This is a genomic window from Vibrio sp. B1FLJ16, from assembly GCF_905175385.1.
GTDB lineage: Bacteria > Pseudomonadota > Gammaproteobacteria > Enterobacterales > Vibrionaceae > Vibrio.
Genome location: NZ_HG992749.1, coordinates 1,441,787 through 1,499,457, shown reverse-complemented (window position 1 = coordinate 1,499,457; position 57,671 = coordinate 1,441,787). Strand labels below are relative to the sequence as shown.

At 44.9% G+C, this 57,671-nt stretch carries 47 protein-coding genes (2 of these 47 running past the window's edge); 19 read left to right on the top strand and 28 right to left on the bottom strand.

The annotated features are described in order from the left end of the window. Nucleotides 1-674: the 3' portion of a hypothetical protein gene (locus KHN79_RS06790; protein ID WP_182007871.1), read on the top strand. 613 nt of this gene lie to the left of the window's left edge; 674 of the gene's 1,287 nt are visible here — the last part of the coding sequence; the start codon falls outside the window, past its left edge; it ends in the stop codon at nt 672-674. A gap of 27 nt (nt 675-701) precedes the next feature. Continuing rightward, a complete protein-coding gene (locus tag KHN79_RS06785) occupies nt 702-1,301 on the top strand; it encodes a hypothetical protein (protein WP_182007872.1) in 600 nt (199 codons plus the stop codon). Between the two features lie 109 nt (nt 1,302-1,410). Here the strand turns inward: KHN79_RS06785 and KHN79_RS06780 are convergent, their stop codons facing one another. From KHN79_RS06780 to KHN79_RS06745, 8 genes are all read right to left on the bottom strand, one after another. Beyond that, entirely contained in the window at nt 1,411-2,868 is a 1,458-nt protein-coding gene (locus KHN79_RS06780; RefSeq protein ID WP_182007873.1) for a bifunctional NUDIX hydrolase/phosphatase PAP2 family protein, read from the bottom strand. A gap of 253 nt (nt 2,869-3,121) precedes the next feature. Beyond that, nucleotides 3,122-3,622, bottom strand: coding sequence for a GNAT family N-acetyltransferase (locus tag KHN79_RS06775; protein ID WP_182007874.1), 501 nt, complete (start codon nt 3,620-3,622; stop codon nt 3,122-3,124). 192 nt (nt 3,623-3,814) lie between these two features. Then, complete coding sequence (locus tag KHN79_RS06770) at nt 3,815-5,692, bottom strand: propionyl-CoA synthetase (RefSeq protein ID WP_182007875.1); 1,878 nt, start codon at nt 5,690-5,692, stop codon at nt 3,815-3,817. Nucleotides 5,693-5,743: 51 nt separating this feature from the next. After that, entirely contained in the window at nt 5,744-6,931 is a 1,188-nt protein-coding gene (gene prpF / locus KHN79_RS06765; protein WP_021453035.1) for a 2-methylaconitate cis-trans isomerase PrpF, read from the bottom strand. Nucleotides 6,932-6,940: 9 nt separating this feature from the next. Beyond that, entirely contained in the window at nt 6,941-9,532 is a 2,592-nt protein-coding gene (gene acnD, locus KHN79_RS06760; protein ID WP_182007876.1) for a Fe/S-dependent 2-methylisocitrate dehydratase AcnD, read from the bottom strand. Nucleotides 9,533-9,719: 187 nt separating this feature from the next. Continuing rightward, nucleotides 9,720-10,862 (bottom strand): 2-methylcitrate synthase, encoded by a 1,143-nt coding sequence (gene prpC, locus KHN79_RS06755; RefSeq protein ID WP_023623579.1) that lies wholly within the window; start codon nt 10,860-10,862, stop codon nt 9,720-9,722. A 123-nt stretch (nt 10,863-10,985) separates the two neighbouring features. Further along, entirely contained in the window at nt 10,986-11,882 is an 897-nt protein-coding gene (gene prpB, locus KHN79_RS06750) for a methylisocitrate lyase (protein ID WP_182007877.1), read from the bottom strand. 12 nt (nt 11,883-11,894) lie between these two features. Then, nucleotides 11,895-12,599: a GntR family transcriptional regulator gene (locus tag KHN79_RS06745; RefSeq protein ID WP_182007878.1), complete on the bottom strand. Its 705-nt coding sequence runs from the start codon at nt 12,597-12,599 to the stop codon at nt 11,895-11,897. Nucleotides 12,600-12,950: 351 nt separating this feature from the next. Here KHN79_RS06745 and KHN79_RS06740 point away from each other — a divergent pair, with 351 nt between their 5' ends. The 5 genes from KHN79_RS06740 (at nt 12,951) to KHN79_RS06720 (ending at nt 19,117) form a co-directional block, all read left to right on the top strand. Further along, nucleotides 12,951-14,729 carry a M28 family metallopeptidase gene (locus KHN79_RS06740; protein ID WP_182007879.1) on the top strand — a complete coding sequence of 593 codons (1,779 nt, stop codon included), beginning with the start codon at nt 12,951-12,953 and terminating at the stop codon, nt 14,727-14,729. 241 nt (nt 14,730-14,970) lie between these two features. Continuing rightward, nucleotides 14,971-15,942: a tripartite tricarboxylate transporter substrate binding protein gene (locus KHN79_RS06735; protein WP_182007880.1), complete on the top strand. Its 972-nt coding sequence runs from the start codon at nt 14,971-14,973 to the stop codon at nt 15,940-15,942. A 213-nt stretch (nt 15,943-16,155) separates the two neighbouring features. Continuing rightward, nucleotides 16,156-16,650, top strand: coding sequence for a tripartite tricarboxylate transporter TctB family protein (locus KHN79_RS06730; RefSeq protein ID WP_182007881.1), 495 nt, complete (start codon nt 16,156-16,158; stop codon nt 16,648-16,650). 18 nt (nt 16,651-16,668) lie between these two features. Then, the gene (locus KHN79_RS06725; protein ID WP_182007882.1) at nt 16,669-18,195 is read left to right on the top strand and encodes a tripartite tricarboxylate transporter permease; all 1,527 of its coding nucleotides are present in this window, start codon (nt 16,669-16,671) and stop codon (nt 18,193-18,195) included. Between the two features lie 151 nt (nt 18,196-18,346). After that, nucleotides 18,347-19,117 (top strand): sulfite exporter TauE/SafE family protein, encoded by a 771-nt coding sequence (locus KHN79_RS06720; RefSeq protein WP_182007883.1) that lies wholly within the window; start codon nt 18,347-18,349, stop codon nt 19,115-19,117. A 69-nt stretch (nt 19,118-19,186) separates the two neighbouring features. Here the strand turns inward: KHN79_RS06720 and KHN79_RS06715 are convergent, their stop codons facing one another. Next, entirely contained in the window at nt 19,187-20,158 is a 972-nt protein-coding gene (locus KHN79_RS06715) for a TAXI family TRAP transporter solute-binding subunit (RefSeq protein ID WP_182007884.1), read from the bottom strand. A gap of 196 nt (nt 20,159-20,354) precedes the next feature. Next, the gene (locus KHN79_RS06710; RefSeq protein ID WP_182007885.1) at nt 20,355-21,875 is read right to left on the bottom strand and encodes an aldehyde dehydrogenase family protein; all 1,521 of its coding nucleotides are present in this window, start codon (nt 21,873-21,875) and stop codon (nt 20,355-20,357) included. A gap of 269 nt (nt 21,876-22,144) precedes the next feature. Between KHN79_RS06710 and KHN79_RS06705 the strand changes: the two genes are divergently transcribed. Continuing rightward, complete coding sequence (locus KHN79_RS06705) at nt 22,145-23,917, top strand: sigma-54-dependent Fis family transcriptional regulator (RefSeq protein WP_182007886.1); 1,773 nt, start codon at nt 22,145-22,147, stop codon at nt 23,915-23,917. 51 nt (nt 23,918-23,968) lie between these two features. Here the strand turns inward: KHN79_RS06705 and KHN79_RS06700 are convergent, their stop codons facing one another. The 4 genes from KHN79_RS06700 to zwf all read right to left on the bottom strand — a co-directional run bounded on the left by KHN79_RS06700 (nt 23,969) and on the right by zwf (nt 28,166). Then, complete coding sequence (locus KHN79_RS06700; RefSeq protein ID WP_182007887.1) at nt 23,969-24,106, bottom strand: hypothetical protein; 138 nt, start codon at nt 24,104-24,106, stop codon at nt 23,969-23,971. A gap of 358 nt (nt 24,107-24,464) precedes the next feature. Further along, nucleotides 24,465-25,913, bottom strand: a complete 1,449-nt coding sequence (gene gnd, locus KHN79_RS06695; RefSeq protein WP_182007888.1) for a decarboxylating NADP(+)-dependent phosphogluconate dehydrogenase — start codon at nt 25,911-25,913, stop codon at nt 24,465-24,467. 37 nt (nt 25,914-25,950) lie between these two features. After that, entirely contained in the window at nt 25,951-26,667 is a 717-nt protein-coding gene (gene pgl, locus KHN79_RS06690; protein ID WP_182007889.1) for a 6-phosphogluconolactonase, read from the bottom strand. Continuing rightward, the gene (gene zwf / locus KHN79_RS06685) at nt 26,664-28,166 is read right to left on the bottom strand and encodes a glucose-6-phosphate dehydrogenase (RefSeq protein ID WP_182007890.1); all 1,503 of its coding nucleotides are present in this window, start codon (nt 28,164-28,166) and stop codon (nt 26,664-26,666) included. Before zwf ends, pgl begins: the two co-directional genes overlap by 4 nt. A 530-nt stretch (nt 28,167-28,696) precedes the next feature. On the opposite strand from zwf, the gene KHN79_RS06680 reads away from it, so the two are divergent. Both KHN79_RS06680 and KHN79_RS06675 read left to right on the top strand, forming a co-directional pair. Then, nucleotides 28,697-29,629 carry an AraC family transcriptional regulator gene (locus KHN79_RS06680; protein ID WP_182007891.1) on the top strand — a complete coding sequence of 311 codons (933 nt, stop codon included), beginning with the start codon at nt 28,697-28,699 and terminating at the stop codon, nt 29,627-29,629. A gap of 113 nt (nt 29,630-29,742) precedes the next feature. Next, nucleotides 29,743-31,893, top strand: coding sequence for a TonB-dependent siderophore receptor (locus KHN79_RS06675; RefSeq protein ID WP_182007892.1), 2,151 nt, complete (start codon nt 29,743-29,745; stop codon nt 31,891-31,893). A gap of 210 nt (nt 31,894-32,103) precedes the next feature. Here the strand turns inward: KHN79_RS06675 and KHN79_RS06670 are convergent, their stop codons facing one another. Together KHN79_RS06670 and KHN79_RS06665 are read right to left on the bottom strand one after the other, a co-directional pair. Beyond that, nucleotides 32,104-32,808 carry a response regulator gene (locus KHN79_RS06670; protein WP_182007893.1) on the bottom strand — a complete coding sequence of 235 codons (705 nt, stop codon included), beginning with the start codon at nt 32,806-32,808 and terminating at the stop codon, nt 32,104-32,106. Next, nucleotides 32,805-34,424 (bottom strand): sensor histidine kinase, encoded by a 1,620-nt coding sequence (locus tag KHN79_RS06665; RefSeq protein WP_182007894.1) that lies wholly within the window; start codon nt 34,422-34,424, stop codon nt 32,805-32,807. Before KHN79_RS06665 ends, KHN79_RS06670 begins: the two co-directional genes overlap by 4 nt. A 474-nt stretch (nt 34,425-34,898) precedes the next feature. On the opposite strand from KHN79_RS06665, the gene KHN79_RS06660 reads away from it, so the two are divergent. The 5 genes from KHN79_RS06660 to KHN79_RS06640 all read left to right on the top strand — a co-directional run bounded on the left by KHN79_RS06660 (nt 34,899) and on the right by KHN79_RS06640 (nt 39,995). Beyond that, nucleotides 34,899-35,126: a hypothetical protein gene (locus tag KHN79_RS06660; protein WP_182007895.1), complete on the top strand. Its 228-nt coding sequence runs from the start codon at nt 34,899-34,901 to the stop codon at nt 35,124-35,126. A gap of 135 nt (nt 35,127-35,261) precedes the next feature. Beyond that, nucleotides 35,262-36,677, top strand: coding sequence for a TolC family protein (locus KHN79_RS06655; protein WP_182007896.1), 1,416 nt, complete (start codon nt 35,262-35,264; stop codon nt 36,675-36,677). A 3-nt stretch (nt 36,678-36,680) separates the two neighbouring features. Beyond that, nucleotides 36,681-37,661: a biotin/lipoyl-binding protein gene (locus KHN79_RS06650; protein WP_182007897.1), complete on the top strand. Its 981-nt coding sequence runs from the start codon at nt 36,681-36,683 to the stop codon at nt 37,659-37,661. A 22-nt stretch (nt 37,662-37,683) separates the two neighbouring features. Then, complete coding sequence (locus KHN79_RS06645) at nt 37,684-38,850, top strand: ABC transporter permease (protein ID WP_182007898.1); 1,167 nt, start codon at nt 37,684-37,686, stop codon at nt 38,848-38,850. After that, nucleotides 38,847-39,995 carry an ABC transporter permease gene (locus KHN79_RS06640; protein WP_182007899.1) on the top strand — a complete coding sequence of 383 codons (1,149 nt, stop codon included), beginning with the start codon at nt 38,847-38,849 and terminating at the stop codon, nt 39,993-39,995. Before KHN79_RS06645 ends, KHN79_RS06640 begins: the two co-directional genes overlap by 4 nt. Nucleotides 39,996-40,035: 40 nt before the next feature. Here KHN79_RS06640 and KHN79_RS06635 read toward each other — a convergent pair whose 3' ends face one another. Continuing rightward, nucleotides 40,036-40,977 carry an EamA family transporter gene (locus KHN79_RS06635; protein ID WP_182007900.1) on the bottom strand — a complete coding sequence of 314 codons (942 nt, stop codon included), beginning with the start codon at nt 40,975-40,977 and terminating at the stop codon, nt 40,036-40,038. A 314-nt stretch (nt 40,978-41,291) separates the two neighbouring features. Between KHN79_RS06635 and KHN79_RS06630 the strand changes: the two genes are divergently transcribed. Continuing rightward, on the top strand, nt 41,292-42,278 hold the full coding sequence (locus KHN79_RS06630; protein WP_182007901.1) for a cytochrome-c peroxidase: 987 nt from the start codon (nt 41,292-41,294) through the stop codon (nt 42,276-42,278). A 76-nt stretch (nt 42,279-42,354) separates the two neighbouring features. Here KHN79_RS06630 and KHN79_RS06625 read toward each other — a convergent pair whose 3' ends face one another. The 4 genes from KHN79_RS06625 to ectA all read right to left on the bottom strand — a co-directional run bounded on the left by KHN79_RS06625 (nt 42,355) and on the right by ectA (nt 46,103). Continuing rightward, a complete protein-coding gene (locus tag KHN79_RS06625) occupies nt 42,355-43,779 on the bottom strand; it encodes an aspartate kinase (RefSeq protein WP_182007902.1) in 1,425 nt (474 codons plus the stop codon). An 88-nt stretch (nt 43,780-43,867) separates the two neighbouring features. Continuing rightward, complete coding sequence (locus KHN79_RS06620) at nt 43,868-44,254, bottom strand: ectoine synthase (protein ID WP_020336355.1); 387 nt, start codon at nt 44,252-44,254, stop codon at nt 43,868-43,870. 15 nt (nt 44,255-44,269) lie between these two features. Continuing rightward, complete coding sequence (ectB, locus tag KHN79_RS06615) at nt 44,270-45,535, bottom strand: diaminobutyrate--2-oxoglutarate transaminase (RefSeq protein WP_182007903.1); 1,266 nt, start codon at nt 45,533-45,535, stop codon at nt 44,270-44,272. Between the two features lie 34 nt (nt 45,536-45,569). Continuing rightward, nucleotides 45,570-46,103, bottom strand: coding sequence for a diaminobutyrate acetyltransferase (ectA, locus tag KHN79_RS06610; RefSeq protein ID WP_182007904.1), 534 nt, complete (start codon nt 46,101-46,103; stop codon nt 45,570-45,572). Nucleotides 46,104-46,611: 508 nt separating this feature from the next. Between ectA and proV the strand changes: the two genes are divergently transcribed. The 3 genes from proV to proX are packed head-to-tail and all read left to right on the top strand — an operon-like array spanning nt 46,612 to nt 49,883. Next, on the top strand, nt 46,612-47,799 hold the full coding sequence (gene proV, locus KHN79_RS06605) for a glycine betaine/L-proline ABC transporter ATP-binding protein ProV (RefSeq protein ID WP_182007905.1): 1,188 nt from the start codon (nt 46,612-46,614) through the stop codon (nt 47,797-47,799). Nucleotides 47,800-47,803: 4 nt separating this feature from the next. Continuing rightward, nucleotides 47,804-48,883: a glycine betaine/L-proline ABC transporter permease ProW gene (proW, locus tag KHN79_RS06600; protein WP_182007906.1), complete on the top strand. Its 1,080-nt coding sequence runs from the start codon at nt 47,804-47,806 to the stop codon at nt 48,881-48,883. Then, nucleotides 48,876-49,883: a glycine betaine/L-proline ABC transporter substrate-binding protein ProX gene (gene proX, locus KHN79_RS06595; protein WP_182007907.1), complete on the top strand. Its 1,008-nt coding sequence runs from the start codon at nt 48,876-48,878 to the stop codon at nt 49,881-49,883. Before proW ends, proX begins: the two co-directional genes overlap by 8 nt. A gap of 107 nt (nt 49,884-49,990) precedes the next feature. Here proX and KHN79_RS06590 read toward each other — a convergent pair whose 3' ends face one another. The 7 genes from KHN79_RS06590 to KHN79_RS06560 all read right to left on the bottom strand — a co-directional run. Further along, nucleotides 49,991-50,797, bottom strand: a complete 807-nt coding sequence (locus tag KHN79_RS06590) for an ABC transporter ATP-binding protein (protein WP_211907268.1) — start codon at nt 50,795-50,797, stop codon at nt 49,991-49,993. After that, complete coding sequence (locus tag KHN79_RS06585; RefSeq protein ID WP_182007908.1) at nt 50,794-51,675, bottom strand: ABC transporter ATP-binding protein; 882 nt, start codon at nt 51,673-51,675, stop codon at nt 50,794-50,796. The genes KHN79_RS06590 and KHN79_RS06585 overlap by 4 nt, the downstream gene beginning before the upstream one ends. Next, complete coding sequence (locus tag KHN79_RS06580; protein WP_182007909.1) at nt 51,675-52,595, bottom strand: ABC transporter permease; 921 nt, start codon at nt 52,593-52,595, stop codon at nt 51,675-51,677. Before KHN79_RS06580 ends, KHN79_RS06585 begins: the two co-directional genes overlap by 1 nt. A gap of 20 nt (nt 52,596-52,615) precedes the next feature. After that, on the bottom strand, nt 52,616-53,689 hold the full coding sequence (locus KHN79_RS06575) for an ABC transporter permease (protein WP_211907267.1): 1,074 nt from the start codon (nt 53,687-53,689) through the stop codon (nt 52,616-52,618). Then, a complete protein-coding gene (locus tag KHN79_RS06570; protein ID WP_182007910.1) occupies nt 53,689-55,293 on the bottom strand; it encodes an ABC transporter substrate-binding protein in 1,605 nt (534 codons plus the stop codon). The genes KHN79_RS06575 and KHN79_RS06570 overlap by 1 nt, the downstream gene beginning before the upstream one ends. A gap of 394 nt (nt 55,294-55,687) precedes the next feature. Then, the gene (locus KHN79_RS06565; protein ID WP_244812632.1) at nt 55,688-56,656 is read right to left on the bottom strand and encodes a membrane dipeptidase; all 969 of its coding nucleotides are present in this window, start codon (nt 56,654-56,656) and stop codon (nt 55,688-55,690) included. A gap of 407 nt (nt 56,657-57,063) precedes the next feature. Next, nucleotides 57,064-57,671 carry the 3' portion of a chromosome partitioning protein ParA gene (locus KHN79_RS06560; protein ID WP_182008290.1) on the bottom strand. 127 nt of this gene lie beyond the right edge of the window, so the window shows 608 of its 735 coding nt (coding positions 128-735); its start codon lies beyond the right edge, outside the window; its stop codon occupies nt 57,064-57,066.

Genomic DNA, 57,671 nt, shown 5'->3' with positions numbered 1-57,671 from the left:
TAGAACGTTTGATAGGGCATGCCTCTGGACTTAGGTTCTATCTAGACCAAGAGCCAGCTATAGAGCGAGCTTGCAACATTGCTTTCTCGTCTCAAATTAAACGCAGAAACCTCCAGTCTCTGTACGTGAAAATTAATAAGCTACTGAACGTTGATCAGAGAAGGGTTTTAGTTAACACAACTCAAAAACTATTGCTGAAAATCCAAGAGGAACACGGTGTCGATGAGAGGGAAGCAAGTAAGATCGTTGCCCTCCATAGCTTGAAGGAGCCTGTCGCAAAAAGCGGAGAGCGTCAAACATGGTTTGAACTGCCTATACACAAGATTTATGAATGTGAGAAACATGTGTGCTTTCTCACTCCTACCGACAGGCTAACTGAAACAGATAAAGCGATGATATTGTTAGACGCATCACTCCATCCTATCGATAACTTTTTTCAGATTGTCAGGAGGCGTTTATCTGCACTTGAGAGACCCATTAGCACTAGCTCCAATGCTGGTCGAGTCTGGACAGGGAAAAGCCCATACAACCCAGAGATGATTGGCAAACAACTCCAAATTCTTCGTACTTTCTACAACTACTGTTATGTGAGTAAGCATGATAAAAAGACAGCAGCCCAGCGACTTGGATTAGCTAAAGGTTGTGTTGAGATTAGGAAGATTCTATATCCATAAACATCGTTATCATTGAAAGGAGAACTTATGCCATTGACCAAGTTTCAGGAATCGCTTCGAGTCTTAAGCGGTTTGAAAACAGTAATGGAAAACGATTTAAAAGTCATAAAACGGTATATGCGTGACGAAGATGTTAAGTGGTCTTTGAATAACAAGATGCTCATCGATATCTGCTCATTCATGGATGAATGGAAACGATTTAATAATTACGCAAAGGACGATCTAACCATTCGAGACACGATGAAAATAACAGCTCCTGCAATAAAAAGACTTAAAAGCTGGACTGGGATTCAAGGCTTCAGGAACACGGTGTTAGCTCACGGGTTTCGTGACGATAACGAGCAAGGAAAACCAACTTGTCTAGATAAACGATATTTTGATGCGGATGTCCCAAATACTTACGCAGAAGTGATGCTTCTATCTGAATACTGTGTTTATGTAATTTCTGCATTTATATGCCGACACAAAGACGACCATCAACTAGCAATCAGCGAACAACCTTCCAGAGAGAACAATGTGACTAAAGGCATTGAGACGCAGGAAGAGTTCAACAAAGATGTTGAAGAGCTTCAAAGACATATGTTTGAGCTTGACCCCTCCTTAAAAGCTCAATTTGGCATTGATTAAGACCAAAAAAACGAGATGGGTTAACCATCTCGTTTGGCTTCAACACAAAAGCGTAATAGCTTGCGCACTAGCGAGGTTTTTGTTTGAAAGGTGCACGTATCAAAACGCCCTACTCTACTTCCTGAACTTCCCTCTGCTGCCACTGATCTTGTGTGAGCCTGCGCACGGTCATAAAGCACAGCAACATCAGTAATGGGTAATGAAGTGCAGTAAAGATTAAAGACCACAAGCTGTCGGAAGATACGAGCGATGCGAAATACAAATACAGTTGATGAGCTAATACCAGCACCAGAGTAACGAAAATCATTTGCCTTGTGTTTATTTGTACTTGCGAGTTATCAAATGCCAGAACTAACACCGACGCAGTGATCAAAACCGCAAGCCAGCAAGCAAAAACCGGCAATGGCCAAATAACTGAAATAGCAACGGTAATCGCTGTCATAGCAAACCAAACACCTTTGGAAGTGAGCAGCTGATCAACATTTATCTCCGGATTCTCTTCTAGCCGTAAAACATGCCACGCGACCAAAATACCCAATAGCGCACCTAACAACATGTCCAAAATAAACGCTGAACCAAGGAAGAACTTGGACAGAATCACCATCACGGTGAGGAGAGCGGCTGCACCTGTTGTACTATTGAAACCAAAACTACCAGTTCTGTGAAACAGGAACATGAACACACAACTCCATACCGCGATTGGTAAGCTAGGGAAGCTGTAACCGAAACTATGTGTCAGCTCTACCATTGGTACATAGACATGCGGTCGAGGCAGCGAGAATCCCTGTTGTGCGACCAACGCCATAATTGATGTCGCAGAAATAGCGAAGAAGAGCCTGAAAATAAAGCGACTATCAAAGCGCATCAGAACGAACGGGAACAAAAACAGTAAAATGGTCGGTGCTATCAACTCAAGGGTCAAAGCTGCAAACTGGTGAACTGTCTGAAAACTGTGCTCTGAGATTGAGCCTACCCAACTTTGTAAGCCGGTCATCCACTCTAGTTCAAGCTGTCGGAATGATGGCGCAGAATCAATCAATTGATTCACATAGTGCACAGGTTGCAACGAGAGCTGATCAAAATAACCAACGATTACTGGCCACTCTTCTGGGTAGCGATATAAGGATGAAGGCAGCATTTTGGGTTGCAGCAACATTGCTGACGCCGTCTCTACACCATAATGAGGCGCAAACCATACAGGTAGTTCGTTGCCCCCCATCGCGTTAATCGTTGAAAAGGCAATAATTTCAGAGTCCGATACGCAATCGTAGAACACAGCCTTAAACATACGACCTAACTCTTTACCTACGGTAACAACCAGTCCTGTCTCTTCCCAAGTTTCTCGTTGGGCGGCAGCCTGAGGAGACTCACCTTCGCCTATTGAACCACCAGGAAGCGAGATTTTGTCTGTTAGTATTTCATGAACTAAAACGATTTTATCGTCTGCTCGCACAACACAAAGTGCGCCATATAACTCATCTTCCTCAGAAGTTGGTTCGGCGAAAGAAACTGTAGAAACCGCCAACATAACCGAACAGAGAATGAGGAAAAATAACTGTCTCAACACGAATAGTAACCTTTAATAATAGGAATAATGACCAAGATGAGGTCGCTGCTATTATTTTTTAAATTAGCGACGCTTGACCGGTACTTGGAGATAAAAATTAATGTAAGCCTGATGAGTCCCAGGCACGGAGTGCAACATCGTTCATAATGTGACAGCTGTATAAAATTATAGTCAGAAAAACTCAACCGCATTCTATGAAATCTCACTTTTGAAACAACGTATAAGTATGAGTTACAAAAACGAGGGGAACATTTTACTCCGCAACCTCGTCAGGTTTACTTACCAAAGGCTTCCTCAAACAATGAATGTGGTGGCCAAAACCTTGTTTTCCATAAAGTGATAGTGCTTGTTGATTAAAATCCCATACTTCTACAAACATCTGTTTGACACCGTACTGAACGAAAACAGATTCAATTTTATCTAGTAGCTTTTTTGCCACGCCTTGCTTTCTGAATTCTGGCAGCACATAAAGCTCATCGACGCTTCCCATCATCACAGGCTGACTAACTGTAGACGTCAGTTCACAGAAATGGCCAGATACAAATCCCACAATTTCTTCTTCAAGTTTTGCAACATAGACGAGGCATTCGGGATCATCAAGATAACGAGCAATGCTTTTCTCCTGCTCAATTTCTTCTGCTGTTTTAAACAGTTCTGGAGATTGAACATGATGCTCGTCGTGTAAATCGAACATCAGATCGTTGAGAGTTTCAAGATCATCAAAACATGCTGGTTTAATTAAAAATGCAGACATAAAAAAGGTTTACCAATAATTGAACCTTTGTAGTTTGTGGCGAAAGCGTAAGTATGGCAAGCGCATAGGAAGATTTAATATTTGATTGGTTATTCTGACTTCTTTTCGCTCTAGGGTCTGTTTATAAAAAACACCCCTGTATCTAATTGAGATACAGGGGTGGAACATAAAAATGTAGAGCAGATTATTGAATTAGCGGCGTAATACGCGCTCAATTTCGTTCAGGCTGGTTGGGTCGTCAATCGTCGATGGAACGGTGTATTTCTCACCATCCGCAATCTGACGAATCGTTCTGCGCAGGATTTTACCGGACCGTGTTTTCGGTAATCGGTCAACAACCAGTGCGTGCTTAAAGCAAGCGACTGCGCCTATCTCATTGCGAACTTTGCCAACCAGTTCACCTTCCAGATCCAACTCGTTTACTTTGACACCGTCTTTCAGTACAACAAAACCAAGTGGAAGCTGCCCTTTCAGGTCGTCATGGATACCAACAACCGCGCATTCTGCAATGGCAGGGTGACCACCGACAATTTCTTCCATCTCACCAGTAGATAAACGGTGGCCTGCGACGTTAATAACATCATCAATACGCCCCATGATGAACAGATAGCCATCTTCATCCAGATAACCGCCGTCACCAGATACATAGTAGCCAGGGAACTGGCTCAGGTAGCCCGTATCAAAGCGGTCATGATTACGCCATACGGTTGGTAAACAGCTTGGTGGAAGTGGACGTTTTAGCGCCACAAAACCTTGCTGATTGGCTTTAACAGGTTCACCGAGTTCATCGAGAATTTCTACCTGATAACCAGGAATCGGCTTGGTAGATGAGCCTGCTTTCACCGGCATCATTTCAATGCCTGTCGGGTTACCGGCAATCGCCCAACCTGTCTCTGTTTGCCACCAGTGATCGATAACAGGTTTATCTGTTTTGCTCTGTACCCATTCCAGCGTAGGAGGATCTAAACGCTCACCAGCCATAAAGATGGTTTTCAGGTTTGACAGATCATACTGCTTTAAGAACTCGCCTTCCGGGTCTTCTTTCTTAATAGCACGGAAAGCGGTCGGTGCTGAGAATAAAGCATCAACTTTGTACTCATCACACACACGCCAGAATGCGCCCGGATTTGGTGTTCTGACTGGCTTACCTTCAAACAGTATTGTGGTGCAACCATGAATCAATGGCGCGTAAACAATGTAAGAGTGGCCGACAACCCAACCAACATCAGACGCGGCCCAGAACACGCCGTCTTGTGGCATGTTGTAGATCGCACTCATAGAGTACTTCATCGCGACCGCATGGCCACCGTTATCACGTACCACCCCTTTCGGTTTACCCGTCGTGCCTGAGGTATAAAGGATATACAGTGGGTCTGTTGCTAATACAGGAACACAAGCATGAGGTAGCGCTTTGTTGTATTCCTGTTGCCAGTCCAAATCTCTTTCCTGATTTAACTCGGCTTCACATTCTGGGCGCTGGAAAACAAACACTTTCTCAGGTTTCCAACGGCTGTCCATGATGGCTTTGTCCACTAATGGTTTATACGGAATGATTTTACTGATTTCGATGCCACACGATGCCGTCATAATGACTTTTGGCTCAGCATCCTCAATACGTACCGCCAGCTCATTAGGCGCGAAACCACCAAACACAACTGAGTGAATCGCACCCAAACGTGCACAAGCAAGCATTGCCATTGCCGCTTCTGGGATCATCGGCATGTAAATGACGACTCGGTCGCCCTTTTCTACGCCTTGGCTAGACAGCATACCTGCAATTTTCGCTACGTTGTCACGCAGCTCACTGTAGGTGTAAGTCTGCTTGTTCCCGGTTACTGGTGAATCATAAATAAGGGCAGCGTTATCACCACGACCTTGCTCGCAATGATAGTCCAGTGCTAACCAAGCCGTGTTCATCACCCCATCTGGAAACCAACGCTCGATTCCATTCTCATCAGCTTTCAAGATGGTCTTAGGAGATTCGAACCAGTCGATATTCTCCGCTTGAGCGCGCCAAAAACTCTCCGGTTCATTTTTCGCCCATTGGTACTCTTTCTCGTATGAAGACATATTGCTTCCTCCAGTATGTCCTGATCTCGTTCTATTTAAAGACCGTTCCTTTTATTCAAAGACATCAGAGGGTACACGCACAAATCCCTCCATTAGTATTCTCGCACTTCGGCTCATGATGGCTTTTTGTACCACCCAGCCTTGTTCGGTTTGCTTCGCTTTTGCACCGACTTTTAGCGTCCCTGACGGATGACCAAAAGTCACTGACTCTTTTTCGCCGCCACCAGCAGCCAGATTGACTAATGTTCCCGGAACACAGGCCGCCGAAGCAATCGCAACGGCTGCCGTTCCCATCATCGCATGATGAAGTTTGCCCATCGATAACGCACGTACCAGCACATCAATTTCCGACTCATTTACCGCTTTGCCGCTTGAGGACTGGTAACTTTTTGACTTGGATACAAACGCGATTTTTGGTGTGTGCTGGCGAGTCTGAGCTTCTTCAAGTTCAGAAATCAGACCCATTTTTAACGCGCCATGCGCACGAATCGATTCAAACATCGCTAATGCTACATCATCATTGTTGATGTCATCTTGCAGTTCCGTGCCCTGATAGCCAATAGACTCAGCATCAATGAAAATGGTTGGAATACCTGCGTTGATAAAGGTAGCGTTAAACGTACCCACATCTGGCACCACCAAATCATCGACCAAGTTGCCAGTTGGGAACATGCTGCCTTCCCCATCTGCCGGGTCAACAAAGTCCACTTGAATCTCAGCGGCCGGGAAAGTCACACCATCAAGTTCAAATTCTCCCGTCTCTTGCACGAATCCGTTAACAATCGGCACATGAACCAAAATAGTTTTGCTGATGTTCACCTGCCAGACACGTACAGTCACAATTCCATTTTCTGGAATACGATCTTGCGGGATCAGGCCAGCATGGATAGCAAAAGGCCCAATTGCGGCAGACAAGTTACCGCAGTTCCCACTCCAATCCACAAATGGCTTATCAATGGATACTTGTCCGAACAAGTAGTCAACATCGTGATCGTCTTGGCTGCTGCGAGAAACGATCACCGTTTTACTGGTACTAGAAGTGGCGCCGCCCATACCGTCTATTTGTTTAGCGTAAGGATCTGGGCTGCCGATAACACGCAACAACAGCTTGTCACGCGCTTCACCTGCCACTTGAGCCTCTGATGGCAAATCTTCAAGGTTGAAAAAGACACCTTTACTCGTGCCGCCACGCATGTACGTCGCAGGCACTTTGATTTGGCTAGGAGTACTGTTTTCCATAATTACTCCTTATTGCGCTAGGAAATCTTGCGCGAAACGCTGCAGTACACCACCTGCGTTATACACGTGCACTTCGTCAGCGGTATCTAAGCGACAAGTAACCGGAACGTCGACTTTCTCACCGTTGCTACGTGTAATAACCAAGGCTAAATCTGCACCCGGCTTGATTTCACCAACCACGTCATACAGTTCAGTACCATCCAGTTCTAATGTATTGCGGTTAACACCCGGCTTAAATTGCAGTGGCAGCACGCCCATGCCAACCAAGTTGGTACGGTGAATACGCTCAAAGCCTTCTGCAACGATAGCTTCTACACCAGCCAATCGAACGCCTTTTGCCGCCCAGTCACGAGATGAACCCTGACCATAATCAGCACCAGCTACTACAATCAGTGGCTGTTTGCGGTTCATGTAGGTCTCAATCGCTTCCCACATGCGTACAACCTGACCTTCTGGTTCGATTCGCGCCAGAGAACCCTGAACGACTTCACCGTTCTCTTTCACCATTTCGTTAAATAGTTTCGGGTTAGCAAAGGTCGCTCGTTGTGCCGTTAAGTGGTCACCACGATGCGTTGCGTAAGAGTTGAAGTCCTCTTCCGGTACACCCATTTTGGCAAGGTATTCACCCGCCGCGCTGCTCGCCATAATCGCATTCGATGGTGATAAGTGGTCGGTGGTGATGTTGTCACCAAGAACCGCTAATGGGCGCATACCAGACAGGGTTCTGTCACCTGCAAGCGCACCTTCCCAGTATGGAGGACGACGAATGTAGGTACTCATCGGACGCCAATCGTAAAGAGGGTTGGCGCTTTTTTCTGCGTCATCGAGCTTAAACATCTGGATATAAACTTGGTTGAACTGCTCTGGTTTAACGTGTTTGCCTACAACGGCATCAATCTCTTCATCGCTTGGCCACAAATCATTTAGGTAAATTGGTTTACCGTTTTGGTCAGTACCCAATGCATCGCGCTCGATATCAAAACGAATCGTACCCGCTAGCGCATAAGCCACAACTAACGGTGGAGACGCTAAAAAGGCTTGTTTCGCATAAGGATGGATTCGGCCATCAAAGTTACGGTTACCAGACAGAACGGCTGTCGCGTACAAATCGCGGTCAATGATTTCTTGCTGGATTTTTGGATCCAACGCACCACTCATACCGTTACAAGTGGTACATGCGTAACCGACGATACCAAAGCCAAGCTTTTCTAACTCTGGTAATAAGCCCGCTTCTTCCAGGTAAAGACGCGCAACCTTAGAACCCGGAGCAAAAGACGATTTCACCCAAGGTTTACGTACAAGGCCGAGCTCATTGGCTTTCTTCGCGACAAGGCCTGCAGCAACCACGTTCCTTGGGTTACTGGTGTTTGTACATGATGTGATAGCAGCAATGATCACCGCGCCATCTGGCAACTCGCCGTCTTTCTCCTCCCAAGCACCAGAAATACCACGTTGTGCCAATTCAGAAGTTGGCAAACGGCGGTGCGGGTTTGAAGGACCTGCCATGTTACGGCTGACTGATGACAAATCGAACTCAAGTACACGCTCGTAAACCGCTGTATCAAGATCGTCTGCCCAAAGGCCGGTTTGTTTTGCGTATTTCTCAACTAAGTCAACTTGCTGTTCGTCACGACCAGTAAGTTTCAGGTAGTTGATGGTCTGCTCATCGATGTAGAACATACCCGCGGTTGCACCGTATTCTGGCGTCATATTGGAGATGGTTGCACGGTCACCAATTGTTAGGTCGCGAGCACCTTCACCAAAGAATTCAAGATATGAAGAAACAACACGTTCATTACGTAAGAACTCGGTAATCGCCAGAACAATATCCGTTGCAGTAATACCCGGCTGACGTTTACCCGTTAACTTAACACCCACGATGTCTGGTAGGCGCATCATTGACGGGCGGCCAAGCATTACTGTTTCAGCTTCCAGACCTCCAACCCCAATCGCAATAACACCAAGTGCATCAACATGAGGCGTATGACTATCGGTACCAACGCAAGTATCTGGGTAAGCAATGCCCTGCTTCGCCTGTACAACCGGAGACATTTTCTCTAGGTTGATTTGGTGCATGATGCCGTTACCCGCAGGAATCACGCTGACGTTTTCAAAAGCCGTTTTACACCACTCTATAAAGTGGAATCGGTCTTCGTTGCGGCGCTCTTCAATCGCACGGTTTTTCTCGAATGCGTCTGGATCAAAACCTGCGTGTTCTACCGCAAGCGAGTGGTCAACGATAAGCTGGGTTTCAACCACTGGATTCACTTTAGACGGGTCACCGCCCTGATCGGCAATCGCATCACGTAAACCGGCTAAGTCAACAAGAGCTGTCTGACCTAGAATGTCATGACAAACAACACGTGCTGGATACCATGGAAAATCAAGATCACGTTTGCGTTCGATGAGCTGCTTCAAGCTGTCTGTTAATACGCTAGGGTCGCAGCGGCGTACGAGCTGTTCGGCAAGAACGCGAGAGGTATACGGGAGCGTTTCATAGGCTCCAGGAGAGATAGAGTTTACGGCTTCGCGGGCATCAAAGTAATCAAGTTGAGTCCCCGGAAGCGACTTACGGAATTGGGTATTAATATTTGTGCTCATGGTTTGCTTCCATTCAATCTGTACATCTTGGCCTTCTCCCCATCACTCTAGAAACGCTACTCTAGCAAAGCAGTTTGGAGAACTTGATTGGAGAACTTATTGAGATGTAGTCGCTCTAGTAATGTTTGTGACGAGAAGTACTCCTTCCCCTATGAGGAGAGAATCACATAGAGGAAGGAGTTACGCGCTAGCGTTTTTCGATAGGTACCCATTCTTGATGGTCTGGACCTGTGTAGTCCGCGCTTGGACGAATAATGCGGTTATTTGCGCGTTGTTCATACACGTGTGCAGCCCAACCTGTTAAACGGCTCATCACGAAAATCGGTGTGAACAGTTTGGTCGGAATGTCCATGAAGTGGTACGCCGATGCATGGAAGAAGTCAGCATTACAGAACAAGCCTTTCTCACGCTTCATGACCGATTCCACACGCTCTGATACTGCGTATAAGTGCGTGTCACCGACTTGCTTAGATAGCTCTTCAGACCAACGCTTGATCAAAGCATTACGTGGGTCACTTTCACGGTAAATCGCATGACCAAAGCCCATGATCTTGTCTTTATTAGCCAGCATTTGCATGATGTTAGCTTCTGCTTCATCCGGCGTCTGCCAGTCTTCAATCATCTCCATCGCCGCTTCGTTTGCACCGCCGTGAAGAGGGCCACGAAGCGTACCGATTGCAGCTGTAATGCAAGAGTGAATGTCGGACAATGTTGATGCACAAACTCGTGCAGCAAATGTTGACGCATTAAACTCATGCTCTGCATAAAGGATTAATGAACAGTGCATAACCTGCTTGTGCAGTTCAGACGGCGCTTTATCAGTAAGCAGCTTCAGGAAGTAGCCACCGATGCTGTCTTCAGTCTCGTCTTCTGTGTTAATACGCACACCATCATGGCTGTAGCGATACCAGTAACAGATGATTGCAGGGAACAACGCTAACATGCGCTCAGTTGATTGCAGTTGCTCATCAAAGCTCATTTCCTGCTCTAAGTTGCCCAACATAGAGCAACCCGTACGCATCACGTCCATCGGGTGCGCAGATGCAGGAATAAGTTCCAGAGCTTGTTTTAGCTCAGTTGGTAAACCGCGAAGGCTCAACAGGTGCGTCTTGTACGCATCAAGTTCTTGTTGATTTGGCAAGTGACCGCGTAACAACAAATGTGCTACTTCTTCAAATTGAGCATTATTGGCAAGGTCAGTAATATCGTAACCGCGATACGTCAGACCGGTTCCCGTTTTACCAACAGTACATAAAGCTGTGCTTCCCGCGCTTTGACCACGTAGGCCAGCGCCACCTAACTCGGCTTTCTTTGCTTCAGTTTGAGGCATTGTTTGAACTCCTTTTCTGTCTGGCTTTGCTCTCTTTGGAGCGTTTTATTCACCAGACGAATTTCACGTTATTGGATTCGACGAAAAATAAATTTCTTGGGCTTCCGACTATCTTCTTTCTTGCTATTTCCCTTCAGAGAAAAGCTGGTCAAGTTTGTCTTCGTAGTCGTGGTAGTTCAGGTGCTGATACAATTCTTTACGCGTCTGCATAGAGTCAACCAGCGCTTCCTGATTACCCACTTCCAGAAGGTGCTTGTAAACTGTTTCTGCCGCTTTATTCATAGCGCGGAACGCACTTAGCGGGTACAACACCATGTCCACTTTCGCTTTAGCCAGTTCGTTACAGCCATACAGTGGTGTTGCGCCAAATTCAGTAATGTTGGCCAGAATAGGAACGTGCTTTCCAGTCGCTTGCTCTAGCGCATTTGAGAACTGTAGGTATTGATCCAGCTTGTTCATCGCTTCAGGGAAGATCATGTCCGCACCGGCTTCAACACAAGCAATCGCACGTTCAATCGCACTGTCCATACCTTCAACCGCTAGTGCATCAGTACGAGCCATAATCACAAAACTTTCATCATTACGCGCATCAACCGCTGCCTTCACTCGGTCAACCATCTCTTGCTGGCTGACAATAGCTTTATTCGGGCGGTGACCACAACGCTTCTGCGCTACCTGGTCTTCCATGTGAACCGCAGCCGCGCCAGCTTTTTCCATCTGCTTAATGGTACGAGCAATATTGAATGCGCCACCAAAGCCGGTATCGATATCCACCAAAAGAGGCAAATCACAGGCATTAGTAATGCGGTCAACGTCAACCAGCACATCGTTCAGTGTAGTAATACCCAAATCTGGCAATCCGTAAGAGGCGTTTGCAATACCGCCGCCAGATAAGTAAATCGCTTGATGCCCCAGGTTTTTCGCCATCATGGCGCAGTATGGGTTAATTGTGCCGACGATTTGTAGTGGATTGTTTTGTTCAATGGCGAGTCTGAACTTCGCCCCTGGAGATAAACTCATGACACTTTCCTTCTAGTCATTTTCAGCAAACAAGATTTGTTGTTCGATTAACAAGCGGCTGCCCGATATGTGACGTCTCATCAGCATCTCTGCCAGTTCTTCGTCACGGTTTTTGATCGCTTGTAATATAGATTTATGCTCATTTAACGCCTCTTTCGGGCGTGACTGAGCGCGTGGAGACTGGTAACGATACATACGTAACAAGTGGTAAAGCTCATTACACAGCAGCGAGATCAACTTGCTATTGCGACTCGCTTTAATAATGCGGTAGTGAAAATCAAAATCACCGTGTTGATGGAAATATGAAGAGCCTTCGACTTCATCGATATGATTTGAATGTGTCGACAATAATGTTTCTAGCCCGATGAGCTCTTCGTCCGTAATATGACGGGCAGCTAACCTAGCAGCCATTCCTTCCAGCGCTTCACGTACCGCATACAATTCAAAAAGTTTTTCTGGTGAAAACGTAATAACACGCGCACCAACATGAGGAATACGCTCAATCAGACTGAGACCTTCTAAACGCATAATAGCTTCACGTAGAGGGCCTCGACTCACCTGATAACGCTTTGCCAGCTCAGGTTCAGAGATTTTGCTACCCGGTGCAATTTCACCATTTACAATCGCTTCTACCAGAGATTCGGTGAGCGTTTCAGATTTGGTGTTTTCTTTCTCTGCGCCAACCGCTTTAAGACGAGTTTTTAGTTCGACATTCATTTCAGCATTCATTCCAAGACCGTCGCTCTACAACACCCTAGGTGTCAACAATTTCATAACCTGCAGTCATAATAGATCAACAAATTGTCGACAATCAAGAAGATTGTCGACAATTTAGACTAAGGTCTGACATTAACTAGAATGGTTAACTGAGGTTTCTTTCTAATTTATCCCGCCTTAACTTCTCAGCTCAATGTGTGACTTTCTGCCAAATCTTATATGGACATTAAACATTATTATGAAACGCATTTGATATTAAGGACTAGCGCAGCTATACAGAATATAGTTAACATTTTATTAACATTACATTCAGCAATGGATACGTAGCGTATTTCATACAAGGAGCCGCGCATGCAAGTTAGTTTTACAACTACAAAGTCTATTATCGCGAGTGCAATCAGTGCCTCCCTTTTATCTGGGTGCTATTGGGATGATCCAGAAAAAGCAGCAAAACATGTCAGTAATCAAATCAAAAGCAAAGCCGTTGTTGAGCATTTAGTTGAATTTGAAGGCCTAGCTTCTGCTACAAGTGACGGCAGCTCAACCACTCGCGCAGCGGGTACAGATGGTTACCAAAACTCAGCGGCGTACATAATCGCTACCATGCGCGAACATGGCTATGAGGTAAGTACTCAAGAATTTGATTTTCGCTCTTGGGAGGAACTCGCTGGAACCTCTCTTAACGTTAATGGTGCAGATTTAACCAGCACACGTACTGCCGGTGCAGAGGCTGATTTCGCCACGATGTCTTACTCCGGAGATTCTAATGGTGAGTTAAACGCAAATGCTGTATTCATCACTCCTGACTTTGACTTTAGTAACGCCAATTATGATGATACAGATGGCTGTGAAACGTCTGACTTTGAAGGCAAAGATGTTGCTGGAAAGGTTGCCATAATTCAACGTGGCGGCTGTACATTTAGTTTAAAAGTTGTGAACGCCCAAGCGGCAGGAGCCGTCGCTGCCATTATCTTTAACCAAGGTAATTCTGAAGGCAGAACCGCTGTGATTAACGGTACGCTGGGTAGTGACACTACCGCAACCATTCCCGCTTTTGGTGCTCGCTTTGAGTTAGGCCAGCAATGGTATGAAGCCATTCAAAGTAGCAATGTGCCGGTAGTTCTTAATGTCGATGTTCAAGATGAAATTGTCGTCACGCAGAACGTGATTGCAGAAACCATGTATGGCAACGACGATCAAGTCATTATGTTGGGTGCGCATTTAGACTCGGTACCTGAAGGCCCTGGCATAAATGACAATGGTTCGGGTAGCGCTGGTTTGCTTGAGTATGCGATAACACTGGCTGAGCTAAGAGCACCAGTGAAGAATAAGGTTCGATTTGCGTGGTGGGCTGCTGAAGAAGCGGGGTTAATCGGCTCGGAGTTCTATACAAACGAATTGTTTGCTCCACTTTACAATCAAGCAATGCTAGAAATCACTGAAGAGCTTGGACTCGGCTCTCCAGACGAGCTTACTTCTGAGCAGTTTGATTTAGTTGAAGATCGTTATTACGAACTGAACAAAGTTAAGTTATATCTAAACTTCGACATGATTGCTTCACCAAACTATATCTTTGGCGTCATGGATGGCGATTTATCAGATACTAAAGATAGTCCTGACAACGCTTATGTTGGTGATTTTGAACCGCCTTTTGGTACCTCTCACATTGAGTCTAAATTCATTGATTTCTTCAACAAGAAGAATGAAGGTACTGTGCCGCAAGCATTGTCCAAACGTTCAGACTACGCAGGTTTTGCCGATTGGGGCGTCGCATTTGGTGGTTTATTCACCGGTGCTGAGCGAGTCAAAACTGCAGAAGAAACAGAGTTATTTGGTGGCGATATCGGCGTGGCTTATGACGTCTGTTACCATCAGGCATGCGACGACCTAAACAACGTGAGCCAGAAAGCACTTCATATGAATACACAATCTCTCGCTTATGTGACAACTTACTACGCGTTTAGTGATCCGGTCTTCCCTGCTGAGCCAGTTGAAGCAAGGGCGATGACACGAACATTTGATGCTAAACAACCAAGTGACAAGCTCAGAATTGGTGAGAAACTGAAAGCTGCAGAGAGTGCATCTGATCATGACCACTTCCACGGGGACTTCGACCAAGACCGTAAATAAACAATCACGATTGATAACTTTCCGAGCCGCATCTTTAGATGCGGCTTTCGTCTTAATAAGGTTCATGCCCCTCCGTGAACTTTATGAACAAAATACCCTTTATGCTCAATATTCACTTTATCTACCTTTTGCAGACACACATTTAACAGTTGATTAACCTTTTACCAAAGTTCAGCTCCAAAGCTGAAACAACAATAAGACTCATCAACAGAATAGAGTCACCAACAAAAGGAACGTGAACATGTTAAAGATAATCAAACCAACGCTGGCCGCTTCGATAATCGCAGCTTCATTTTCATTTAGCACTTTTGCTGCTGATTTAGAAAAAATGCATTTCCTTATCCCTGGCGGTGCTGGTGGCGGCTGGGATATGACGGCACGCGGCACAGGTGATGTACTAGTTAAATCAGATATTGTCGAGACCGTGTCATTTCAAAATCTGTCAGGCGGTGGCGGCGGTAAAGCAATCGCGCACCTGATTGAAACTGCGGATCGTCAAGAAGACACACTGATGGTCAACTCAACACCGATCGTTGTTCGATCGCTTACCGGTATTTTCCCGCAATCATTCCGTGACCTGACGCCAGTTGCAGCAACCATCGCTGACTACGGTGCTATCGTTACTTCTGCAGATTCTCCTTACAACTCATGGGAAGACGTTGTAAAAGCGTTTGAAGAAAGCCCTAATAAAGTGAAAATCGCTGGCGGGTCTGCTCGTGGTTCTATGGATCATCTAGTCGTTGCAGCTGCGTTTAAAGGCGAAGGCTTTGATGCTCGTAAAGTGCGCTACATCGCCTACGATGCAGGTGGTAAGGCAATGGCGGCACTACTATCTGGCGAGACTCAACTGCTTTCAACCGGCTTAGGTGAAGTACTTGAAATGTCTAAATCTGGACAAGTTAAGGTGCTGGCAGTAACGGCTCCAAAACGTCTGGAAGCGGCTCCAAATATTCCAACCCTCACCGAATATGGTAACGAAACCGTATTTGCTAACTGGCGTGGATTCTTCGCCGCTCCTGGCGTAAGCCAAGAAAAAATCAATGAGTGGAATGCGGCCTTCACTAAGATGTACAACACTGATGAATGGCAAGTTGTTCGTGACCGCAATGGTTGGATTGACAACTACAAAGCAGATAAAGAGTTCTTCGCGTTCCTTGAAGATCAAGAGAAGCAAATGGGAGACCTAATGCGTGAATTAGGCTTCCTGAAATAACAAACGAATGGGGCTATCCCCCCCTAGCCCCTTTCTTTGCATTTGCACTCTGAATTTAACCGTATATGGGCATTGTCGACATTCGGCATACACACTCCTTTGTTTATAGATTGATAAGCAGATCGACTAGCAGCGAGAAGCTTAATTGTTAATGGTTCCCCTTGTACATTAACGCCCATATACGGTCTTTTTTACTTTCGTTAGGAGTTGAATATGTCTCGTTCAACCAACTTTTTTACTAAAGAGTACCTGCTCTGCCGCGACCGCGTTGGTGCAATGATTTTTCTACTCTTCTGCCTATGTTATGGTTATCAAACATCACAAATCCCGATGTTTCCGGGTGATGAGTACGAACCGTTTACTGCACGTACCTTACCGACCATTCTGACCTACATAGGCATCGGTTTGGCGCTTCTGCTACTCGTCACAGGGCAACCAGATAAGCAAAGTGGCGCAGTAATGGGCTTCAATTGGAAATTGCTTATCTCTTTCTTAGTTCTCATGGCGCTGTACGGTTTGGGTCTCACTTACTTAGGCTTTGTGATCGCTACTGGCTTCTTCCTTCTCGCAGGCTTTTATTTGTTGGGTGAAAGACGTAAATCCGTACTGTTTGGCGCTTCTTTCCCATTCGTTATTGCCTTCTATTTATTGCTTACTCAAGGTCTGGATATCTACCTTGAGCCAGGTTTGATTTTCACCATCTGGTAGCCAAGAAAGGAAAGAATTATGTTAGATGGAATTCTACAAGGTTTATCCACCGCGGTAATGCCAATGAACATCATGATGGTGATTGTTGGCTGTTTCGTCGGTACATTTATCGGAATGCTGCCAGGTCTTGGCCCTATTTCTGCCATCGCGTTGATGATCCCGATTACTTACGGACTGGAGCCTTCTTCTGGTCTGATTCTAATGGCCGGTGTATATTATGGTGCCGTGTTCGGTGGTTCAACATCTTCAATTTTGATCAATGCTCCGGGCTGTTCTTCTACCGTTGTAACCGCTTTTGACGGCTACCCTATGGCACAAAAAGGCCAGGCAGGTAAAGCGCTGGCGTTAGCGGCCTACTCTTCATTCACTGGTGGTACGCTTTCAGCTATCATGCTGCTGGTTGCGGCTCCTGCCCTGGCTAGTGTGTCGTTAAGCTTCCAGTCTTCTGATTACTTCGCATTAATGCTTCTTGGTTTATCAGCGGTAGCGGCATTTGCTGGTAAAGGTCAGGTGATTAAAGCGTGGATGATGACGATTCTTGGTCTGATGCTGTCTACCGTTGGTATCGACAAAGGCGTAGGCGTAGAACGCTTTACCTTTGGTTTAACAGATTTAATGGATGGATTCAGCTTCTTGCTACTTGCAATGGCAACTTTCGCTTTGGGCGAAACCTTAATGGGTATCCTTAAACCCTCAGAATCTACTCGTGACGAAGAGCAAGACAAGTTGAGAAACATCGGTTCGATGAAAGTCACCAAAGAAGAGATTAAAGAAGTCGCGCCTGTTTCTATTCGCTCTTCAATTCTTGGTTTCTTCACTGGCGTTCTTCCTGGTGCTGGTGCCACTATCGCAGCATTTTTAAGCTACGGTCTGGAACGTAATCTGGCTCCAAAAGAGAAAAAAGAAGAGTTCGGTAAAGGCAGCATTCGTGGTCTAGTTGCGCCGGAATCAGCGAACAACGCTGCTTCCAGCGGTTCGTTTGTACCACTACTGACACTTGGTATTCCGGGCTCTGGTACCACTGCCATCATGCTGGGTGCGTTAATTGCCTACGGTATTCAGCCAGGTCCTCGCTTGTTCGTTGAGCACCCTGATGTCTTCTGGTCCGTGATTATCTCAATGTACTTTGGCAACATTGTTCTGGTGATTCTGAACTTGCCACTGATTCCGTACATATCGAAACTATTAGCGGTACCGAGAACAGTTCTTCTTCCGATGATTTTGTTCTTCTCAATCACGGGCGTTTACCTGGTTTCGTTCAATACTATGGATGTGTTCGTAATGCTACTTGTGGCGATGGCCGCAATTGCTCTCCGCCTTGCGAACTTCCCTCTGGCACCACTACTGCTTGGTTTTATCCTCGGTGGTTTGATGGAAGAAAACTTACGCCGCGCACTGATGATATCGGATGGTGAACTGAGCTTCTTGTGGGAGCGCCCAATCACCCTAACCTTTACAGTGTTAGCTGTGTTGGTACTAGGCAGCCCACTGCTTGTGAAACTGTTTCAAAAGCTACGAGCTCAACCAGTTAAAGTTGAACAATAAATAAGTCACTCATCCCTATGATTGACTTCAAAAGGCCACCAGCTCGGTGGCTTTTTTCTTTGACCTTTCGCTACTATCTTTCTTTCATCAACTCCAGTAGGGTTAACGCCTTAAAAAATAAAACATAAAAATAAAAAATTAAGGTAGATTTATGCTGCTGGAACTGACGTTGTTATTTGCTGCCGGAGTAGTTGGAGGAATCATGAATTCTATTGCAGGAGGTGGCAGTTTTGTCACGTTCCCTGCCCTGATGGCTGTTGGGATTCCTCCCGTTATCGCAAATGCCACCAACACCTATGCCTCTTGTGCAGGCTACATCAGCGGTGCGATAGGTTTCAGAGAAGAAATCCTCAAAAATAAGCAAGAATTCCTCTTTACCATCAGCTTAAGCCTTATCGGTGGTGGCGTTGGTGCCTACCTGTTACTGAATATTCCTGAATCAGTGTTTTTAGAAGCGATTCCCTGGCTACTATTATTTGCAACCTTACTGTTTATCTTTGGCTCGCGTTTAACTAAGGCAATGAAAACCTTAACCAAAAACCATAAACACGCCGGTATTTTAGGTGTAATCGCATTAGGCATTCTGTTGGTTGGCGTCGCTGCGTACGGTGGATTTTTTAATGCAGGATTAGGTGTAATTGTACTGAGTTACCTAGTGATCGCGGGTCATCAAGACATCAATTTAATGAACGGATTAAAGCTGCTTGTATCGACCTCTGTTTCGCTGGTCGCAATAGCCGTTTTCATCGCTAATGGCTCGATTGACTGGAGCAAAGGCAGCGTAGTCATGGTGGGAACATTAGTCGGAGGCTACCTCGCAGCCCGAGTTTCACGTCAATTGAATCCGAATCACGTTCGCAACTTTGTAGCGCTATTTTCAACAGCTATCACCGTCTACTTTTTCGTTGATATCTACGCATAATCTAACCCCCTCAAACAAATAGAGCGCCATCGAATCGATGGCGCTCTATTTGTCGATTAAAGTTCAATTTTATTTAATCAATCCAACTTCTTTATAGTACTTCAATGCGCCTGGGTGAAGTGGCGCAGACAGACCATCTTTCACCATTTCTTCTTTCTTCAGATTAGCGAATGCAGGGTGAAGACGTCGGAAATCATCAAAGTTCTCAAATACCGCTTTAACAACGTTGTACACCACATCTTCCGGAACCGCCATTGAAGAAACCATAGTTGCACCAACACCAAATGTTTGTACATCTTCTTCAGTTCCGCGATACATACCACCCGGTACAGTCGCAACACGATAGAAACTATTATCAGCAACTAACTTCTCTACTTTAGGGCCTTCCACCGCTACGATATTGCTATCACATGAGGTGGTTGCCTCTTTGATTGCACCACTTGGATGACCTACGGTGTAAACCATGGCATCAATTTTGTTATCACATAACGCTTTCGATTGCTCAGCCGCTTTCAGCTCGGAAACCAGTTTAAAGTCATCATTAGTCCAGCCGTACTCATTCATCAGCACTTCCATCGTACCGCGCTGACCTGAGCCCGGATTACCAATATTCACGCGTTTACCTTTCAAATCATCAAATGATTTAATATTGGCATCTTTACGTGCGACGACAGTAAATGGTTCAGGGTGGAGAGAGAACACCGAACGTAGGTCTTTAAATGCACCTGCGTCTGCAAACTGACTGGTTCCGTTGTATGCGTGATATTGCCAGTCTGACTGGGCAATACCGAAATCCAGTTCACCTGCGCGAATCGTATTAATGTTATAAATGGAGCCACCGGTACTCTCTACCGAACAACGAATGCCGTGATCGGCGCGGGACTTGTTTACCAAACGACAGATCGCCCCACCTGTTGGGTAGTAAACCCCGGTTACCCCTCCCGTACCTATCGTTACGAAGGTCTCTTGAGCTGCGACAGAAAAACTCGAGCTCAGTGCAACAAGTGATGCCGTTATCGCTATTTTCTTAAACTTTAACATTGAACATCCTTTTTTCCCTTTGTTTGTGACGGTTTAAGTATAGCAAGCGTTAATAGATTGATTATGCATAAGTTCACAGCATGTAAATTTTGTTATTCAACTGTATACAGTGCATTCGTTAAACGGACATAAGAAAAAGCCCCGCATAGATGCAGGGCTTGTATATCAACTAATTTTACTTGCTGAGAGTATCTATTTAGAAGAACCCTAGCGGATTGATGCTGTAACTAATCAGTAAGTTCTTAGTATTCTGGTAATGTCCGAGCATCATTTTATGAGTTTCACGTCCAATACCTGATTTCTTGTAACCGCCGAAAGCCGCGTGAGCCGGGTAAGCGTGGTAACAGTTTATCCAGACACGTCCAGCTTCAATGTTGCGACCCATTCGATACGCTAGGTTTTGATCTCGCGTCCAGACACCGGCCCCCAGGCCATACTCAGTGTCATTCGCAAGCTCAAGGGCTTCTGCTTCATCTTTGAAGGTCGTTATCGCAATAACCGGACCGAAGATCTCTTCCTGGAAAACGCGCATTTTGTTATTGCCTTCCAGTAGAGTCGGCTGAATATAGTAACCTTGCTCAAGATCGCCCTCTTGCTTCGCCACATCACCACCAAAGACTACCCTTGCGCCCTCTTCACGGCCTATTTCTAAGTAACTCAGAATCTTGTCAAACTGTTCCTGAGATGCTTGCGCGCCGACTTGTGTCTCTGTGTCCAGAGGGTTGCCCTGTTTGATAAGCTTGGCACGTTCAGCTACTTTAGCGACAAACTTGTCATAAACCGACTCATGCACCAGTACTCGAGATGGACAGGTACAGACTTCACCTTGGTTAAAGAATCCAAGCAGTGTCCCTTCGATACACTTATCGACGAACTCATCTTCGTGATCAAATACATCCGGGAAGTAGATGTTTGGCGATTTACCACCAAGTTCTACTGTTGAAGGAATGAGGTTGTCTGCCGCGCATTTAAGGATGTGGTTACCCACCTGTGTTGAACCGGTGAATGCCAGCTTAGCGATACGGTTACTTGTTGCCAGTGCCTGACCAGCCTCTGAACCGTATCCGTTAACCACGTTAACAACACCCGGTGGAAGTAGATCTGCAATTTTTTCCATAAGAACGAGAACAGATGTTGGTGTTTGCTCTGCAGGTTTAAGAACGACACAACAGCCGGCAGCTAAAGCCGGTGCAATTTTCCACGCAGCCATCAGAATCGGGAAGTTCCACGGAATAATTTGTCCGACAACGCCGATGGGCTCAGGGAAGTGGTATGCCGCGGTGGTTTCATCTATTTCAGCAGCGCTGCCTTCCTGTGCTCTGATACAACCAGCGAAGTAACGGAAATGGTCAACAACAAGTGGAATATCGGCTGCCAGAGTTTCGCGGATTGGTTTGCCGTTTTCCCATGTTTCCACTAACGCTAACTCTTCAACGTGCTGTTCAACACGATCTGCTATTTTCAGCAACAGATTAGATCGCTCTGCAACACTGGTTTTCGCCCATTTCTCTCTGATCGCGTGTGCAGCATCCAGTGCTAAATTGATATCTGCCTCACCAGAGCGTGCAACCTGACAATATGGCTTCCCGTTGATAGGCGAAATATTGTCAAAGTACTCTCCTCCAACGGGTTTAACCCACTCTCCACCAATGAAGTTATCGTAATGAGATTTGAAGTTCACGATGGAATTTTCACTACCTGGCTGTGCGTAAATCATAACTCTTCCTTTTGTTTCTCGTTCAGTGTTTTGTTCCATTAGTGTTTGAAACACTTTGCTTTTTTACAGTGTCATTTCGCACTGTTAACTGAGAGTATTACGCAAGTCACAGGCCAACTAAGAGATACTTGTTGTTAATGAAATGTAACACTATGATTACCAAGCGATAACAATTTTAATGAGTGATGTTTGAATAGGCGTATGGTGTAAACACCAGTGTTCAAGTGTTCCAAAATGACACATGCTCACTGTAACAAAATGGTACATTCATGGAACTTCAACAAATTACCGACAATAACTGGCTTTCGACTTCCTGGCTCAGAAGTGAACAGGCAGGTCTGAAACAGCGTCGACGTCCTGAAGACATACGCGTCACATCTGCGACGCTTAAGGAACGACGTCACCAGCTTCACTTCCTCCTTGAAGCGGTAAAGCAGTTCGCTCTTCCTCTGTTTAACCAATTTTTTGCACACAGTAACAGCCGCTTAATATTAACCGATGCGGATGGCGTAATCGTAGGCAGCTGGGGGAAGCCAAGATTCAGAGAAAAACTCACCGAAATCGCCCTTAGCTCAGGCGCGTGCTGGCAGGAAAAGCTCAAAGGGACCAACGCAATTGGTACAGCGTTAGTCGAAGCAAAACCCGTTGCAGTAATAGGCGATCAACACTTCATCCAGCAACACCGTTTTATCAGCTGCTCAGCTAACCCTATTGTCGATCACCTTGGCCAGCTGCTTGGCGTACTGGACATTACCAGTGAGCAAGAAAAGCACGACCTTTCAACTCAGGCGTTAGTGCAGAACATGGTAAGGCTTGTTGAAAGCCAATTGCTGAACCAGGTTCCGAGTGGTCATATTCGGGTTGACTTAGCATGCGATAAAAACCTGCTCAGCAGTGGCTGGCAAGGCATCATCATCGCTAATGAAGACGGATTGATTCTTGCTCATAACCAAGTTGCGTCACAGTTGCTTGATAGCAGTAACGTGGTTGGACAACCTTTGGAAGAGATCCTATCTCACCAAATGTCGAACGAGTCACTCGTGTTTAAAACAGCACCTTTAACAAAACGGAAAATTCAGTCTCGGCCCGTTAGTGCATCTAATAGTCTCCACTTTGGTGATTCTGCTGTTGAACGCTGTTGGCAGCAAGCAAACCGAGTTATCGATAAAGACATCAGTTTACTGATACTCGGAGAAACCGGTGTTGGTAAAAATGTGTTTGTAAAAGCACTGCACAAAAACAGCCAAAGAAATCGTGGACCACTTGTTGCTGTCAACTGTGGTGCTCTGCCAAAAGACCTTATTGAATCGGAATTGTTCGGGTATGTCGCCGGCGCGTTTACCGGAGCAAGTAACAAAGGATATCAAGGTAAAATACGCCAGGCAGATAAAGGGACGCTTTTCCTTGATGAAATCGCCGACTTACCACTTAGTGCGCAGAGCCGACTGCTGCACGTTCTTCAGGATAAAACCGTCATGCCTGTTGGTTCTAATCAGAGTGTGCAAGTGGATACTCAAATCATCGCTGCTACGCATAAAAATCTTGAAGCGTTAGTTGAGCAAGGAGAGTTCAGGCAAGACCTCTATTATCGTCTTAACGGATTAGTCATTGAGTTACCAAGGCTAGAAGAACGCGACGACAAAGAAAAACTGATTGTGCATCTTCAGCAGAGACATGCTGCGCCGAATCAACAGCTCTGCCCTCACCTTCTATCTCTGCTGCTTTCTTATTCATGGCCAGGAAACTTGCGTGAACTGGACAGCTTAATCAAAGTCTCAGCTCTCATGGCGCAAGGTGAAGAAGTTTTAGAGCTTGCACATGTACCATCACACCTTTCTAAGAAGCTCAGTCAGGTCAAAGAGAAGGATACTAAAGAGAAGGATACTTTGGAGCCCGCAGTCGACATGCGCGCGACCGTGGAAGATAAACTGGTGAAAACCTATCAAGCAACTCAGGGGAATATTAGTAAGACTTCTCGTATGCTCGGAGTAAGTAGGAATACGATTTATCGGAAGCTGAAAAGCATGGGAATGATTAAATAATAAAGAGCACCCTATTACTGTATATTCAGCGGAGGGTGCTCTTCTGAAGTATCACAGACCACCAGCTTGCTGTGCCTGTTTTACTAATGCCTGACGTTGAGTTTCTTTTTTAGATTTTAATTTCGTATTCTTTTGTATTTCCTGCTTCAGCTCAGCAGGGTTAAAAACAAAGTACTTATTATTTGTCATCTTTAGAACCTCTGTTTGTTGTGTTTACCACCTTTAATTCAACACAAATAGCACCAGATAGAACGGCTTCTTCTGGTGACTTGTTGCTGAGTCGTAAGATAGAGCGTTTGTATAATGCAAACATCCTCCGCCTACTTTTTTTTTCAGGCGTAGTCCAAGGGCTTATCTGAGGCACTTATTAGTGTAAAAACCTCAAAACCACACCATGTCATTACAGTTCTCCTTAACCGAACGATTGCAACTCATTGTCAGGGCGGAGAAAAGTTTTTCTCATCTCATAAATGAAAGAGGATGAGAAAGATACAAAAAAGGATGCCACTGGGCATCCTTTTATATTCAGTCGGTTTACTTAAAACAATTACACGTCGTAAGTCGTAGACGCTGTGTCGCCGCCTGTACCAGTCCAGTTAGTGTGGAAGAACTCACCACGTGGACGGTCAGTACGCTCGTAAGTGTGAGCACCGAAGTAGTCACGTTGAGCTTGAAGCAGGTTTGCTGGTAGACGAGCGGTTGTGTAACCGTCTAGGAAAGATAGCGCAGAAATCGTACATGGCATTGGGATGCCAGACTCTAGAGATTTCGCTGCTACTTTACGCCATGCTGCTAGGCTGCCTTGAAGAATGTTTTTGAAGTACTCATCAGAACCTAGGAATGCGATATCTGGGTTCGCTTCGTACGCATCACGAATGTTGCCTAGGAATGCAGAACGGATGATACAACCACCACGCCACATTAGTGCTACGTTACCGTAGTTTAGGTCCCAACCGTTCTCGTTAGACGCTTCGCGCATTAGCATGAAGCCTTGAGCGTAAGAGATGATCTTAGATGCTAGTAGCGCTTGACGTAGTGCATCAACCCACTCTTGCTTGTCACCTTCAACTGGGGTGATTGTCTTGCCAAATAGAGACTCAGCTTCAACACGTTGGTCTTTCAGTGCAGATAGACAACGAGAGAATACAGACTCAGAGATAAGCGTTAGTGGAATACCTAGGTCTAGTGCATTGATACCTGTCCATTTACCAGTACCTTTTTGGCCTGCTGTATCCAGGATTTTCTCAACTAGAGCTTCACCATCTTCATCTTTGTAGCCAAGAATGTCAGCAGTGATTTCTACAAGGTAGCTGTCTAGCTCAGTCTTGTTCCAGTCAGCAAATACAGCTTGCATCTCGTCTGCAGACATACCAAGACCATCTTTCATGAACTGGTAAGCTTCAGTGATTAGCTGCATGTCACCGTATTCGATGCCGTTGTGTACCATCTTAACGAAGTGACCTGCACCGTCGTTACCAACCCAGTCACAACATGGCTCGCCAGCGTCAGTTTTTGCAGAGATACCTTGGAAGATTGGCTTAACCGCTTCCCAAGCTTCTGGAGCGCCGCCAGGCATGATTGAAGGACCAAAACGTGCACCTTCTTCACCACCAGATACACCAGTACCGATGAAGTGAATGCCCTTCTCACGGCAGTGTGCTACGCGACGGTTTGTATCTGGGTAGTTAGTGTTACCACCGTCAATGATGATGTCGCCTTTGTCTAGAAGTGGAATTAGGTTGTCGATGAACGTGTCAACAACGTCACCTGCACGAACCATAAGCATCACTTTACGTGGCGTTTCTAGCTTCTCTACTAGTTCTTCTAGAGAGTATGCACCGATGATGTTTGTGCCTTTTGCTGGCCCTTCCAGAAACTCGTCTACTTTCGCAGCAGTACGGTTGTGAGCCACAACTTTAAAGCCGTGGTCGTTCATGTTTAGGATAAGGTTTTGACCCATTACCGCTAGGCCAATTACACCGATATCACCTTTCATTGTTTCTCTCCAATTTTGTTCCATTGACGAACAGCTATTAAGCAATTTTTGCTGCCGCGTCCAAATCTAAATACCATTCCGTTAGGCCCGCTTGTGACTCAACCTTTGCTGCCGGGTATGGCAGTGCATCCGCAGGCGAACCGTTGATCTCTTCAACGATGTCCGCTTTACCTGCGCCAAGCACTAAGTAACTAATACGTTTTGCTGCCTCTAATACTCGAGCGGTCTTTGATACACGAAGCTGACCTGATTCAGGATGTGTCGCTACGACAGACAAGTTCGTGTCTTCGTAGTTTGTCTGTCCAGGGAACAGTGATGCCGTATGACCATCTGCGCCTACACCCAGTAAGATCCAGTCAAATACCGGAGTGCCACGTAGAGAAGGAATCGCATCTAGCATCTCTTTTGCAAAGCGCTCAGCTTCTGCTTGTGGATCATCTTCACCACGGATACGGTGAATGTTCTCAGCAGGCATATTTACTTTGCTAAACAGAAGCTCGTTTGCTTCACCATAGTTGCTTTCAGCATCATCCGGTGCAACGCAGCGTTCATCACCCCACCAGAAGTGCAGGTTCTGCCATTGAACTGATGTGGCATAGGCTTCTGTTGCCAATAACTTAAATAGCATTTTTGGCGTGCTGCCACCCGAAAGAGAAATGTGAACAGGTCGGCCCATTTCGCTGAACGCTTTCATATCGTTAGCCAGGCTTTCTACTACCTGCTCTGCAGTTTGATAGATCTTATGGTTGATCATAGTTCACAGTAGTCCGTATCTGTTAGGTTTTTACATGGGAAGCGCCAAGCGCGGTTATCACGCTGTAGCAAGTCATCAGATTCTTTTGGACCCCATGTACCACATGCGTATCCGAAGAGTGATTGTGGATCTTGTTTAAAGTCGAGAATTGGCTGTACGTATTCCCAACATGCTTCCACAGCATCGCTGCGAGCAAATAGAGTTGCATCGCCGTTCAGTGAATCAAGCAATAAACGCTCATAAGCGGTGAGCATTTGAGCTTCTTGCAGGTCAGCGTAGTGGAAGTTCATCTTCACTTCTTTTGCTTTAAAACCTGCACCCGGCTCTTTTAGGCCGAAGCTCATCTGGATGCCTTCATCTGGCTGAATGCGAATAATCAGTTTGTTCTCAGGCGCATTTTGACCAAACACCGGATGAGGTGTCTGCTTAAAATGGATCACGACTTCTGTCACACGAGTCGGTAGACGCTTACCTGTGCGCACATAGAATGGCACGCCATTCCATCGCCAGTTATTGATATGAGCTTTAAGACCAATGTAGGTCTCGGTACGAGAGTCATCCGCTACACCGTTTTCTTCACGGTATCCAGGTAAATGCTGGCCACGAACGTCAGATGCCGTGTACTGGCCAAGAACCAGATCGTTACGCAACGCGTCTTCGTCCAGAGGTTTCAGACACTGAAGAACTTTAACCACTTCATCACGCATTGAGTCTGCATTAATTTGAGCAGGCGGCTCCATACCTACCATAGCTAAAACTTGCAGAAGGTGATTTTGGAACATGTCGCGAACAGCGCCAGAGTTATCGTAGTAGCCACCACGCTCTTCAACACCTAGGAACTCCGCGCCAGTGATTTCAACGTAATCAATGAAATTACGGTTCCACAGCGGTTCAAACATCGCGTTTGAGAAACGGAAAACAAGTAGGTTTTGAACCGTTTCTTTGCCCAGGTAATGGTCAATACGGTAGATTTGATGCTCTTGGAAGTGCTCGTGAATTTCTTTATCAAGAATACGCGCTGATTCAAGATCGTAGCCGAATGGCTTCTCAATGATTAGACGTTTCCAGCCATCATCTTCGTTATTCAGACCATGGGCTGCAAGACTTGCAGGTATTACACTGTATAAGCTTGGCGGAGTCGCCAGGTAGAAAAGAGTATTACGCTGTTCCAGCTTGTATTCGGTAGCTAGCTGATCTAAACGAGTTGCCAGCTTAGCATAATCTTGGGTGTCAGAAGTGTTGATAGCTTGATAGTGCAGATGGTTAATAAATGCATTAAGCGTTTCTGGCTCTGTTTTTTCCATCTCCTGAAGCGACTTCTTCAACTTCTCGCGATAAGAGTCATCACTGTATTCAGTACGACTGACACCGAGAATCGCAAAATTCTCTGGCAGCTGCTTGTTCGCATAAAGGTGGTATAAAGCAGGAACTAACTTACGGTATGTAAGGTCGCCTGAAGCACCAAAAATAACGATGCTGCTGTTTTCTGGTATTACCATCATCTTTCCCTTAAAAACGAGGTACTTATTGTGTGCCCGGATATGGCTAAAAAGTTGACCTACCCTATCAATGGCACTTCAAAAAAGAAAATTGCTCCTACCTATTACGTTGATAGGTAAGTCATTTTAGGCCCAAAGAACCTCAAAAGGTTGTGTTCAAAAACCATATCAAAACACGACTTTCTGAGGGCATTCAGGTCAGTTACGTATCAAGAGCATCCCCCTGTAGGCAATGGAAGAGAGTCCGATACGGGGTGGTATTGTCTACGACAATTTGATTTACATCAACACTTGCTAGTGCAAACGATTAAATAAGTTGCAGAAAACAACCTAACTCTTTGTATTTTATAAACATAAAAACTTAAGGCAAATTCGAGTAAAAACTCCATCCTGTTTAAAAAATCTTCACTTCTTTATGAGAGCATAAATCTGTACTAAATGGTGAGCGTTTCTCATTACGGCTAGTTTGCAGTTGATAATCATTCGCAATTATACATAATAATATCTATGCCTAACTTATTGATATCGCGATGAGCTCAGTGACCAGCATTACACATCCATTAAATCGCATTCAGAATGTGCTTGATTACATCCACAGCAACCTAGAGTTAACCCTTAGTGTTGACGATATTTCACAGCGAAGCTGTTGGTCACGCTGGCAACTACAACGTGTTTTTCAGCAACATACCGGATTATCTGTGGCGCATTACGTTAGAGAACTAAAGCTAAGCTACGCTGCCGAACGGCTGATAAATAGCACCGACCGTTCTTTAGACATTGCCATTGAGATGGGCTTTTCATCAGAAAATGCATTTAGCCGGGCATTCAAGCAGATGTTTTCTGTGAGTCCCCGTGAATACCGCAGAAAACAACAGTTAACCGGTTTAAGACAACCCCTAAGCCTTTTGATCCCGTCCCAAACATCAAGGCTAGAAACAAGGTTTGTTGACGTTAAAATTGAAACAAAACCTTCTTTTTACGTCACAGGTATTCACCATGCTATTAATGGGCTGTTCTCATCAGAGCCCGACTTTCAATCTAAAGTACCGAGACTCTGGAACAAGGTGCTATCTATCTCAGATATACCCCGTCTCTCGCCAAGTATTGGTGTAGTTGATGTCACACGAAAACATTCCAGTCACACACAACTCGAATATTGGGCGGGCTTCCAAAGCGAAACTGGTGACCTCCCAAGCTCTAACGTTAGTTCAATTAAACAATTCGATACTTTATATGTTCCTCAGCAAACCTATGCAGTCGTGACTCACATTGGCAAAGCTACCGGCCTTGCCAAAACATTAGAATGGTTCATCCTGGATTGGCTACCTTATTCAAACTATCGCGGTGTGGATGGTTATGAGCTGGAAATTTATCCTGAAGATTACCAACTCGATAGCGCCGCTGCTCAGATGCAATACTGGCTTCCGGTCAAGTGTATCGCTCCCCTATTGAAAGCCGTATAGCAACAGGCACAGCTAATCTTAAGTTTGCACCAAATTGTTAACTTTTCTATTTATTCCAGATATAAAATACAAATGAAAATTATTACCAAATAAGAATAAGTAGTGGATTAAATATGAAAAGTTCAGCCCATGTTCAACGTACAGCCCTCGCTGTCGTTGTTTCTGCACTTGCATCAGGTACTGTTATCGCTAATGAAAGTACTTCTCAAAACGAAACCATCACTATACTTGGTGAAGCCTACCGAAATACTGCCACAAAGACAGTTCTAGAGCCAAAGGAGACGCCCCAAGGCATTACGATTATTGACTCGGAGCAATTAGACCAGCGCGGAGTTAAATCACTCAACCAGGTACTTCGTTATGCACCTGGAGTTGTTACAGAGAGCAAAGGTGCTTCTGTCACTATGTACGACACTTTTTATATCCGCGGCTTTGCCAACAATGAAAGTTACTATGACGGTTTGAAACTGCCTTACTTAACAGGATGGAACTTACAGCCCCAAATTGATCCGATTGCGATGCAGCAAGTTGAAATATTCAAAGGCCCGACTTCAGTACTTTATGGAAGTATGCCCCCGGGTGGAATGGTGAATATAATCGCCAAATCACCACAGGAACAAGCAAGTACTCAAATAGGTGTATCTACAGGTACGAGAAATTTAATGGAAGCGACATTAGACAGTACTGGCCAAATTGGTGAGAGCAACGTCAACTACCGTTTGATTGCCTTAGCTCGTAAGCGTGACAGCCAGGTCGAACATGCAGAAGAAGAACGTTACGTTGTAGCGCCCTCTTTAGACTGGCAGGCAACAGAGAGCACACTGGTTAATGTTAATCTGTATTATCAGAACGATCCGAGCATGGGGATCAACTCTTCCCTTCCTGCATCTGGAATGATTATGAGTAATCCTGCGGGTTCGATTGCACCGACGACTTCTGCAGGAGATGTTAACTGGAGCACCTTTGAACGAGAAGTCTTTATGCTCGGTTATAAGGTCAATCATGTCATTAACGATGACTGGACTATATTGCAAAATGCACGCTATACCGATGCCTCATTATATCAAGAGAATACCTACCATTTAGCAACCAGCTTTGATCAGGCAACCGGCGCAATGAGTCGCAATATCTATGACACGGATGAAGACTCTCAGTCATTTGTTATCGACAATCAGCTCTCTGGTACGGTTAAATTCGGCAGTAATGAGCATAACATGTTGTTTGGTATTGATTATCTAAAGCTTAAAGGTAACTCTTCCTATAGAGAGTATGCAGGGAACGCAGAGTTTTATGCTTTTAACATTTTTAATCCAAACAACAGCTTATTAGACACAAGTGCATTAACAGAAGTCTATGACGAGTCGCATAAAATAAAAACTGAACAGTTAGGCTTCTATCTTCAAGACCAGATTCGCCTTGGTGATTGGGTGTTGCTAGCAGGCGGACGTTACGACCTTTTTGAAGCCAGTGACGTTAAAACCAGCACTATTGTTGCCGGTACCAGGGATACGGCAGATCATAACCAATTTTCCTATCGAGTGGGTGCATTGTATGAGTTCAGCAATGGACTATCGCCTTTCGCGAGCTACGCAACAAGCTTTGAACCAGCTGCAGGAACGGACATCGACGGTAAAGCTCTTAAACCACAGTTGGGTGAGCAAATTGAAGTTGGGGTTAAATATCAATCTCTTGATGGTGCGACGGAAATGACCGCCTCTTATTTCCATATTACCAAAGAGGATGCCGTTTCTTACGACCCGAATGATCCTACCTACCGTGCAAAAATTCAGCTTGGTGAAGTTCTTTCTCAGGGACTGGAGCTGGAAAGCCGTTGGTTCGTGACCGATGCCTGGGATATAAACGCCAGCTATTCATACATGGATATGGAAATCACCAAAGATGTGGATGGTGCTTTAGTGGGTAAAACACCAATTTATGTACCAGAACATAGCGCGAATCTATGGACAAACTACTACCTGTACAATGGTCCGCTGGCAGGAACACGCATTAGTGGCGGGGTACGATACCTTGGCGAGATGCAGATGGGCGCATACAATCTGAGTGGCAAGGTGCCATCTTATACACTAGTTGATATATCGCTAGGGTATGACTTAGGGTTACTGAGCGATTCACTCGATGGCGCTGCAGCGAACCTGGTCATGAACAACCTGTTTGATGAAGAGAGCTATACCTGTTACGACAGCATGAACTGCTGGTACGGCTCTGAACGTTCTGTGGAAGTAAAGTTTGAGTACAACTTTTAATCAACCCGCAGTGATTTAGCCGGATGAATTTATGCAAAACGGTGGCACTTTACGCCACCGTTTTTTTAATACCAATCACAGTAAGTAAGTGATCAGAAATAGCGCAGCAAAAATGCTTGAGAACAACGCACAATTTTTCGATAAGTAGTTATTCTACAATCAAAAATTGTAACGCAGTTATCGAGGATTTTAGCAAGCTAGAATGACCAGTTATTTACTACGATTGGTATAACGTTTCACTTTCTTATAGCAGCGCTCCGGGCGTCCTACCGTGCCGTAGTTTAGATCCGCTTCCAGCTCGCCAGAGCTTATTAAGTACTCAAGGTATCGTCTGGCTGTCGTGCGACTCGCTCCAATTTTATCTCCCGCCTGATCAGCCGTAATCTTTTCTCCGCTGGGAAATAAGTCTCGAATTTTATCTAACGTAACGCTGTCGATTCCTTTGGGGTGACGTTTTGTTGCGGTATCAGCAACACCATTTGATTGCAGCATTTTGTCAACTAGGTTTTGATCTAAGCTCTGTGCGACGGTTAACCTCTGACGCTGGGAAATGTACTTTTTAAGTGCGACTTCCAGGCGCGGGAACATGATTGGTTTAAGCAAATAATCGACTACTCCGCCACGCATTGCTTGCTGAAGCGTATCTACATCTCTTGCTGCGGTAATCAAAATAACATCACAAGTTTGATTGTTAGAACGCAGTGTGTTGAGAATATCCAGTCCGGTTCCGTCAGGCAGATACACATCCATCAGAAGCAGATCTGGTTTCAATACCTCAAGCTGCATTTCTGCTTCTATTCTCGTTGTTGCAATGCCCACTACTTCGATACCTGCCAACTGGCTCAGGTATTTGTGGTGTAACTCTGCAATAGCAAGATCATCTTCGATGATCATCACTCGCGTTGCCATGTTCATACTTGTTCTTCCTTAGGCAAATACACGGTTATTCTCGTTCCATACTCTGTGTTTGGCAGCATCTCCACTTGTCCGTGGTATCGAGTAGCAAGCTGGCTTACTAAATGTAACCCTACTCCTCGGTCATGACGGGATTTGGTTGAAATGCCTTTTTTAAAGAGATTTTTAGGCTCAATATTAGCTGGTAGTCCGCAGCCTAAATCACTCACTTCCATTATTACTTCATTGCCATAATCACTGATTGAGACTTCTATATTTCTCCGCTCAATGGCAACGTTGGACTCTTCTCGAATAGCAGTTAAAGTCGCATCAAAGGCATTATCAATTAAGTTACCCAAAATAGTGACCAGGTCTTCTGAGTTCAACCACGTTGGTAACACTTCCAACCGGCTACCTTCTTCGACAATCAGATTTAATCCAAGCTCTCTTGCTCGCTCTGTCTTACCGAGTAACATACCCGCAATCAAAGGATCTCGAATGGTGTCTCGAAGAAATTCAATCATCGCTTGATAGTGCGCAGTTTCCTGCCCTATCAGTTTCTGAACCGCTTCCAGTTCGCCAAGTTGTACCAACCCGCTAATCGTATTGAGTTTGTTTCGGTGCTCGTGAGTTTGTGAACGTAATAACTCCGCATACTCTTTGGTTTGGGAAAGTTGTTCCGTCAGTTCACTGATCTCATCGCGCATACGAAAACTCGATACTGCACCGACAACTTTACCGTCGACATAAATCGGAGAGCGGTTGGCAATCAAGCGCTTTTGGTTAAGGAAGATTTCAATGTCATGATCTTCCTGACCGGTTTCCAGCACGGTATACAAGTCACTGTCGCGAAGTGTTTCCGTGAGTGGCTTATTAATCGCAGTCTCTCTTTCTATACCCAATATCTGACACGCACTGCGGTTTATTGAACGAAGCACGCCATCAGAATCTATACTCAGTATTCCTTCCTTAATGGTTCCCATCGTCACTTCGAGTTCACCGTACAACCGGCCAATTTCTTCTGGTTCGAAGCCCAAAATTGCGCGCTGAAACTTTCTTGAGGCATAGTTGGAAACAATGGCATTAGCCAGAACAACGACCACAACCATCAGGATGAGAAAAGTTAAAAATGGCTCGATGCGATCCTGAAGTCGGTCGAGCAAATATCCCACCGACACAACGCCAACGATCTGACCTTGGGCGTTAAATATCGCCGCTTTACCTCGCACTGAGTAGCCCAATGAACCTTTGGCTGTCGAAATATAGGACTTTCCCTCCTCTAATGCGCGATAGTTGTCACCGCCTTTCATCGGCTTACCAATTCGCTCATCTATGGGATGGATTAAACGTACGCCGTTTCTATCGCCAATAACAATAAACGCCGCACCAATGGCTTGAGTGAGTTCGCGAAAACGGGCTTGATAAGGCTCAGGGGTATCACTTTCGACCATTTCGAGAACAACCTCGGAGTTAGCCAAAAACTGAGCAATACCAAGTGCTTTCTCCCCCATTTCTTGCTCTTGAGTCACTTTCAGATAAGTAAACCCGGCAGCAACAAGTAACAACAACTCTATTAAGCCAGAAAGCGTCATAATAATAAGCATGCGCTTTCGAAAGCTTATGGTACTCCAACTCACTTACTAATCCTCGTCATACCTTATAAGCGCTACGTTAACATCGAGTTAACACTCAGACCGAAATCAGATGACAAATATGTGAACAGCGCAAACAAACTGTGTTTTTTGCGGTCAAATATTAAACGGGCAATCAACTATTAACTTAATCATTCGTTGCGAAAAATTTTACCGCTTATTATTCAACATGATACATAGTAATTACGTAAAAGTATGAAAGTTATCACGGCGATTTTCTCGATATTTTAAAGCGTTGCTAGTTTTTCGGGCGTATAATTTTTATTCAAAGGAGTCTTTAAGAACTTCACTAATCAAGCAGTGAAACTGGAAGTCAGAAAACGCTCAACTTAGTTGTCAGTATGTTCGAAATTAAACAAATAAAAATGAAAATACTGAAGATATGGCATACAGTTAGACACCATCTGCTATTAAAAAATAGAAACAGAGGTGTTTTATATTTAGAAGGAACACCAAGTAATGGAACGCGATAACTTTGGAATTTGCCTTAATAAGGCCATGCTGTCAGAGAATATGTATTCAACTTTTACTCATGTCAGAGCGTATGAGACAAACGATAGTGGCACTTCCGATCTAAGAGTACTACTTTCGTTTCCGCAGATGAGCGGTAAAGATTTACTCGATACTATGCGTGGCTCTCGTCAACTTGAATGGCGAGCAGAGTTCCACTGTCCATATCAGAAATAAACTTGTAACACTTTTGTGCCCTGTTATTCCAATAGACGGGGCGCTGTTGTAACACGACTTTCTCCTCAATTCCCTCTTAACACGGTGTAATTATTCCTCTATATTAGAGCTATTACTCTATTAAAAGTAGCCACTATGAAACAACCTGGAAAGTTTTGGATAGTTAGCCTCATCAGTAGCTCAATCTCATTTGCCTGTCATTCCGCTCCAATTACTTTAGACAATGCATGGCAATTGTTATTGGAAAATAATTACTCTATAAAAGCTCAACGCGCTAACGTCGAGAATTACCAATATCAAGAGAAAGCGACAGGAAATCTCAGTTTACCTCAGGTTACGCTTGGCGCCAGTTATACTCGCCTAGACACCGACGTAACACTATCGGGCAAACAGATAATTGACAGTACTGGCGCAGAAATTGCTGTTCCACCAGCCTTTCAAGGCATACTAAGCACTTTAGGTAGTACGACTTCCACCATCACCGAAAGGGACATTTTCACCTCTTCCATACGTGCTATCTGGCCGATTTTTACGGGTGGACGTATTTCAGCCGCTCAGTCTGCTGCCGAAGGAAAAACTGAAGAAGCCAAAAGCCAGCTAATGATGGAACAACAGGCTCGCTTTGAAGACCTTTCCAAGTACTACTTTTCTGTCGTGCTAGCAAAAGAGGTATTAGCCACTCGTCAGGTAGCTGAGCAAGGTCTTAGAAAACACCGTGATTTTGCACTGAAAATGGAAGAGCAAGGGCAGATTGCACGAGTAGAACGATTACAGGCAGAAGCCTCTTTAGATAAAGCCTCGGTTGAAACTCGCAAAGCCGCCAGCGATTTAGCCATCGCTCAGGCAGCGCTCGGGAAGCTCCTAGCGCAAAATGATCCTGTCGAGCCAGCAGAAACGTTATTCATTAACGATCACCTTCCTCCACTGAGTGCATTTATCGATCAAACCATACTCACCTACCCCGGTCTCGATATTCTTGAGGCAAAGCATAAGCAAGCTTCCAGCTTGATAAAGGCCGAAAAGGGTAAGTACTACCCAGAAGTCTACCTCTACGGTGACTACAGTCTTTATGAAGACGACTCACTCGCGAGCCAAATGAAACCCGACTGGCTAGTCGGCGTTGGTGTCAGCGTTCCTCTTATTGAATCTAGTGGCCGAAGTGAAAAAGTGAAAGCGGCACAAAGCGTGGTTTCCCAGGTGGATGCACTTAAATCGCAGGCCAAACAAGATTTGTCGCTGTTGGTTCAGAAAACCTATCTCGAAGCGCAACAAGCGATTGACGAAGTACAAGGCCTGGAATCGAGCATCGCTCTCGCAAATGAGAATCTGCACTTGCGTGAAAAAGCGTTCACTCAAGGGCTGTCGTCCTCTCTCGATGTCGTCGACGCCCAGCTTTATGTCGCCAGTATCGAGACTCAACGTTCAGCTGCACGGTTCCGCTATCTGATCTCCTTAACTAAGTTATTGGCACTAAGTAGTGAGATCGACAGCTTCAAACAATATCGAAACACTGCCTATACCCCATCTTCAACATCTAAAAAGGTAAATTAAGTCATGGCTGCAAAATCATTAAAACCCGTTTTAGTATCACTTTGCGCTGTGGGTGTTGCCTCATGGATTGGTTACCAGTTTTATCGTGCCTATCAGCCAGAGCCTGTTCGCTTGCAAGGTTTGATTGAAGCGCGGCAGTACAGTATTTCTTCAAAAGTCCCTGGTCGGATTGACGAAGTATTGGTGCGTAAAGGTGACGAGGTTGAAAAAGGCCAGCTTATTTTCACGCTCCACAGCCCTGAGATAGAAGCTAAATTAGAACAGGCAAAAGCAGGTGAAAAAGCCGCAGACGCATTAGCACAGGAGGCAGAAAAAGGTGCACGTGAACAACAGATCCAAGCGGCAAAAGATCAATGGTTAAAAGCCAAAGCGGCGGCAGATTTAATGCAGAAAACCTATAACCGGGTAAACAACCTCTACAAAGATGGTGTCGTCGCGGAGCAAAAACGTGATGAGGCGTTAACACAGTGGCAAGCTGCAAAATACACAGAAAGTGCGGCGTTGCAAATGTACGAAATGGCGAAAGAAGGCGCACGCAGCGAAACTAAAATCGCAGCGGCCGAAAAAGCACGCATGGCATCCGGCGCGGTTGCAGAAGTTGAAGCCTACGTGAAAGACACGCAGATCCATAGTTGGTTTGATGGTGAAGTTTCTCAGGTTCTGCTACAAAGTGGCGAACTCGCACCCCAAGGCTTTCCCGTTGTTACGGTTATAGATACCCAAGACGCTTGGGCGACACTCAATGTCCGGGAAGATCTCCTCAAACATTTCACTAAAGGCACAACCTTCAACGCCTACTTGCCCGCACTCGACAAAAAAGTAGAGTTCAAAGTCATGCATGTTGCCGTTATGGGAGACTTCGCAACATGGCGCGCAACCGATGCGGCAAAAGGGTTTGATCTACGTACTTTTGAAGTTGAAGCCCGACCGACTCAACCAGAGCCAGAACTGCGCATGGGCATGAGTGTTGTGGTTGAACTGTAATCCGTTGTAGTTGGTTGATGTTATGACAAATCATATTTCACAACGGCAAATCCTAAGGCACGACAAATGGCTATTATCGTGCTTAACCTGGATACCCATTTTACTCGCTGTCACTATTTGGGGAGTGTTCTCTGCTGGTATTGCCCGCGATCTGCCGATTGGCGTCGTGGATGTAGAGCACTCTCAACTTTCACGTAAGTTAATCCAATCTCTTGACGCCTCTTCGACTCTGGCGGTCGATTACCATTACACAACAGCAACTGAAGCTAAAAATGCCATGATTGAAGGTCAGATATACGCTTATGCCGTCATTCCACCGAACTTTGATCAGGACATTCTACAACACCGTCAACCGCAGCTATCTGTGTTTTTCAACAGCCAATATATTCTGGTCGCAAAGTTGATTAACTCTGCCGTGGCACAGGCTCAAGGCTATTTTGACGCTCAGTTACAAGCTGCGGGGAATCTTGCCAAGGGCAACACAACTACTGCCGCGGCTATTGGTAAGGCAGTCCCCGTTTCGACACAAATTACCGCATTGTTTAACCGCAATACCAACTACGCTCAGTTTCTGATTACTGCCATCGTACCTGCAATCTGGCAAATCTGTATCGTGGTAAGCACCATTTTGATCCTCGCTGCACATTTTCGTCTTTATGGATGCAAGAATGGATTCGAGCTTTTAGGCGATAAACCGTATTTACAACTCGCCTCCATTTTAAGCAAGTACATCCCGGTATTTATGGTGCAAGGAGCAATGTTTCTCTACTGGTTTTATGTACTGTTAGACTGGCCAATGGAAGGCAGTATAGTTGTCATCTTAATCGCTCAATGGCTCACTATCATCGCTTGTGTGATTATGGGTGCGCTGTTCTTCTTCCTGTCAATGGATCCCGCTCGTGCGATGAGTTTCGCCGGAGCGTTTACTGCACCCAGCTTTGCTTTTATGGGGATTACTTTTCCTGTCACTGATATGAGCACACTTGCTACGACTTGGCGTTCACTATTGCCGATCAGCCACTACATTGAGGTTCAGGTCGCCCAAGCAAGTTATGGCACACCAGCATTTCTATCGATGAGTTCATTATGGACAATGATTGGTTACGCTATCCCTTTGCTGCTTACCTCAGCCTTGATTCGTAAACACCGGAACACGGCGTTCCAAGTTAAAAACAGGGAGAATGCATGACACTCTGGCAACTGATTAAAGCGGAGATTCGCTCTGTTTTTACCAACCCTGTCGTCACGCTTACTGTTTTCGGTGGAGTGGTATTTTACTCTTTCTTATACCCGCTACCCTATACACAACAAACTCCAAGAGAGCAGCCAATTGCGATCGTCAATCTGGATGGCAGCCAAACCAGTTTGACATTAGAACGCATGGTCGACGCGACACCACAGGTTAAAATTGTCTCTAGGCTCCATACCATAGAAGACGCGAAACAGGCATTTCTCAACCGTGACATTACAGGATTTCTGGTGATTCCCGAGCACTTCTATAAAGATTTGCTCCTGGGTAAAAGTCCCACGCTGGCCTACGCCGCTGATGCGTCTTACTTTCTGGTGTATGGCACCGTCGTGGAAGGTTTGGCACAAGCAGGTGGAGCGTTAGGCGCACAAGTGAAAGTGAGTAAATTGTTGATCGAAGGTGTGCCTCTTAGCATGGCAAGTCACAATTACTCTGCGATAAAGCTCAATATGAAGCCGACTTTTAACCCAACGATGGGCTATATCGAATATGTCGTCCCTGCCGTGTTCGTGCTGATTTTGCAGCAGACATTGGTCATGGCCGTTGGCTTACAAACGGGGTCACAACGTCATGGTCGAGGTTACTGGTCGAACGTTTCGACAGCTTCAATATTGCTAGTTCGAACGCTTGTTTTCGTTGCGATATATTATCTGCTTAGCGCCTACTATTTTGGCGCTAGCTTAGAGCGTTTAAGTGTTAACCACATTGCTAACGCCACCGAGCTGCTCACTTTACTCTTACCGTTTATGTTAAGTTGTTGTGGCTTGGGTTTATGGCTTGGCTACCTTTTGCCAAGAAGAGAGTTAGTCACATTAGTCGCTCTGGTAAGTTCAATGCCGCTACTCTTCTTAGCAGGTTTTATATGGCCAGTAGAATCTATCCCGGCACCTTTACTGTGGATTGCGGATTTAAGCCCGAGCACTTGGGCTATCAAAGGCTTTCTTGCTTTGAATCAAATGGGGGCAACGTGGCAACAAGTGGCTAAACACTGGACGGCACTTTGGCTACTGACTGTTCTCTGGGGTGGTATTGCGTATTGGATAGCCACTCGACATTCAAAGCCTGTTGTGACAGAAAAAGCTTAAGCTAATCTCTGTTTCAAAACATCGTCAATCGCAAGGGGCTCTAAACTGCCCCTTTATCCCTAGTGCCACTTGTATCTGCCGTTTGCAGGATCAAGCACACGCCAATCAAACCTATACCTACCCAACCTACAACAGAAATCTTCTCTCCCACTATCCAAACCGCCAGTATTGCGGCAACAACAGGCTCAAATAAAGTTAATAACGTCGCACTGCTTACCGGAACATGGCGTAACCCATAACCGAAGGCGAGATAAGCCATGCACATGGGAACAATGGCCATGTACAGTGAGACCATAGAGTTCACACTGCCAGCAAACAAGTTTTCACCGGTGAACCACAAACTAGGAAGCAGGAACACCGCTCCACCAGCAAATATACTGCCTAACGCAGCCTGTGATTTAACGCCCGCGTCAATCATAGACTTTGCCACGCAGGAATAGCCGGCATATGTAAAGCCCGCAACTAACCCGAGAGCAATCCCCAAAAGATAATTAGAATCGCTGGCCGTGAAGAAACCATCTTCCCCTTTATCTAACACCAAAAGTACGATGCCAGCCGCACCTAATGCGAAACTCACCCACCATATCTTATTGACGTTTTTTCCTGTGCCGAATAGACGTTCAATGAATACTGTAAAAAATGGTGCACTGGCGATAGAGATGACGGTACCGATAGCCACACCTGACAACTTCATAGAGGAATAAAACGCAAGTGGATAGACCGCTAAAGCGACACTGCCTATAGCTAACGGAAGCTTAAACGCCCAGATTTGAGATGCACTGTTTTTAATACTTCGCAGCGAGATCAGCGCCTGGATAACGCCCCCGACGCCCATAGCAAAAGCACCGATAGCAAGAGGACTGACTTGCTCAGAGAAACTCGCCGCTGTTCCTGTAGTGCCCCATAACACTGCGGCAAACAGAATTGAAAATGCCCCACTATGATACTCACTAAACGATTTTATTGCTGCAGACTGCGACATAACAACTCTTTGAATGAAAGAAAAGGCGAAACATACCAGTGAAAAGCTGATTTCTATAATTGACTTAAATCAACGATCAATCCGATTGCATTTTTTAATGAATTGTAAATAAAACGTTTCTATCAACTTTCGGTGACAGGTGCAACAAAGGGCAAAGAAAAACTATTTCTTTAACATCGATTTTTACCATAGTAATCATCGAGTTTTTGCATTTTAACCAAGAATAGGATTCTTATAACGTGACTTCCGAGCGTTCCGATTAGGAAGAACGCCACACTAGTGAGAGTCAAGAATCACGTAAAAAGGAAGTTATTATGAGAACTGTAATAGCAGCGAGTATTTTGTCAGTGTTATCATTCGGTGTATATGCCGAACGTATTTCAAGCGAACCGATAAAGGTCATAGATCCGGTAACAGGGCTGGATGAAAAGAAAGTGGAGCTTGGAAAAACCTTATGGTTCGAGCCCCGTCTGTCCGCTTCGAACACGATTTCTTGTAACTCTTGTCATAACATTGCGAAAGGTGGTGTAGATAACCTGCCTAGCTCAATTGGTCACAAGTGGTCTATTGGCCCGATAAACTCTCCAACCGTATTTAACTCAGATTTGAACTTTGTACAGTTCTGGAATGGGCGCGCTGAAGATCTGCAAGAACAGGCTGCTGGCCCAATTGAAAACCCTCTGGAAATGGCATTCACTCACCAACTTGCGACCGACACTCTTCAATCTATCCCTCAATATCGCAATTGGTTCAAAGAGACTTATGGCAGTGAAGAAATCACGATGGAGAACGTGACCGATGCAATCGCTACTTTCGAACAAACGCTGCGTACACCAAATTCACCCTTTGATCAGTGGTTAAAAGGTAACGACGATGCGCTGACTGTCGCTCAAGTTGAAGGCTATCATCTGTTTAAAGCTAAAGGATGTACGGCTTGTCACAGTGGCCCTCTAGCAGGCGGGCAAATGTACCAAAAAATGGGGTTAGTAAAACCTTTCGATACTGATAACCCTGATGTTGGTCGTAAAGCCATCACCGGCAACGAGTTCGACAAGTTTGTTTTCAAAGTACCAACTCTTAGAAATATTGAACTGACATATCCGTACTTCCACGATGGTTCGGTATGGGATTTACAAGAAGCGGTCGAAGTAATGGCTGACATCCAGCTAGGTCAGAAACTTAGCAAAGAAGAATCCGGAAAAATTACTGAGTTTTTAAGATCGTTAACGGGTGAGCAACCACGCGTAACGTTACCCCATTTACCACCGTCAACGAACGAAACAGCAAGACCGAATATCTAATATTCTTCAAACTACAAAGGAGCCTGATTTAGGCTCCTTTTGTACTGATAAGTCGGCGATAGCTAGTGAATAAACACTAAGCAACGTCAACGATTGAGTCAGAGCTTTCTACCGGCTCGAAAAACTCATCATGCAGAGCACAAATTGCACGTTGATACTCTTTATCACTGACAACGAACTGAACATTAACGTTGCGTAATGAGGAGTGGAGTGCAACGGGTGTTACACCGCTGTTCATCAATGATAATACACCTTTGGCCAAGGTTTTATTGGTGTCGATCTGGGAACCAATCGCCGAGATCAACGCCACCATACGGCCTTTAATAGACGCGTTTGGATAACGCTTTTCTGCTTTGTACAGCACTTTGTTTAAGCTATCAGCATTGCCACCAAGGTAGTAAGTAATTGAGTTGGCATTCATTTCTTTACCGATCAGGGTCACGTGTGCATCAGAAATGATTTCCATCAGCTCATAACTCACGTTATCAACTTTGCCGACCATCGCTTGATCAAACAGATGTAAAGCAAACACTTTTTCTTTACCCGCAATAATCTCTACCTTGTCTTCATCCGGACGGTAACCAGACGAAATCAACGTACCTTCATGCTCAGGTTCAAATGTGTTTTTGATCTGCAGTTCGATGCCACTTTCACGTAACCCAGCCGCCGCATTTGGATGGATAGCTTCCATACCTAAGTTGGCAAGTTGGTCAGCCACATCGTAGTTAGTACTGCCAATTGGAAGTACTTTCTCTGGGCCTACAACACGTGGGTCAGCTGAGCTTAAATGATACTCTTTGTGAATGATCGCTAAGCTAGCTTTAGTAATCGAAGCTACTCGACTGAACGTCATCTCACTATAGCCACGATCGTAGGTATGCATCAGCCCTTCTTTGCAGTATGCATAGCCAGTAACGATTGGAAGCTCTTTAGATACATCGATATCAGCAAAAGCTTCACTAATTGATTCATCTAAAGTTCTTGGCTCCTGAGTGTCCCAGCCAGACAGGTCAACAAATTTCGCATTGATACCCATGTTTTTCAGCTTCAACGCAGTGTTGTAAGCACTGTGTGCTTCACCAATTGAAGAGAGGAACTCACGAATTTGCGGTAAGTAGTGGCGCAATGAAAACTGACCGTACTGGCAAGTTTCCAGAATATTGGCGATACAATTTTTTGCTTCAGAGATACGTGATCGAATGAACTTATCTGCTCGGATTCGGTTCATCGGATCGGCAAAAATATTCTCGTTTGTCAGTAGCATACGGTTCTCTACGTATGCTAACGCCTCTTCCCATTTGTCATCACGTTTGGCAACCAGTTGGTATACTCCCGGCTTGCTGGTTTTTTTACATTCTAATAGCGCGTCGGTCATGCCGCCGTAAGCCGATACAACGAAGATACGGTTGTATGGAGATTTGGGACGAAGAATAATGTTATCGAGAACAGCATCAAATGCTGTCATTGAAGTACCGCCGATTTTTTCTACGGTAAAAGTCATGATAAGCCTTTTTAATTGGTAATTATAAAAGTAACAAAGAAGAGAGAATTGAAATGTGAGGTGGAAACCACCTCACAGTGACTGTTCATTAGTCAACAAGAGGGTACACGCCGTTTTCATCGTGTACTTCAGCACCTGTGATAGGTGGATTAAATACGCACGCCATTACCATTTCTTTGTTTTTGTATGCTCTTAGGTAGTGCTCGTCGTTTTTGTCCAGGATGTACAGTGTACCTGGTTTGATTGGGTAAGTTTCCCCTCCAACCACTTCGATTTCACCTTCACCACTCATACAAAAAACAGATTCTAAGTGGTTCTTATAGTGGATATGAGTTTCAGTACCTTCGTAAATGGTCGTGATATGGAAAGAAAAACCCATTTTGTCATCTTTCAACAACATACGGACACTTTCCCAAGTATCTGAAACTACACGTCGCTCGCTGTTGCGACACTCTTCAAGTGTTCTAACGATCATTATTAATTTTCCTTATTAAGATGCTTGTTTGAAGTGTTTAGCAGCAATGCTTTCAACTGCATTTTCAAAAATGCTCAGTCCCTGCTCTAACTCTGATTCACTGATAGTCAGAGGACAGAAAAACTTAACCACTTCATCGTCTGGGCCTGCTGTCTCAATCACCATTCCGTTATCGAAACACGCTTTAGCGATTTCAGAGGAAAGGTCACCATTAATACATTCAATACCGATCATCATGCCGCGACCTTTTTTCTGCACGAACATCTGTGGGAATCGGCGCACACAACGATTAATTATGATGCTTACTTTCTCTGAACACTGCTTAATGTGAGTTTCAAAATCTTCATTAGCCCAGTAGATTTCTAGCGCTTTAGCAGCAGTAATGAACGCATGGTTGTTACCACGGAACGTACCGTTATGTTCACCCGGCTTCCACTGGTCAAGCTCTGGTTTCAGAAGAACAACGGCCATTGGTAAGCCATAGCCACCAATAGATTTTGACAGAGTAACGATGTCAGGCTGAATACCTGATGGCTCAAAGCTGAAGAACGTACCTGTACGGCCACAGCCGGCCTGAATGTCATCGACAATCATAAGGATGTCATTGGCTTTACAAATTTTGCTCAAGCGCTGCAGCCATTCGTTTGATGCTACATTCAAGCCACCTTCGCCCTGTACGGTTTCAAGTAGCACAGCGGCAGGTTTGTCCATACCAGCTGAGTTATCGTTCAGCATTGCTTCAAACAGCGCCAAACCATCAACACCCGCGTAACCTTCAAACGGAAGACGCGTTACGTTGTGTAAGCTCGAGCCATTGCCCTGTCTATGATGTTGGTTACCAGTTGCAGCTAATGCGCCAGCGGTACAACCGTGGAAACCATTAGTGAAGGCAACAACACTGCTGCGGCCCGTTACTTTTTTAGCCAGTTTCAAAGCGGCTTCTACTGCGTTGGTGCCTGTCGGCCCTGTAAACTGAACTTTATAATCCAGCTTTCTTGGCTTAAGAATGTAGTTATCTAATGCTTCAAGAAATGACGCTTTCGCTTCTGAATGCATATCCAGACCGTGCGTAATACCGTCCATTTCAATGTACTCAAGTAACGCTTGCTTAAGTACTGGGTTATTGTGTCCGTAATTCAGAGATCCCGCGCCAGCAAGGAAGTCTAAATAGCGTTCGCCCTGTTCTGTTTCCAGCCAGCAGCCTTTCGCTTTACGAAATACGACTGGAAAGTTGTTTGAATATGAGCGTACATTGGATTCCTGCTTTTTGAAAATATCCATGATAAGACCGTTTTTAATTCCTATTGTTAGGGGATTATTTTAGGGGAATGCGATACAAAAACTCTGTATCGTGTTTGCCTTTGAAATGGGCTTTTTCATCCAAAAATGTGCTTACTTGGCCAGAATTGCCGTTCATCGCATCTAACTTTTTGAACAGTGCCCATGAGGCTTTGTTATCCTCAGTGATAGTAGTTTCGACCATCTTGACATTGCTTAGCCCCTCTCTTAAGAGAAGCTCTTTCAACATGCGAAAAGCTAAACCATTGCCTCTATAACGAGGTGATACTGCAACTTGCCAGATAAACAACACGTCCTGCTCGTCCGGTTTCTGATAACCCGATATGAAACCAGCAATGTCACCATTGCACTCAACCAAAATACTGGTCTTACTGAAGTGTGTAGACTGTAAGAAATTGCAATAAGAAGAGTTCATATCTAAAGGTGGACAGTCTGCAATTAAGCTGTAAATGTCGTCACCATCAGAGATTGTAGGTTCACGAAAAATCCATTTTTTTCTTGTTTCCTCTTCAATTTCTGGATAGAGGACCCAAGGTGCTGATGTGATCATGGGGAAATACATACCTTTTGAGGTCTAATTAAATTTCGCTATTATTATGGGCATTCATCGTCACCAAAAATCAAATATTCGTACGGTTTATCTGGTTTTATGTGGCACAGATCACACTTTTAAGTCATTTAACCAAAGTTTAAAATGATTTGAGGTCTAAATTATTCGCAATCACCTATGGATTGTTGCGCACAATGTATACAATTTGAAGTCTAATGATTATTTTAAAATGAGACCTATTTGGCAAAGTAAAACTTTGAATACATCTGTTAAATAAAGCGTCCTAAAATCTTAAAAAATTAAATTATTAGATATATAAAAATCAAGCACCCCACAACTAACTTTAACAATAAGATTATGATTTAATTAACTTTAAACGTAAAACTGCGCATCCCAAACCTATTAAATACATAGCCATCAAATACCTACTGCCATGAGCTCGTCCGTTGAATTTTTGCTAAAATTTAATTAGAGTACAAAACGTTAGACACAAAAAAGGACGATTAACATGGCTCCCATATTGGAAGTTAAGGGACTTTACAAAGTGTTTGGAGAAAGCCCAGAGCGCGCTTTCTCTCTTATCGACAAAGGAGTAGATAAAGACCACATCTTTGAGCAAACAGGTTTAACCGTCGGTGTAAACGATGTTTCTCTTTCCATCAATGAAGGAGAAATTTTCGTGATAATGGGTCTTTCTGGCTCAGGTAAATCCACTCTTGTACGCCTCCTTAATCGACTTATCGAACCAACCAAGGGTAGCGTTTTTCTCAAAGGCAAAGACATTGCCCACATCTCTGAAGATGAGCTGAGAGAAGTTCGTCGAAACAACATCTCCATGGTTTTCCAAAACTTTGCGCTTATGCCCCACATGACTGTTATCGAAAATGCCGCATTTGGTCTTGAACTTGCTGGCGTCGACACTGACAAAAGACGAGCCAGCGCCCTTTCTGCTCTAGAGCGAGTTGGTTTAGACCCCTATGCAGAGTCCTTTCCTGATGAACTGTCAGGTGGTATGAAACAGCGCGTAGGTCTGGCAAGAGCCCTTGCCTGCGACCCTGACATTCTGTTGATGGATGAAGCCTTCTCAGCACTCGATCCATTGATTAGAACTGAAATGCAGGACGAGCTTATTCGCCTGCAAAATGACGATAAGCGAACCATCGTATTTATTTCTCACGACTTAGACGAGGCGATGCGTATCGGCGATCGCATTGCAATCATGCAAAATGGTGAAGTCGTCCAGGTTGGTACACCGGATGAAATCCTTCACAACCCTGCTAACGATTATGTTGAAGCCTTTTTCCGCGGCGTAAACATAGCCAGCGTTTTAACGGTAAAAGATATCGCCCGCAAAAAACCTGCCGCAGTATTTAAAAAATCCGACAACGATGGTCCGGGCTCTGCACTACAGATTCTGATGGATCACGATCGTGACTACGGCATCGTTGTTGATAAATCCAGCCGCTACTCTGGCATTGTTTCTCTTGATTCATTGCGTTTAGCGCACAAAGAAAATCGCTCCTTGGCCAGTGCTCAACTGGATGATGAAGTGACACTCCAACCAAGTCAGTCAATTAATGACATTTTAGGTGTGGTTGCAGGAGTACCTTATGCGGTACCCGTTGTCGACGAGCAAGGGACGTACTTTGGCGTTGTGACCAAGTCACGTCTTCTACAAACACTAGACAAGGAGTAAGGCAATGTCAGCAGAAGAAACAAATAACGATCCTTGGGCACAGTCTGCTCCTGTGGAGGATAATCCCTGGGGACAAGCCTCAGACGTAGCAACGAGTAACGACTGGTTAAGTTCAGAGACCGTCGAACAAGCCCCTTTTGATATCATGAACCCGTTTAAGGAAGCCGTACTCCCCCTCGATGAATGGGTCGAGACTGGATTGAATTGGTTGGTGGAACACGGCCGACCAGTCTTTCAGGCGATTCGGGTTCCTATCGATTTTATTCTGACATCGTTTGAAACCGCCCTAGTTTCAACACCAGCACCTATTATGGTTCTGATTCTGTTCTTACTTGCATGGCAGTTTTCTAATTTTAAACTGGGCGTATCGACCGCTATCTCTCTCATATTTATCGGTTTAATCGGTGCATGGTCACAAGCCATGACGACTTTAGCTCTGGTTTTAACCTCAGTCTTTTTCTGTTTGCTGATAGGGCTACCGATGGGGATATGGCTGGCACGAAGTAATACCGCAGCGAAATTTGTCAGGCCGATATTAGACGCTATGCAAACCACGCCAGCGTTTGTTTATCTGGTACCAATCGTAATGCTGTTTGGTATCGGTAACGTTCCCGGGGTTGTGGTGACGATCATTTTTGCACTTCCACCTGTTGTCCGCTTGACGATTTTAGGTATTCAGCAAGTACCGGAAGAACTGATCGAAGCGGGTCACTCGTTCGGTGCAAGTAAAAAACAAATGCTTTATCGCATTCAACTGCCGTTGGCACTCCCGACGATCATGGCGGGTGTAAACCAAACACTGATGTTATCGCTATCTATGGTGGTAATTGCCTCCATGATTGCTGTCGGTGGTTTGGGTCAAATGGTATTGCGTGGTATCGGACGACTCGATATGGGCTTAGCCGCAATCGGTGGCCTGGGGATCGTGATTCTTGCGATTCTGTTAGACCGAATTACTCAGGTCTTGGGCGTCAACGCCGGTAACACTAAGGTTCGCTGGTATCACACAGGTCCTGTTTCATACCTATTAAAACTGAAAACAAACCAAGAAGATCCAAAACTTAGGAGAAAAACGAATGAATAGTTCATGGAAGACAACGCTCTCTATCGGAGCACTAAGTACAATTGCATTTTCGACAAATGTACTGGCAGAAGAGTTACCAGGTAAAGGTGTAACTGTCCAGCCTGTGCAATCTACCGTTGCCGAAGAGACATTCCAGACACTGATCGTTAACCGTGCACTGGAAGAACTTGGCTACGATGTAAAACCAACTAAAGAAGTTGATTACAACGTTGGATACACTTCTATCGCCAAAGGCGATGCTACTTTCTTGGCGGTAGGTTGGTTCCCTCTTCACGCAGACAAGTACACAATGTCTGGCGGTGACGATAAATTCTACCGTGAAGGTCAGTACGTTAGTGGTGCTGCTCAAGGCTACTTAATCGATAAGAAAACCGCAGAGAAATACGGCATTACCAATATTGGCCAGCTAACTGACCCAAAGGTGGCTAAACTATTCGATGCCAACGGCGACGGTAAAGCGGATTTAACGGGTTGTAACCCTGGCTGGGGTTGTGAAATGGTTATCGAGCACCAGCTTGATTCTTTCAAGCTGCGTGACACCGTCACTCACAACCAAGGTAACTATGCAGCAATCATTGCTGATACTATTTCTCGCTATAAGAAAGGTGACCCAATTCTTTACTACACTTGGACTCCTTACTGGGTAAGTGGTGTATTGGTTCCGGGGAAAGACGTGGTTTGGTTAGAAGTACCGTTCTCTTCACTACCTGGTGAGCGTAAAGACGTAGACACCACTCTAGGTAACGGCAAAAACTACGGCTTCGAAATGAACTCAATGCGTATCGTAGCAAACAAAGAGTTTACCGAGAGTAACCCAGCAGCAGCTAAGCTGTTCGAAATCATGAAGCTCAACATCAATGATGTTAGTGCACAAAACATGATGATGAGCCAAGGTAAAAACAGCTCAGAAGACATCGAATCTCACGTAAATGGTTGGATCAAAGCTCACCAAAAAATGTTCGATGGTTGGGTAGCAGAAGCGAAGAAAGCTGCGCTTTAACGTTTATACTATTTAGCTGTAAAACAGCTCATTCGTAAATATGAAAAAGAGCCAGTTGTTCATGCAACTGGCTCTTTTTGTTGATGTTAATTAATTATTCTGGACCATTAATCATGGTCAATAAAGTTAGATATTACCTCACGATCGTACCCTTTTGATGCCAGGTTCAACTGAATGGTATAAGGGTGTACTGGCTGAGATTCGCCATTTTGATCAACCTCAAGCAGTTCCACCAGCTTACCGTGTTGCATTACGGCAACCTGTTCACACATATGGGAAACAACCGCTAGATCATGACTGACCAGTATGTATGTCAGGGACAGCTCGTCACGTAGCCTATTAAGTAGATTTAAAATCTCCGCCTGAATAGAAACATCAAGCGCAGAGGTTGGCTCATCCAGCAACAAGATTTCTGGCTCAAGAATTAACGCTCTCGCTATAGCAACACGTTGACGCTGACCTCCAGACAGCTGATGCGGATATCGAAACCTAAATTTGCTTGGTAATGCGACCTGCTCCATAACACGGGTAATACGTTTATCAGCGTCTTTTAATCCGTGAATCGATAATGGTTCTGCCAATATTTTGTCTATGGTGTGTCTAGGGTGCAGTGAGGCGTATGGGTCCTGAAAAACCATCTGAAGCTTTTTATAAAAGGCTTTGTTGCGTCGATTATTTAACACCTGTCCGTCAAATAATATCTCTCCGCCACAGTGCTTATTTAACCCTGCCAGAGCACGTAATATTGTTGATTTACCCGATCCTGACTCACCAACCAAACCAAAAGATTGCTGTTCTGGAACGCTAAAAGAGACTTGGTTCACCGCTTTAACCAAATCGTCTCCGCTTCCAAAATGAATTGATAAATCTTTGATCTCTATTGCTGGTTTTGACTGTACATACTGTTCCATCATAGTATCAGCTCACCTTGCGTATCTAAGTTTGCTTTTAACCAACTATCCTGACGTTGTAACGTGGGCAAGGGTTCTCCTTTCGCGACATTTCCAGGCAGGCAAGATAGTAATCCCTGCGTATACGGATGCTGAGCCTGGTCCAACTTCCCTGCTTCAATTTCTTCAACGATACGGCCAGCGTACATAACTAAAATCCTGTCACAAAAACTCGCCACCAGAGGTAAGTCATGTGAAATAAGGATCAGCCCCATACCTCTTTCTTTTACTAGATCGTCCATGATTGCGAGCACCTGTAACTGTACGGTGACATCAAGGGCAGATGTTGGTTCATCAGCAATTAACAGATCCGGGCTTGAGAGCAGCATCATTGCGATCATGATTCGTTGCCCCATGCCACCAGATAATTCATGTGGATAAGCGTTAAATACTCGTTGCGGATTTCTGATCCGGACCGCTTCCAGCATATCGATACAGCGCGCAAAAGCTTGCTTTTTAGAAAGCTTCATCTGAATCTGACACGCCTCAACCATCTGTTTACCAACCGTCATCACGGGGTTGAGAGAATACTTAGGATCTTGCATTACCATGGAGATACGCTTTCCGCGCACTTCACGATAATCACGAGTCGATAGTTTCTGTAGATCTAAGCCATCAAAAACTAATTTGTCCGCCCGTACATTTCCCGCGCTCAAACCTAAGATAGCCCGGCCGGTTTGAGACTTACCCGAACCGGATTCGCCGACAATCGCAACCTTTTCACGTCCCATGCTAAATGAGATATCACGAACCGCATGTACTGCACCATGAATAGAAGGAAACTCGACGTTAAGGTTTTTCACACCAAGCAAGTTGCAATCCGTTCGATTAGAATTACTCATCAGTGTTGCCCTCCTGATTTTGGATCTAATACATCTCTAAGCCCGTCACCCAGAAGATTAAAGCCGAGTGCAACAATAAAAATAGCAAGACCAGGAAAAGTCGCTAACCACCAGTAACTGAGAATGTAGTCACGCCCCTCTGCTATCATAGCACCCCACTCCGGCATAGGTGGCTGAGCGCCCAACCCAAGGAAACCCAAACCAGCAGCAGTAAGAATAATACCGGCCATATCTAAGGTGACTCGTACTATTAAAGACGAAAGACACAGCGGCATAATATGCCCGGAAATGAGTCGCCAGTGTCCTGCTCCTTGCAATCTAGCAGCTGCGATATAATCGGTGTTACGGATGGTAAGCGTCTCGGCTCTTGCAAGACGTGCGTAGGCAGGCCAGGAGGTAATCGCGATAGCAAAAATAGCCGACTCTAATCCCCTTCCCATCGCTGCCGCCAATGCAAGTGCCAACACCAATTTTGGGAAAGCGAGAAAAACATCGGTTATTCTCATTAATAATGTGTCAATCCAACCACCGAAATAGCCGGAAACAGTGCCGATAACGAAACCCAGCACGGGTGCCGTGAAAATTACAATACCGACTATGAGTAAGGTAATACGGCTACCAATGATAATACGGCTGAAAACATCGTTAGCTTGACCATCTGTACCAAACCAGTGCTCAGATGATGGAGGCTGGAAACGATTGTTTTTTAGCTCTTCACCTGTCAGGCCACTAGTTATCCCCTCTGGCGCGATAACCGGAGCAAACAGCGCTATTAGCAGTAAGACAGCAACAATAGTAAAGCCTATCATCGCCAGTGGGTTGTGAATAAAACGCAGCCAACCAACATAGGTGCGACCAAGAGCAGCCTGCGCTCTCGAATCGGGACTATCGGCTAATAGCCATCCTTTTAATTCTGTCATATGGATAAACCCCTATACGTCTATCTCGCTCTAGGATCGAGCACTTTGTACAGCAGATCCGAGGTTAAATTCAGCAGAATAAATACCAAGCCAACAACAATGGTTCCGCCAAGTACTGCGTTCATATCTGCTGCGAGCAGACTGTCAGTGATATAACGACCTAACCCCGGCCAGGAAAACACGATTTCGGTCAGAACGGAACCTTCTAACAAGGTCGCATAGGTCAGTGCAATAACGGTTATTAGTGGAACCCAAGCATTCCCCAAAGCATGTTTCCAGATGATCGAACGTTCAGATACGCCTTTTACTCTTGCAGTAATAATGTATTCCTGCTTGAGTTGTTCGAGCATAAATGAGCGCGTCATGCGGCTTAGGTACGCGATGCTGTAATAAGAGAGTAATGATGCAGGCAGGATAATATGTGAGAACGCATCTTTAAATGCATCCCAGTCTCCCGCTAATAGCGTATCTACCAACACCATGTTGGTGACTTTAGGCAGAGTATATTCATACATAACGCTGAGCCTACCTTCTGGAGCAGAAACCCAATCTAGGTGCTGATAAAAGATCACAATGCCTATCATGGCTAACCAGAAAATTGGTGCGCTATGTCCAATTAGGCCAAATATTCGTGCCAAATTATCTTGCCATTTGTTTTGATTCACCGCAGCGAGAACACCAATAGGAACCCCAAACAAAATGCCGAACAGAGTTGCTAATGTGGCTAGCTCCAAAGTAGCTGGAAAGTAGTTAAAAATATCGTCAGTCACTAAATTCGCAGTACGCACTGAAGTACCCAAATCCCCGTGAATAACGCCATCAAGATAGTAGATAAATTGCACTGGGATTGGCTTATCTAATCCCATTTCCTGATAGGTTTTCTGGTAGAGTTCTTCAGGTGCCTTGTCACCGATTACCGCAATAACAGGGTCAGTAGGCATCATTCGGCCAATGACAAAAGTTAGGATCAACAGACCTAAAATTGTCATCGCCAACATGCCCAAAAAGTGGACAAACGGCTTGAGCTTCTTCGCAAGCGATGTGGAAGAAAAAAAGACGGCGGAACCACCGTCTTTCACTACAGGCATATCCATTATTTCTTCACAACATTTTTATAGGAGTTGCTATCGAACGATGGACCAAGGACATAACCTTCAACATCGTCTCGAATGCCAGCCACTTCCTGCTCCTGCATTATGAATGCAAAAGGTGCGTGCTGTTGATGCTCCTTCTGAATCTCAATATACATGCTGGCACGCTTAGCGGCATCTGACTCAAGTACTGCGGCGAGTGTATCTTTAGTCATTTCCTCTGGCGCATATGCGTTACGCCAAGCAACAGGCTTAGATTTTGCGTCGTCACTGTTATCTAAGTTTTTCGCAAAGGTATCTGCGTTGGTATGTGGGTCTTGATAATCCGGTCCCCATGCACCGAAGAACAGCTGATGTTTACGTGCACGATATACCGTTAACACCTGCTTGCCATCCATTGGAATGAGCTTGATGTTGATACCCGCTTTAGCAAACGTTGTCTGAATAGATTTTGCGGTATCAATACGAACTGGTGCATTTCGTACAATAAGTTCCATTTCAAAACCATCCGGATAGCCAGCTTCTGCCAATAGCTTTTTCGCTTTTTCCACATCAAGGGAGAACGGCTGATCTTCCAAAGCACCTAAGAAGCCTTTAGGAAGAAACGCTTGTTGAATTTGGCCTCGTCCTGACCAAACTGTGTCTTCAAGGCCTTTATAGTCAATCAGATATTTTAGCGCTTCCTGAACTTTCGGTTTCGCTAGAATTGGATCTTTCAGGTTCATCGATAAGTAGTAAAGCGCACCCTTACCTTTTTTCAGCAGCTTGATATGCTCGTCATCACTAACACTCTTTAACTGTTCTGTTTCCAGGTTACGGGCAATATCAATATCTCCTTTTTCCAACAATAGTTGCTGAACCGAAGATTCACCGATGTGTCGGATAAACACATTTTTGACCTTAGGTGCGCCATCCCAGTAATCTTTGTTGGCACTTAGCACAACAATTTCAGACGGCTTCCACTGCTCGATTTTAAATGGACCAGAACCTGCGTAATTTGTACGCAACCACGCAAATCCCATATCGCCATCTACTTCGTGTTTCATCACCTCATCTTTATCGACAATAGAAGCAATCGTTGACGACAAACAGTACAGAACGAAAGTTGGAGCGTAAGATTTATCCGTCTCAAGAACTAACGTGTCAGAATCAACCGCTTTGATTTTGTCTTTAACGTTGTCAGCAGTAAAACCGAACTGAGTTAGGATAAATGCAGGAGTTTTATTCAGAATAATGGCACGTTGTAGTGAAAATGCCGCATCTTCAGCATTCATCTCATCACCGGACGCAAACTTAATGCCTTTACGCATTTTGAAGGTGAAGGTTTTACCGTCATCGCTGACTGTCCAGCTTTCCGCCGCGACACCAAAAATCTTAGAGACATCATCTGGATCATAACCAATCAGGCGGTCATAACTATTACCCACAATTTCAGCACCTGAAAACTCAAAAACCTCTGCGGTGTCCAAGGTGATAATGTCATCAAATTGCCAACCAACAACCAATGAGTCTTTTGGAGTCGCTGCTAATGCAGCTCCCGATGACACCGCCAATGCAAGGCTTGTCAATCCCGCTAACCTACGCACTTTATTTACAAATAACTTCATTTTCCCTCCGGAAATATTCTATCCATGTATATTTCGGCGACTATATACCCAAGTGACTTCAAGATGCGGGACTCAGAGCGTTGTCACTGACTCAAGTTCGAGGAAAACAACGCAGCGGAATAGCAAGCTCTTTCCAAGTTGTTTAACGACGAAATTGTGTCAGTGACACGCTCCCAAAGGGCGAGTTGTCTTGGCTTGCATACTTCGTTAACGATTTTTGATTTAGAACCACTAGATCATCAAATCGTTGTCTCGTCTGTAAGCCAAGACATTCTCGCTGAACCGAACATCTTGAGGTTACTTGGGTATAGTACCGAGAGAGTTACTGCTACTTCTAAATAACTGCGTATTTATAAATCCTAATTCAATACACAGTTGTTATAGCCAATTGACTTCAATCCCATATACTTTTTGCCAACATCCGCATATTGCCACCAAAAATTGCCTCTATATCAGACTGTTTATAGCCACGTACTGCTAGTAAATCTGCAATTTCAAGAAAACGTTCCGGTGGTGCGTATAACAAATTCAAATAACCGTCGCTCGCGTTACCGTAGCCATGCTCCTTCGGCCACCAGTGCCCAAGGTCTAGCCCTTCTGGCCCTGTATCTAGGTGGGAGTCGTAGACATAATCTAAACCTAAGCCAACATGTTTGGGGCCTAATAACTGAACCAAATAATCTATGGCTTCAACCATACTTTGCGCACTGGCTTGATTACAGTTTAAAAACCTTGCGACACCGTTAATACAGACCACTCCACCAGTGGCTGCACACGCCTGAAGCTGGTCGTCTTTATAGTTACGCCCATGATCTTTAAGTGCTCTTGGATTGCCATGGCTGATAATGACGGGTTTAGTGGAGCACTCAAAAATATCCATACTCGTGCGATAGCCGGTATGAGAGACGTCCATAAATAACTTGTTGGCATTAATTGCTTCGACGATTGCCCTGCCTTTCGCACTTAAACCAGGATCGTCATCATGGCACCCTCCAGCCAAAGAGTTGCTGCGGTTATATGCCAAATGTATCTGTCTCACGCCAAGCTGAGCAAACAGGCCGACCATAGCGGGGCTTTCACATAAAGGAACGCCCCCTTCTAAATCAAAGGATATCGCCAACTTCCCTTCACGCTGAGCACGTTCTACATCGGAAAAATCATTTACCTGAATCAGAAAATCGAGCTCGCTAATACGTTCCCTAAAGCCCGCTATTATTTGAATAATGTCTTCTAACGGATTGAAATCCATACCGATGTTGATCGAAATATAATACGCGCCACAGTCAATATGTCGCTTCAATGATGCCAAATCGTACTCAGGAAAAAGAGGTACGCATGTATGGGCATCCCAAACGGGGATCACAGCCAAAATGTACTCCTTTGCATCTCTTATGCGTGTCCATGCAATTATTAAAATCAAAGGGTTATATTTCTTGTTCCTATCCTTAAAGCAAATCAGGTGCCAAATCTTAAACCCTGTAAAAATAAGGGCTCCGAGAATTTAGCCGCACTAATACAATGCATTACAGATGCACGACGCACCAAAATTAAACAAAGAAATTGAGCGAGAGAAGTTTTTGATTAACCTGAAGATACAGACCCGATAACGTAGAAACTGCCTTTGATTCGATTTAGAAACATAGTGGGAAATAACGAAACGGCAAAACAGTTATAAATAGACCCTAATATTTTCATTAACTATTAAAAAAGATCAAAAAAGGAGCACTCTTGCTGGTGCTCCTTTTTGTTGGATTGAATTGACGACTCGGGTTACATACCCATCCCTTCACTCATCTCTTTAATCTGCTTTAAGTCCATTTTATAAACTTCAATAAGTTGGTCTACCTGACTGAGCCGCGACGTTGCATCATCATGCTTACTACAGACATCAGATTTTACGTCCCAAGAGGTGCCTTCTAAGTACAGATCGCACTCTTTCTTTAGCTTGGTGATTTTAGGAACCAGCTGCTCACGCTCTTTCTCTAAAGACTCTAACTCTTGTGAGATTTTCAGTTCCTTTTGGAAGACTTCACGAGAACGTTCCAACACGGTCGCTTGCATATCACTTTGTCGAGTCAGTTTCTCATTCTCTGATTTCGCTGTGTTGATTTTTTCGCTTTGCTGCTTAACTTGCGATTCCAAAGACAAATTTACTTTTTCTACTTCTGTCAGTTGTTCTTGTAGCTTCTTCAGCGCTTGTTGGTGCTCTGTTTCTTTTGCTGCAAGAAGGGTCGCCACTTTATCCTGCACCTCTTTTTCTAACCCTTCTTCACGAAGTTTTACCTGAGATACAATCTGCGTTTTGTCTTGAGAGAGAGCCTGATACTTCTCTTCCAGAACCTGATAAGTCGATTCCCATTTGTTCGCGGTTAAGGCTG

Bases quoted from the DNA above. Each gene is read 5' to 3' on its own strand.
- gnd (WP_182007888.1), bottom strand. From the start codon at position 25,913: ATGAAAGGTGATATCGGTGTAATTGGCCTAGCGGTAATGGGTCAAAAC.
- KHN79_RS06620 (WP_020336355.1), bottom strand. From the start codon at position 44,254: ATGATCGTTAGAACACTTGAAGAGTGTCGCAACAGCGAGCGACGTGTA.
- KHN79_RS06635 (WP_182007900.1), bottom strand. From the start codon at position 40,977: ATGTCGCAGTCTGCAGCAATAAAATCGTTTAGTGAGTATCATAGTGGG.
- KHN79_RS06575 (WP_211907267.1), bottom strand. From the start codon at position 53,689: ATGGATATGCCTGTAGTGAAAGACGGTGGTTCCGCCGTCTTTTTTTCT.
- KHN79_RS06570 (WP_182007910.1), bottom strand. From the start codon at position 55,293: ATGAAGTTATTTGTAAATAAAGTGCGTAGGTTAGCGGGATTGACAAGC.
- KHN79_RS06640 (WP_182007899.1), top strand. From the start codon at position 38,847: ATGACACTCTGGCAACTGATTAAAGCGGAGATTCGCTCTGTTTTTACC.
- pgl (WP_182007889.1), bottom strand. From the start codon at position 26,667: ATGATCAACCATAAGATCTATCAAACTGCAGAGCAGGTAGTAGAAAGC.
- KHN79_RS06655 (WP_182007896.1), top strand. From the start codon at position 35,262: ATGAAACAACCTGGAAAGTTTTGGATAGTTAGCCTCATCAGTAGCTCA.
- ectA (WP_182007904.1), bottom strand. From the start codon at position 46,103: ATGATCACATCAGCACCTTGGGTCCTCTATCCAGAAATTGAAGAGGAA.
- KHN79_RS06590 (WP_211907268.1), bottom strand. From the start codon at position 50,797: ATGATGGAACAGTATGTACAGTCAAAACCAGCAATAGAGATCAAAGAT.
- KHN79_RS06625 (WP_182007902.1), bottom strand. From the start codon at position 43,779: ATGACTTTTACCGTAGAAAAAATCGGCGGTACTTCAATGACAGCATTT.
- proW (WP_182007906.1), top strand. From the start codon at position 47,804: ATGTCAGCAGAAGAAACAAATAACGATCCTTGGGCACAGTCTGCTCCT.
- proV (WP_182007905.1), top strand. From the start codon at position 46,612: ATGGCTCCCATATTGGAAGTTAAGGGACTTTACAAAGTGTTTGGAGAA.
- KHN79_RS06650 (WP_182007897.1), top strand. From the start codon at position 36,681: ATGGCTGCAAAATCATTAAAACCCGTTTTAGTATCACTTTGCGCTGTG.
- KHN79_RS06580 (WP_182007909.1), bottom strand. From the start codon at position 52,595: ATGACAGAATTAAAAGGATGGCTATTAGCCGATAGTCCCGATTCGAGA.
- prpF (WP_021453035.1), bottom strand. From the start codon at position 6,931: ATGGAAAACAGTACTCCTAGCCAAATCAAAGTGCCTGCGACGTACATG.
- KHN79_RS06670 (WP_182007893.1), bottom strand. From the start codon at position 32,808: ATGAACATGGCAACGCGAGTGATGATCATCGAAGATGATCTTGCTATT.
- KHN79_RS06745 (WP_182007878.1), bottom strand. From the start codon at position 12,599: ATGAATGTCGAACTAAAAACTCGTCTTAAAGCGGTTGGCGCAGAGAAA.
- KHN79_RS06675 (WP_182007892.1), top strand. From the start codon at position 29,743: ATGAAAAGTTCAGCCCATGTTCAACGTACAGCCCTCGCTGTCGTTGTT.
- KHN79_RS06770 (WP_182007875.1), bottom strand. From the start codon at position 5,692: ATGTCTTCATACGAGAAAGAGTACCAATGGGCGAAAAATGAACCGGAG.
- KHN79_RS06585 (WP_182007908.1), bottom strand. From the start codon at position 51,675: ATGAGTAATTCTAATCGAACGGATTGCAACTTGCTTGGTGTGAAAAAC.
- KHN79_RS06680 (WP_182007891.1), top strand. From the start codon at position 28,697: ATGAGCTCAGTGACCAGCATTACACATCCATTAAATCGCATTCAGAAT.
- acnD (WP_182007876.1), bottom strand. From the start codon at position 9,532: ATGAGCACAAATATTAATACCCAATTCCGTAAGTCGCTTCCGGGGACT.
- KHN79_RS06725 (WP_182007882.1), top strand. From the start codon at position 16,669: ATGTTAGATGGAATTCTACAAGGTTTATCCACCGCGGTAATGCCAATG.
- zwf (WP_182007890.1), bottom strand. From the start codon at position 28,166: ATGGTAATACCAGAAAACAGCAGCATCGTTATTTTTGGTGCTTCAGGC.
- KHN79_RS06660 (WP_182007895.1), top strand. From the start codon at position 34,899: ATGGAACGCGATAACTTTGGAATTTGCCTTAATAAGGCCATGCTGTCA.
- KHN79_RS06645 (WP_182007898.1), top strand. From the start codon at position 37,684: ATGACAAATCATATTTCACAACGGCAAATCCTAAGGCACGACAAATGG.
- KHN79_RS06740 (WP_182007879.1), top strand. From the start codon at position 12,951: ATGCAAGTTAGTTTTACAACTACAAAGTCTATTATCGCGAGTGCAATC.
- KHN79_RS06720 (WP_182007883.1), top strand. From the start codon at position 18,347: ATGCTGCTGGAACTGACGTTGTTATTTGCTGCCGGAGTAGTTGGAGGA.
- prpC (WP_023623579.1), bottom strand. From the start codon at position 10,862: ATGCCTCAAACTGAAGCAAAGAAAGCCGAGTTAGGTGGCGCTGGCCTA.
- prpB (WP_182007877.1), bottom strand. From the start codon at position 11,882: ATGAGTTTATCTCCAGGGGCGAAGTTCAGACTCGCCATTGAACAAAAC.
- KHN79_RS06700 (WP_182007887.1), bottom strand. From the start codon at position 24,106: ATGACAAATAATAAGTACTTTGTTTTTAACCCTGCTGAGCTGAAGCAG.
- KHN79_RS06710 (WP_182007885.1), bottom strand. From the start codon at position 21,875: ATGATTTACGCACAGCCAGGTAGTGAAAATTCCATCGTGAACTTCAAA.
- KHN79_RS06715 (WP_182007884.1), bottom strand. From the start codon at position 20,158: ATGTTAAAGTTTAAGAAAATAGCGATAACGGCATCACTTGTTGCACTG.
- proX (WP_182007907.1), top strand. From the start codon at position 48,876: ATGAATAGTTCATGGAAGACAACGCTCTCTATCGGAGCACTAAGTACA.
- KHN79_RS06735 (WP_182007880.1), top strand. From the start codon at position 14,971: ATGTTAAAGATAATCAAACCAACGCTGGCCGCTTCGATAATCGCAGCT.
- KHN79_RS06730 (WP_182007881.1), top strand. From the start codon at position 16,156: ATGTCTCGTTCAACCAACTTTTTTACTAAAGAGTACCTGCTCTGCCGC.
- KHN79_RS06775 (WP_182007874.1), bottom strand. From the start codon at position 3,622: ATGTCTGCATTTTTAATTAAACCAGCATGTTTTGATGATCTTGAAACT.
- KHN79_RS06785 (WP_182007872.1), top strand. From the start codon at position 702: ATGCCATTGACCAAGTTTCAGGAATCGCTTCGAGTCTTAAGCGGTTTG.
- KHN79_RS06705 (WP_182007886.1), top strand. From the start codon at position 22,145: ATGGAACTTCAACAAATTACCGACAATAACTGGCTTTCGACTTCCTGG.
- KHN79_RS06630 (WP_182007901.1), top strand. From the start codon at position 41,292: ATGAGAACTGTAATAGCAGCGAGTATTTTGTCAGTGTTATCATTCGGT.
- ectB (WP_182007903.1), bottom strand. From the start codon at position 45,535: ATGGATATTTTCAAAAAGCAGGAATCCAATGTACGCTCATATTCAAAC.